Raw genomic sequence first — 56,218 nt, 5'->3', positions numbered from 1 at the left:
CACCGCTGCGCAGGCTCATCATTTGGGGGTTGATCGACACGCCACCAAACAACGTGCCCACTTTGATGGACTGTGCGAGGGGCCGCGCCAAGTCGCGCAGCACATCGCTCACCTGTGTGGCGAGCTCGCGTGTGGGGACGAGCACCAGCACTTGGGTGGTGCGCTTCTTAGGTGCTTCGTCACGCGAGGCGGCTGTGGCCATGAGCAGCTGCAACACAGGCAGCACGTAGGCCGCCGTTTTGCCAGAGCCGGTTTGGGCTTGGGCCAATACATCGCGACCATTGAGCACGGGACCAATGGCTTGCGCCTGCACGGGCGTGGGAACCGTAAAGCCCGCTTGGGCGGCTGAGCTTTGCAGTTCGGCATTGAGGCCAAGTTGCGCGAAGCTAATGCCACCTTGTTCGTGGACTGACTCAAGCGTTGAGACTTGAGCCGAATTTGTAGTTAACGCTGCAGCCGTGGTGTTGGCCGCTTCGGATTGCGCCGCATCAAGCGGCGCGTTGGTGTGGTCAATGTTCAATGTGAGCGATCAATGACGGAAGTGACGCACACCGGTGAACACCATCGCTACGCCACGCTCGTTGGCCGCGTCGATAACTTCTTGGTCGCGCATCGAGCCACCGGGCTGGGCGACGCAAGTAGCGCCCGCATCCACCACCACGTCGAGGCCGTCGCGGAAAGGGAAGAAGGCGTCGCTGGCGACCACGGTGTGTTGCAGGCTCAGCTTCGCAGCTTCGGCCTTGATGCTGGCGATGCGTGCTGAATCGAGGCGGCTCATTTGGCCTGCACCCACGCCCATGGTCATGCCGTTTTTGCAGAACACGATGGCGTTGGACTTGACGAACTTGGCCACTTTCCAGGCGAACAGCAGGTCATGAAGTTCTTCAGGTGTGGGTTGTTTGACGGTGACGATTTTCAAATCAGCCAAAGCCAACTCGTGGTTGTCGGCGCTTTGCAGCAACAGGCCTGAGCCCACACGCTTGGTTTCGAGCGCGTTGCGCACGGCGCCGTAGTTGGCAGGCAAGACGATTTTCATCAAGCGCACATTCACTTTGCTCTTGAACACTTCCAGCGCTTCAGCGCTGAAGTCAGGGGCCATCAGCACTTCGACGAACTGCTTGCTCACCGCTTCGGCAGCGGCTTTGTCCACGGGACGGTTGAAAGCGATGATGCCGCCAAACGCGCTGGTAGGGTCGGTTTGGAAAGCCTTGCTGTAGGCCTCGAGCGGGTTCGCACCCACGGCCACGCCGCAGGGGTTGGCGTGTTTGACAATCACACAAGCTGAGCTATCGAAGCTCTTCACACATTCCCAAGCAGCATCGGCGTCGGCGATGTTGTTGTAGCTGAGTTCTTTGCCTTGCAGCTGCACGCCGGTGGCGAGCGAACCTGCTGCGGGGGCCAAGTCACGATACCAAGCAGCTTGCTGGTGGCTGTTTTCGCCGTAGCGCAGGTCTTGCACTTTGACGTATTGCTCGTTGAACTGGCCGCTGAATTGGGCGCGCTCGGGCACGTATTCTTCGCTCAGTTTTTCTGCTTCAAAGTTCACGCTCGAGAGGTAGTTGCTGATCGCGCCGTCGTATTGACTGATGCGGTTGAACGCAGCTACAGACAAAGCAAAGCGCAGTTTGTCGCTCAGTTTGCCATTGGCTTTGAGTTCAGCAATTACGTCGGCGTATTGGCTGGCGTCGGTGACGATGCCCACGTCTTTCCAGTTCTTGGCGGCAGAGCGCACCATGGCGGGGCCGCCGATGTCGATGTTCTCGATCGCGTCAGCCAGTGTGCAACCGGGCTTGGCCACGGTGGCTTCAAACGGATACAGGTTGACGATGAGCAAATCAATCGTGTCGATGTTGTGTGCCTTCAAAGCAGCCATGTGCTCGGGCGTGTCGCGACGCGCCAGCAAGCCGCCGTGCACTTTGGGGTGCAAGGTTTTCACACGGCCATCGAGCATTTCGGGGAAACCGGTGACTTCGGCCACTTCGGTCACGGGCAAGCCTTGTTCGGCCAAGAGCTTGGCAGTGCCGCCAGTGGAGATGAGGCCCACGCCCAAGGCGTGCAAGTCACGCGCGAGTTCGACGATACCGGTTTTGTCAGAGACGGAGATGAGTGCTTTCATTTGGGGCGCAGTCTTATTTGATGAGTTTGTGATCGAGAAGTTTTTTACGCAGCGTGTTGCGGTTGAGGCCCAGCCATTCGGCGGCGCGTGACTGGTTGTGGTCGGCGTGCTGCATCACCACTTCGAGCAGCGGTTTTTCAACGACGCGCACCATCATGTCGTGCATGTTGTCGGGCTCTGTGCCTTTGAGGTCGCGGAAATAGGTTTCGAGGCTGGCACGTACCACCTCTTCAATGTGTTTTTTACTCATGCAAAGCTAAGGGTTCTACTAATAAAACAGGTTCGGGCAAGCGCTCGTGCGCCTGCGCGAGGTCATCGAAGAAGGCAGCCACGGCGCGGTGTTGCGACGCGCTGTCTTCTAGGGTGTTCATGTGTTGGCGAAACGCCTCGCCACCAGGCAAGCTGCGGATGTACCAAGCAATGTGTTTGCGGGCGCTGCGCACGCCGGTGCTCTCGCCATACAGGGCGTAGTGCTCATCTAAGTGCGCCAGCAACAAGCGGCTCACCTCCTCCACCAAAGGCTGAGCCAAGTGCTCGCCCGTGGCCAAGTAGTGCGCGATCTCGCGGAATATCCAAGGGCGGCCTTGCGCGGCGCGGCCAATCATCAGCGCGTCTGCGCCGGTGAGCTTTAAAACTTCTTTGGCCTTTTCGGGCGAATCAATGTCGCCATTGGCCACCACGGGCACGCGCACGGCTTGCTTGACTGCTGTGATGGTGTCGTACTCGGCCAAGCCTTTGTAGCCCTGCTCGCGGGTGCGGCCATGCACGGTGATCATTTGCACGCCTGCGGCTTCGGCGGCGCGGGCCAAGGCCACGGCGTTTTTGTGCTCGTCGCACCAGCCGGTGCGCATCTTCAGCGTCACGGGCACGTTGTGAGGCTGCGCCGCATCGACCACGGCTTGCACGATGGACATGGCCAGTGGTTCGTCTTGCATCAAGGCCGAGCCCGCCCATTTGTTGCACACCTTCTTGGCGGGGCAACCCATGTTGATGTCGATGATTTGCGCACCGCGCTCAATGTTGTACACCGCCGCCTCAGCCATCATGGCCGCATCAGTACCGGCAATTTGCACGGCGATGGGGCCGCTCTCGCCCGTGTGGTCGGCTCGACGCGAGGTTTTGAGGCTGGTCCACAAGTCTTTGCGGGAGGTGACCATCTCACTCACCGCATAGCCCGCGCCCAACTGTTTGCACAACATGCGAAACGGGCGGTCGGTCACGCCAGCCATCGGCGCGACAAACAGGTTGTTTGCCAGTGTGTATGGACCGATGTGCATGGGGTGGGAAGAAGTGAGGGGTGCTTAAAAAGGAGGCGTCATTGTACCTGCCCAAAATTTCAGCATGTGGTCTAAAAATGACCATTTTGTAAGGCTTGGCGAAGAATGCGCACTTGTCGTCACTACACTGGCGGGCATGGAAATTTGGATGCAATCTGTGTTGGCCGCCTTGGCCCTGCCCGAATACGGCCTGAGCACCGTGTTTGTGGTGTCGCTGGTGTCAGCCACCTTGCTGCCCATGGGTTCGGAGCCCGTGGTGTTTGGCTTGGTCAAACTCAACCCCGAATTGTTTTGGCCCGCTGTTCTTGTGGCCACCGCTGGCAACACCATTGGCGGCGCTATCAGTTGGTGGATGGGCCACGGCGCGCACAAGGTGCGCGACAAACTGCGCCACCAAGAAACATCCGCCCAAGACGCCCGCGCTCTGCGCTGGCTGCACGCCTTAGGTCCCAAAGCGTGCTTACTCAGTTGGTTGCCTGGCGTGGGCGACCCGTTGTGCGCCGTGGCCGGCTGGCTGCGCCTGCCCTTTTGGCCCTGTGTGGCGTACATGGCGGTGGGCAAGTTTGCGCGGTACTTGGTGATGACAGGTGGGTTGCTTTGGGTGTTTCCGCAGCATTGGGGAATTGGTTAGTTCAACGCTTATTTCAGAAAAAATTTACATCTCTGGGTTAATCTTAAAATCCATGGTTTGCTGCATCCTTCCTTCGAAGGCAGCCCTTCTCCTACTCACGCCTCTTTAAATGTCTAACAACAACACCCCCGCCACGCCAGAAGCCGCTCCCGTCGACGAAAACCAACTCATTGCCGAGCGTCGTGAGAAGCTCAAGGCCATGCGCGAGCGTCAAGCTGCGGGCCAAGGCGTTGCCTTCCCGAACGATTTCAAACCCGCGCACCACGCCGCCACCTTGCATGAGCTGCATGGCGACAAGACCGCCGAGGTGTTGACCGAAGAAGGCCAGTTCGCCAAAGTGGCGGGCCGCATGATGCTCAAGCGCGTGATGGGCAAAGCCAGCTTTGCCACGCTGCAAGACAGCACAGGCCGCATTCAGATTTACGTCACACGCGATGACGTGAGCGAAGATCTCTACACCGATTTCAAACACTGGGATTTGGGTGACATCGTGGCTTGCGAAGGCAAGTTGTTCAAAACTCGCACCGGCGAGTTGTCGATTCACGCCACCAGCATCCGCATGCTGACCAAGAGCCTGCGCCCCATGCCCGACAAGTTCCACGGCGTGGCTGACCAAGAGATCAAATACCGCCAACGCTACGTCGATTTGATGACGGACGAAACCGCACGCAAGCGCTTTGTGGCGCGTAGCCGCGCGGTCAGCGGCATTCGCGACTTCATGGTGCAACACAACTTCCTCGAAGTTGAAACGCCCATGCTGCACCCCATCCCCGGCGGCGCAAATGCCAAGCCTTTCACCACGCACCACAACGCGCTGGACCAAGAAATGTTCTTGCGCATCGCGCCTGAGTTGTATTTGAAGCGCTTGATCGTGGGCGGCTTTGAGCGCGTGTTTGAGATCAACCGTAACTTCCGAAACGAAGGTATCTCGGTGCGCCACAACCCCGAGTTCACCATGATGGAGTTCTACGCTGCGTACTGGAACTACCAAGACCTGATGCACTTCACAGAAGAGCTGGTGCGTGACGCCGCCATGAAGGCCGCTGGCACATTGCTGCTGACCTACGGCGGCAAAGCGGTGGACCTGAGCCAACCTTTCGAGCGCCTCACGATTCGTGAAGCCATCCTCAAGCACACCGAAGCTGGCGACAACGTGGACAACGCCACATGGTTGATCAACGCTTTGCAAAAACTCGGTTTCAAAGAAGAGAAAGACAAACTCAGCACCCGTAGCTTGGCCAGCTTGCAAGTGATGTACTTTGAAGAGACGGTGGAAGACAAGCTGTGGCAGCCCACCTTCATCTGCGAGCACCCTGTCGAGATTTCACCCTTGGCCCGCGCCAGCGACAGCAAGCCCGATGTAACCGAGCGCTTTGAGCTCTACATCACAGGCCGCGAGTTTGGCAACGGCTTTAGCGAGTTGAACGACGCTGAGACCCAAGCCGCCCGCTTCCACGCCCAAGTGGCCGCCAAAGACAGCGGCGACGACGAAGCCATGTTTTACGACCACGACTTTGTGCGCGCCCTAGAGTACGGCATGCCCCCCACCGGCGGCTGCGGCATTGGCATTGACCGCTTGATGATGTTGTTGACCGACAGCCCAAGCATCCGCGACGTCATTCTGTTCCCTGCCTTGCGCCGCGAAGCATAAACACGCTGCGCAAAACAAAACGTCTCTTAGCGATTCGCTTAGAGGCGTTTTTTATTGGGCGTATTCAATTTAGAAAAACTGTTTGTACGCGATCGCGCCTAGGCCCACAAAAGCCAGCGCCAGCCCAACCACCATGAAGCGCAGTGTTTGACGCAAGCCACTCACGGCTGACACCAAGCCAGCGTTTTGCTCGGCCAGTTCGCTCACGGTTTGGGTGAGTTGTATTTGGCGCTGTTGCAGCGCGTCGATTTGCACAGCAGCCGCAAGCAAGCGGTTTTTCAACTCGCCCAAGCTCGGCACGTCATCGTGCATGTTGGGTGTGGCCATCGACGATGGCGCTACATCTGCAGGTTTTCGCGCCATCAAATCGCGCGCTTTTTCAAGCACACCGGGCGCGTGAGAAATCACATCCCCCCAAGGGATGACTTTGAGTGCAGAGAGCCAAGGGATTGCCATGCTTATTGGGGCTGAAAGCCGCTGTTCTTAATCAGCTTGGTCCACACCTGTGTGTAGGCGCGTTCGCGTTGCTCCAACTGGTGTGAGTTCATGTAGCCCACGGTCAAACCCATTTTGGTGAGCTGGTCGTGCACATCAGGCATGGCCAACACTTTGGACAAAGCAACGCCAAAGTGATTGATGGTGGCTTGCGGTGTGCCTGCGGGCGCGAAGATGCCGTAGTAAGGCATGTCGTCCAAACCGCTCAAGCCCAGTTCGCCAAAGGTGGGCACATCGGGCAACGCGGCTTGGCGCTTGGCACCCAACACGGCCACCACACGCACTTTGCCGGCCTTGTGGTTTTCAATAAAGTCAGGCACCGAGCCCACGCCTGCAGCAATTTGGTTGCCCAGCATGTCGGCCATCATGGGTGCGCTGCCGCGATATGGCGCAGAGACCAAATCGAGCTTGAACTTGTCGCCCACCACTTTCACCAAAAACTCAGGCGTTGAAGCAGGCGCTGGAATGCCCACTGCGCCTTTGCCGCCTTGGGTTTTGACCCAAGCGACGTATTCGTTGAATGACTTGGCAGGTGTGCCGCCCGACACGGCATAGGCGTTCACAAATGTGGCAAAACCAGCCACAGGTGCGAAGTCTTTCGATGGCTCATAGCCTGGGTTCTTGACCACCAAGGGCAAGATAGAAATGGTGTGGTCATGCGAGAGGAACAGCACTGTGCCATCCGCAGGTGCAGCCTTCAAAGCTTGTGCTGCCAACTGGCCACCCGCGCCGGGTTTGTTCTCCACCACCACAGTGGTGCCCAACTCGTCTTTGAGTTTGTCAGCCAAGATGCGGGCCACCGCATCGGTGCCGCCGCCGGGTGGGAAGCCCACCATCAGCTTGATGGGTTTGGCGTTTTGTGCAGCAGCCAAGCCGCAGCTCAAGGCCAAGGCTAGGACGGCAAAGTGACGACGTGAAGGAAACATGGCGGAACTCCTTTGAGAAAACAAATAGATCAAACTTGATCGGGATTATCAGCAGGTGCTACGCCGTCTGGATTTTGGCTGTGGTCTGGCTCTGCATCCATGTCTGGGTTCTGGCCAAACTCACCGTCGGGTGAGGTTTTACGCGCATCACGCTCGCGCAGCTTTTCTTCTTTTTTCTTCTTCTTGGCTAACTCGCGTTGGCGTTTTTCGTAGTTGTAATTAGGCGTTGCCATGTGAGCTTTCGTGAGTAGTGGTGAACGTGCGTGCGAATTAAGGCAACAGGTCCAAAGCCCGCAAGTATGCGGGGTGAGTCATCAGCGCGTCCCAAGCTAGCGGCGAAGTTTTAGGCAGCAGTGTGCGACGGCGTTGTTCGCTGGCGTCACTGGCGTGCCATTGGTTTTTAACGAGGCGTTCGGTTAAGCCTTCCAGCATCTCGTCCACCGCATGACCGTCGCCAATGCTTTGGTTGCACAAGAGCACAAGGTCGCAGCCTGCGTTGAGTGCAGTTACCGCGGCTTCGGCAAAGCTGACCGAGCGGCCTTCGATGCGGCGCGCGCCTTCCATCGACAAATCGTCGCTGAAGATCGCGCCATTGAAATGCAACTGACCGCGCAAGATGTCTTGCAACCAACGGGGCGAAAAGCCTGCGGGCAAGGCATCGACTTTGGGATAGATGACGTGTGCGGGCATCACGCTGGTGAGCGTGGTGGTGAGCCATTGGTAAGGCAAAGCACAGTCGCCCAAGATGGCTTTGAGGCTGCGCTTGTCCACGGGAATGTCCACATGCGAATCAGCCTTCACATAGCCGTGGCCTGGAAAGTGTTTGCCGCAGTTGGCCATGCCGGCCAGCAACAAACCGTGCATGACGTTCTTAGCCAGCGTGGTGGCCACGCGTGGGTCGCGGTGGAAGGAGCGGTCGCCAATCACGCCGCTCTCGCCGTGGTCGAGGTCGAGCACGGGGGTGAAGCTGAAGTCCACACCACAGGCACGCAGCTCGCTGGCCAGCACGTAGCCGCTGGCGGTGGCGGCGTCCATCGCTGCCATTGCGCCGCTGCCGTTCTTAAATTCCCCAGTGACGCCTTTTTGGTCTTTCATCCACAGCTCGCCCAAGGCGCGCATGGGCGGGATGTGCGTGAAGCCATCGTTGCGAAAGCGTTGCACGCGGCCGCCTTCGTGGTCTACACAAATGAGCAAGTCATCGCGCACGGCCTTGATGTCGGCGCACAGCTGGGTGAGCTGCTGGCGGTTGGCCCAATTGCGGCCAAACAAAATGACGCCGCCTGTGAGCGGGTGCAGCAAGCGCTTGCGGTCAGCCGCGGTGAGCTGCGTGCCAGCGATGTCAAGAATGAGGGGTGCGTGGTGAGACATAAATCGAATGTTCTTAGGCGGTGTGTGTTTCAACCACCACGTAGCTGGTGGCGTAGTCGGACTCGTCGCTCACGCTGACGTGGGCACTCAGACCTTTGGCTTCAAACCATTCTTTGAGCACGCCGTGCAGCACGATGGTGGGCTGGCCGCTGGGCAGCTTGGCCACTTCGCACAAGCGCCAGGTCATGGGCATGCGCATGCCCAACCCAATGGCTTTGCTGAAGGCTTCTTTGGCCGAGAAGCGCGTGGCCACATAACGCACACCGCGCTCGGGCCAACGCTCGCTGCGGGCGCGGTAGGTTTGCATTTCGTTGTCGCTCAGCACTTTTTGCGCAAAGCGTTCGCCGTGCTTGTCCAAAGACGCACGGATACGGCGAATGTCGCAAATGTCAGTGCCGATGCCGTAAATCATTTCTCGTCTCAAGCCTGCGGCATGCACGCGTTGTACGCGCGAATAGTTTCTGTGTAACCAATCTCTAACGCATCGGCAATCAGGGCGTGGCCAATCGATACCTCTTGCACACCAGGCACGGTAGTCAGAAAGGTGTGCAGGTTGTCGCGGTTCAGGTCGTGGCCGGCGTTGATGCCAAGGCCCACAGCCAAAGCAGCTTCGGCAGTGGCTTTGAATGCAGCCAAAGCTGAAGCTTGTTTAGGCGTGCCGTAGGTCGAGGCATAGGTCTCGGTGTAAAGCTCCACACGGTCAGCACCCACCGCTTTGGCTGCGGCCATGGCTTCGGGAATCGGGTCCATGAACAAGCTCACGCGCACGCCAAGCGCTTTGGCCTCATCAATCAGGGGCTTCAAGCGTTCAGCGTCTTGCGGAAAGGTCCAGCCGTGGTCGCTGGTGAATTGGCCTTCGCTGTCGGGCACAAAGGTCACTTGATGGGGACGCACCTCGCGCACAAAGTCCATCAGGTTGTGAAACGGGTTGCCTTCGATGTTGAACTCGCGGTCGGGCCAAGCTTTGAGCAAGGCAGCCAAGTCGTGCACATCGCCAGCGCGGATGTGGCGCTCGTCAGGCCTTGGATGCACGGTGATGCCCGCAGCGCCCGCCTCTAGGCACAGCGTGGCTGCGCGTGTGACGCTGGGAATACCCAAATGGCGCGTGTTGCGCACCAAAGCCACTTTGTTGAGGTTGACCGATAGCGCTGTTTTTGTGTGTTTGGACATTGAGTAAATCAAAGGGATTGCAGGTCAATCATCATCTGCCGTGTGCGCAGTGTTTTGACCCCGCAATGGTAGTGCAGCAAGGCCCGTAGCTGGCCCTGCAAGGCGTTGCGTTGCTCGGGTGGCATCTCGGCACACAAACGCAGCGTGGCGGTGAATGGCGCGTCTGTCGACAGGCTGTCGTGCAGCTGTAGCCACACGCTGCCCGCCAAGCCTGTGCGGTCTTGCGCGTTGTGCGTGCGTAGGCCGCCTTCGGCCACCAGCACATACAAGGCGTCGGGCTGCAAAGGGCTCAGGGTCAAGGTTTGCGCGTTGAGCTCGGGCAAGAAGCCAATGTCGCGCAACAGCAGCAGCTCAAAGGCGCGCAGCGCGGGGGCAATCGTGCCCTCGTGGCCCGAGGCAAGCACTTGCACCACTTGGCGGTATAGGTCAAACAAACTGGGGTGCGGGTCGTCACGCGCCAGCAGGCGAAGCAACAACTCGTTGATGTAGTAGCCAGACAGCAGCGCCTCGCCCGTGGGCATGATGTGGCCACCCACCCATTCAGCGCCCTTCAAGGTACGAATTTCGGCATCGCCCGAATAGCTGACGTATAGCGGCTGCAAAGGCAGCAACACGGGGCGAAAGTTGGAGGTCGGTTTTTTAGCGCCTTTGGCCACCAAAGCCACCCGACCAAAGTGGCGGGTGAAGGTTTCCAAAATCAAACTGGACTCACTCCAGTCGTAGCGGTGCACCACGAACGCGGGCTCGTCCTGAATGCGGGGAATGCCCCGCGACATCGTGAAGGTGCTGGATTTACTCGTAGCCAAAGCTACGCACCCGCGCTGCATCGTCGGCCCAACCCGAGCGCACTTTGACCCAGAGCTCTAAGAACACTTTGGCATCGTAGAGTTTTTCTAGCTCGGTACGGGCTTCCATGCCCATGCGCTTCAAGCGCTCGCCTTTGTCGCCAATGACCATGGCTTTGTGGCCATCGCGCTCGACCACGATGGTAGCGGCAATGCGCACCAAGCGCTTGACACCTTTGGTTTTGCCCTTTTCTTCTTCGAATTTGTCAATGATGACGGTCGAGGTATAGGGCAATTCGTCGCCGGTCAAGCGGAACAATTTTTCGCGCACCATTTCGGCGGCCATGAATTTTTCACTGCGGTCGGTCAGCTCGTCGGCGGCGTACATCCACGCTTGCTCGGGCAGGTACTTTTCGCAAATGCCAAGGAGGCGCTGCACATCTTTTTCGTTTTTGGCCGACATGGGCACGATTTCGGCAAAGGGGTGACGCTCTTGCATGGCTTGCAGCCACAGCATGATGTCGGCACGGTTTTTCATCGTGTCGAGTTTGTTGGCAATCAACAGTGTGGGAATGCCTTTGGCCAACAACGACAGAACGCGCTCGTCGGCGGGTGTGAAGCTACCTGCCTCGACCACCAAGACCACCAAGTCCACATCGCCCACCGCACCTTGGACGGTTTTGTTGAGCGACTTGTTCAGGGCGTTGCCGTGAATGGTTTGAAAACCAGGCGTGTCCACAAACACAAACTGCGACGCGCCTTCGGTGTGCATGCCCGTGATGCGGTGGCGCGTGGTTTGTGCCTTGCGTGAGGTGATGCTGATTTTTTGACCGACCAAGGCGTTGAGCAAGGTCGACTTGCCCACGTTGGGTTTGCCCACGATGGCGATCAGGCCACAGCGTTGGTCAGCCGGAGCCACCGCCGCTTGGCTGGCCACCACACGGTTGCCTTTGCTGGCGGCCAGCATGGCGTCGATGTCTTGGAGGGATTGTTCGTTGTTTGGAGTGGTCGCCATTATTTGAGCCCGTTGTCTTTAATCACTTGGAGCATGGCTGCTGCGGCGGCTTGCTCTCCTGCGCGGCGCGAGCCGCCAATGCCACGCTCGCAGCGGGCTAGTTCTGGAACTTCACATTCCACATCAAACGTTTGTTTGTGCGCGGCGCCTAAGGTGCCGACCACACGGTAAATGGGCAACTTGAACTTGCGTGCTTGCAGCCATTCTTGTAATTCAGTTTTGGCGTCTTTGCCCACGGCTTGCATGTCGGGGTTGATTTCCACCTTGGCAAAGATGCGTTGCACCAAAGCGTCTGCGGCTACGTAGCCTGCATCGAGGTACACCGCACCTAGCACAGCCTCTAGGGCGTCAGCCAAGATGGAGGGGCGCTTTTGGCCGCCTGAGTTCATCTCGCCCTCGCCCAAACGCAAGATGCCAGACAAACCCAGCTCAACCGCCAAGTGGTGGAGCGTGTCTTGCTTGACCAAGTTGGCACGCACGCGCGACAGGTCGCCCTCGGGCAAGGTGTTGAGCTGCTTGTAAAGCATGTTGGCCACAGCCAAGTTGAGCACCGAGTCGCCCAAGAACTCCAAGCGTTCATAGTGGTCAGAGCTGAAGCTGCGGTGCGTCAACGCCTGCGTGAGTAACGCAGGGTTTTGAAAGGTGTATTCCAAGCGCGCTTGGAGCGTCTCAAGGATTTGATGTTGAGACGGGCTGGGTCGGTCTGAACGTGCGCGTGATGTCATTGAAATGCGCCGATGCGCGAGAGGCTGCCGAAGTTCATCCAAACAAAGAAAGCTTTGCCCACGATGTTTTTCTCTGGCACAAAGCCCCAGTAGCGCGAGTCGAGTGAGTTGTCGCGGTTGTCACCCATCATGAAATAGTGTCCTGCAGGTACTGTGCAGGTCACGCCTTCGACGGTGTAGTGACAGTTGTCTTTGAAAGCAAAGTCGTCAGCGCCCGGCACGAATGAGGGGCGGTCTTTGTCGTTCAGCAAGTTGTGGGTGCGCACGCCAGTCATCTCGGAAGACTTGGTGCCCACAGGCAGCTTTTCTTCAAACTGGGTGATGTAACGCATGCTGTCTTGCTCAAAGAAGTCAGCACGCGGTGCTTTGGTGACGGGCTGGCCATTGATGGTGAGTTGCTTGTTCAGGTAAGCCACTTCGTCACCAGGCACGCCAATGACACGCTTGATGTAGTCCAAGCTTGGCTTGGGTGGGTAGCGAAACACCATCACGTCGCCACGCTGCACAGGGTTGCCATCGGTCAGCTTGGTGTTGAGTACAGGCAAGCGCACGCCGTAATGGAATTTGTTGACCAAAATCAGGTCGCCCACATGCAAGGTAGGAATCATGGAGCCGGATGGAATTTTGAAGGGCTCAAACAAGAACGAACGCAACACAAACACCACAGCGATGACGGGGAACAACCCCGCGGTCCAGTCCAGCCACCAAGGCTGCATGTACAGACGCTCTTTGGCCTCGGTCACGTTCACATCGGTCTGGGTGATGCCTTGGGCATGCAACTCGGCGGTGCGTTTGTCGGCTTGGGCTTGCAGGGCTTCAGCTGCAGCTTTGCGCTGGGGCAAGAAGTAGAACTGCTCGGCCAACCAGTAAATACCGGTGACGACGGTGGCCATGAACATGAGCAAGGCAAAGTTGCCTTCGATCATGCCCAGATACCAAGAACCGGCGTAGCCCACAAAGGCTGCCAGTACGAATGCGGTCAACGTAGCCATTAATCCTCCACCTGCAAGATGGCCAAGAAGGCTTCTTGCGGAACTTCCACCGAACCAATTTGCTTCATGCGCTTCTTACCTGCTTTTTGCTTCTCAAGCAGCTTGCGTTTGCGGCTGATGTCGCCGCCGTAGCATTTTGCCAGCACGTTTTTGCGCAAAGCCTTGATACTTTCACGCGCAATGATGTTGGAGCCAATGGCGGCTTGAATCGCCACGTCAAACATTTGACGGCTGATGATCTCGCGCATCTTGGCCACCACAGCACGGCCACGGTAAGTGGCTTGTGTGCGGTGCACGATGATGGACAAGGCATCGACCTTCTCGCCGTTGAGCAAGATGTCGACCTTCACCACGTCAGAGGCGCGGTACTCTTTGAATTCATAGTCCATCGAGGCATAGCCGCGCGAGACTGATTTGAGCTTGTCAAAGAAGTCGAGAACGATTTCGCCCAAAGGCATCTCGTACGTCAACATCACTTGGCGACCGTGGTACGCCATGTTCATTTGCACGCCGCGCTTTTGGTTGGCCAGTGTCATCACTGCGCCCACATAGTCTTGCGGCATGTACAAATGCACCGTCACGATGGGCTCACGAATTTCGTGCAACTTGCCTTGATCCGGCATCTTGGCGGGGTTCTCCACCATGACCACTTCGCCGTCAGGCATCTTCACTTCATACACCACGCTGGGTGCGGTGGTGATCAGGTCTTGGTCAAACTCACGCTCTAAGCGCTCTTGCACGATTTCCATGTGCAACAGGCCCAAGAAACCGCAGCGGAAACCAAAGCCCAGCGCTTGCGACACTTCTGGCTCGTATTGCAATGAGGCATCGTTGAGCTTGAGCTTTTCCAGCGCGTCGCGCAGGCCGTCGTATTGGTTGGCTTCGGTGGGGTACAGACCCGCGAACACCTGAGGTTGAATTTCTTTAAAACCAGGCAAGGCTTGCTCGGCAGGGCCTAAGTTATTTGGCAACTTCTTTTCCAAGGTGATGGTGTCACCCACCTTGGCGGCTTGTAGCTCTTTGATACCCGCAATGATGTAGCCCACTTGGCCGGCTTCGAGCGACTGACGTGGCTCGTTGGCGGGGGTGAACACACCGAGGTTGTCGGCGTTGTAGACGGCCTCGGTGGCCATCATCTTGAAACGTTCGCCCTTGCCCAAACGGCCATCGACCACACGCACCAACATCACCACGCCCACGTAACTGTCAAACCAGCTGTCGATGATCATGGCGCGCAGTGGCGCGTCTTTGTTACCTTGCGGTGGCGGCATTTTGGCGACCACGGCTTCTAAGATTTCATCAATGCCCAAACCTGTTTTGGCTGAGCATGGAATGGCGTCCGTGGCATCAATGCCAATGACGTCTTCAATTTCTGCTTTGGCGTTCTCAGGATCTGCGTTGGGCAAATCCATTTTGTTGAGCACGGGGACCACCTCCACACCGAGGTCGAGTGCGGTGTAGCAGTTGGCCACCGTTTGTGCTTCCACACCTTGTGAAGCATCGACAACAAGCAGAGCACCTTCGCATGCAGAGAGTGAACGCGACACTTCATAAGAGAAGTCAACGTGACCCGGTGTGTCGATCAAATTCAGGTTGTAAATCTGACCGTCTTTCGCTTTGTATTGCAGAGCAGCGGTTTGTGCTTTGATAGTTATCCCACGCTCTTTTTCGATGTCCATCGAGTCAAGAACTTGCGAGGACATGTCGCGTTCTTCAAGCCCACCGCAACGCTGAATCAAACGATCTGCCAGCGTAGATTTGCCATGATCGATGTGGGCAATGATTGAGAAGTTTCTGATGTTATTCATCAACGGGAACACTTAAGTGATTGAATTCAAAGGGAAGAGCGCCAAGAAAAAAGGGCGCGTCATTCGTTGACGCGCCCAGAACCAACAAGCAATGGCAACTGCATAAGTTGGAAGTTCATTGTAGGCAAAAACCCCAAATTGCACAGCGGTCTCAACACGACCGTGGCCTCGTTGCGGGTTCGCAACATAAATTTATCCACAACTTATTAACATTTTGACAAAGGGGTTTTGGGACAACTTGTGGGTGATCTGTGGAGCACCTGTGGAGTTGGTCTACCAATCCCGTATCGTGGAGTTTTTGGCTTGCGATATATCGCAAAAACGCATTCAACCCCTCGATTCTATACAAAAAGGGCTTGAACACATTATTTAAGTTAGCAAGCACCAACTTAAAAACTATTTTTCACGACCTCAAAAATAGTTTGTGACTCTCACCATTCCCGACTTCAGTCTAGGGGTTTAACGCCCAAGTCGAATGACTGTGTATTGCGCCCATTCGCCTCGACGAATCAACAGACTCACGGGCTTGTTGCGGTCCAGCTTAGCTGTCAGGGCTTCAAGGGTTTGCACATTGAGTGTTTCGATGTTAGCCAGCGCCAAAATCACATCGCCCTCTTGAATGCCTGCACGTGAAGCAGGCTCAGCCACAGCATCCACACGCACACCGCCACGCAGTTTGAGTTCTTTCTTCTGCGCGTCCGTCAGCTCGCCCACTGTCAGACCCAACACCTTGGTGACGTTACCTGTTTGAGGCTTCTCTGTGGCTGCCGCCTTCTTCAAAGGCTTGTCGGCTTCGAACTCACCCACGGTGATGTACATGTCTTTCACACTGCCACGGCGCCACACCTGTATGGCGCTGCGCGTACCTGGCTTGGTGTTGCCCACCATGCGCGGCAAGTCGGTGGACTTTTCGATGGCTTTGCCCTCGAACTTCAAGATGATGTCGCCGGGCTCTAAGCTCGCTTTCTCCGCAGGCGAGCCCTGCTCTACGCCGCGCACCAAAGCACCTTGGGCTTTGGATAAGCCCAGTGACTCGGCCACTTCTTTGTTCACTTGGTCAATCTGCACACCCAAACGACCGCGCTGCACTTTGCCAGTGGCACGCAGCTGCTCGCTCACGCGCACAGCTTCGTCAATCGGAATGGCAAACGAGATGCCCATGAAGCCACCCGAGCGCGAATAAATTTGGCTGTTGATGCCCACCACCTCGCCACGCATATTGATGAGCGGTCCGCCTGAGTTGCCTGGGTTGATAGCCACATCGGTTTGAATGAAAGGCAAGTAGTCACCGGTGTCGCGTTGCTTGGCACTCACGATGCCTGCGGTGACTGAGTTGTCCAAGCCAAAGGGCGAACCAATGGCCATCACCCACTCGCCCACTCTGAGACGGCTCACATCGCCAATCTTCACCGCTGGCAAGCCTGTGGCTTCAATCTTGACGACCGCCACATCGGTGCGCTTGTCGGAGCCCACGATACGGGCTTTGAACTCGCGTTTGTCGGGCAGCGTGACCATCACTTGGTCTGCACTATCCACCACGTGTGCATTGGTCATCACAAAGCCATCGGCCGACAAGATGAAGCCCGAGCCCACCCCTTTGGGCTGCGCGTCTTCGGGCTGGCCACGGTTGGGGCGTTGCTGACGCGGTGCGTTAGGAGTGTTGGGTGTAGGCATAGGCACACCAAAGAAGCGGCGGAAAAACTCTTGCATCTCAGCATCAGGCTCATTGCCTTGCGCATCTCGCACCGCCGCTTTTTCAAGCGTACGAATGTTCACCACTGAGGGGCCGACTTGTTCGACCAACTCGGTGAAGTCAGGCAAGCCTTTCACAATCTGCGCAGCAGCAGGCTGCACCATGGCTACTTGCAAGCCTGTGGCCCATAAAGAGGCACACAACAAGCCAAGAGACAGCGAACGTTTCAATACCAATGGACGTGCCATGTTTGTTTCCTTCATCACTTATTCGTGCGCTGGTACACAGCGCGACGTAAATCTTGCCAACGGTTGTCAGCGCTTTGCGAACCCAGCCATAACCACTGCGGCTTGGCCTGCAGTGTGTCAGATGCGGGTAGCCAACGTAAAAGCAAGGCTTTTTGCACATCTAGCGCCACATGCACGTCGCCCAAAGCATCTTCAAGACCTAAGCCTTGGTCATGCAAACACCAGACCTGACCATCCCATGTGAGCGTGCCTACTTGACCCAGCGCACGCCATCCCAAAAGTAAGCCGAGCGCTGCGGCGGCGACTGCCACATACCAAGTTGCAGTCAAACCTTGGTTGAACGCCCAAACCAACAACATCGCCGACGTCAGCACAACAAAAAACGCATAAAGCCAACGCTGAAAAGCACAACGCCCCACCGGATATGAAACCGATGGGGCGCTGTGCATGGCGAAAGCCTTAGACGCGTTTGAAAACTAACGCGCCGTTGGTGCCGCCAAATCCGAAGTTATTTTTGAGGGCCACATCGATCTTCATGTCGCGTGCCGTGTTGGCACAGTAGTCCAAGTCACACTCGGGGTCTTGGTTAAAGATGTTGATGGTGGGTGGGCTCTTTTGGTGATAAATCGCCAAAGCCGTGAACACACTCTCAATGCCGCCAGCGCCGCCCAACAAGTGGCCGGTCATCGACTTGGTCGAGTTAACCACCGTCTTCTTGGCGTGATCGCCCAAAGCTGCCTTGATGGCGTTGGTTTCGTTGATGTCACCCAGCGGTGTGGATGTGCCGTGTGCGTTCAAGTAGTCCACTTGGTCAGCATTCACGCCTGCGTTACGCAAAGCGCTGAGCATGGCTCGGCGTGGACCGTCCATATTAGGTGCAGTCATGTGACCCGCATCTGCACTCAGGCCATAGCCACCGAGTTCAGCGTAAATTTTGGCGCCACGCTTTTTGGCGTGTTCGTACTCTTCGAGCACCATAACGCCAGCACCTTCGCCCAACACGAAGCCATCACGGTCGCGGTCCCAAGGGCGCGAAGCAGTGGCGGGGTCGTCGTTGCGGGTTGACAGTGCGCGCATGGAGGCAAAGCCACCCACGCCCAAGGGAGACATGCAGCCCTCAGAGCCGCCTGCGATCATCACGTCGGCATCGCCGTACTCAATGTGACGACCGGCTTCGCCGATGCTGTGCAAGCCTGTGGTACAGGCTGTGACCACGGCCAAGTTAGGGCCCTTGAAGCCGTAACGCATGGACACGTGACCAGAAATCATGTTGATGATGGAAGCTGGCACAAAGAAAGGCGAAATACGACGTGGGCCTTTGGCCAACATTTCGTCATGCATGCTTTCAATCAGCGGCAAGCCGCCAATGCCAGAGCCGATCACGACGCCAATGCGCGTCGCTTCTTCTTCGCTCAGGGCTTCGCCGGTGGCGAGGCCTGAGTCTTGAACCGCTTGCACCGCCGCAGCAATGCCGTAATGAATGAACTTGTCCATAGCACGCGCCTCTTTGGGAGGGATGTATTGGTCAAGGTCTAGATCTTTCACTTCACCAGCAAAGTGGCAATTGATGCCAGACGCGTCGAAACGCGTGATGTTGGCAATGCCAGATTTACCAGCTAAAAGATTGGCCCAAGCGTCTGCCACCGTGTTACCCACGGGGCTGATACAACCTAGGCCGGTCACGACGACGCGACGACGGCTCATGCGGTGCTTCCTAGTAGTTAGGCTTTTTTGTGGGTCAACGCGTAGTCAATCGCGTTTTGCACGGTGTTGATTTTTTCGGCATCTTCGTCTGGGATTTCAATACCAAACTCATCTTCCAATGCCATCACCAATTCCACTGTGTCCAGGGAGTCAGCACCCAAATCGGCCACGAAGGCTTTTTCGTTGGTAACTTGAGACTCTTCAACGCCGAGTTGTTCGGCAATGATTTTTTTGACACGCAGTTCGATATCGCTCATGGATTCCCTCTAAGGGTTGTGAATAAGACCGCTATTTTAACCGGACGGACTGACCGTATTGATTCTGTTTGGCTTCTTTGTCAATTCATGGCTTTAAGCCATGAACATGCCGCCGTTGACGTGCAACTCTTGACCCGTCACATAACTGGCGTGTGCGCCAGCCAAATAGGCCACGGCGTGTGCAATGTCAGCAGGTTTGCCGAGGTGTCCCAGCGGGATTTGGCCCAGCAAGGCTTTTTGTTGTTCTTCAGGCAACGAAGCCGTCATGTCGGTTTCGATGAAGCCTGGGGCCACGCAGTTGACCGTGATGCCACGGCTGCCCAACTCGCGCGCCAAGGCGCGGGTCATGCCTGCCACACCGGCCTTGGCCGCTGCATAGTTGGCTTGACCGGGGTTGCCCGATGCGCCCACCACGCTGGTGATGCTGATGATGCGGCCATAGCGCTGCTTCATCATGGGGCGAATCACAGCGCGTGACACGCGGAACACGGCCTTGAGGTTGGTGTCGAGCACGGCATCCCAATCGTCATCCTTCATGCGCATGGCCAAGGTGTCGCGGGTGATACCGGCGTTGTTCACCAACACGTGCAAAGCGCCGTGGTCTTTGGTGATTTGATCAATCAAAGCTTCGACAGCAACGCCGTCGTTCACATTCAAATTCGCACCGCGGCAGCCTGCGTGGGCAGACAAAGCTTGGGTGATTTTGGCTGCGCCGTCATCTGACGTGGCTGTACCGATGACCAAATAGCCTTGTTGGGCCAACTCTTGGGCAATGGAAGCACCGATGCCGCGCGAAGCGCCCGTCACCAAGGCAATGTGTTGTTTGTTGTCGCTCATGTTCTTCTCTTGTGATTAAGCCAGCGCAGTTTTGACTTCAGCCAAGCTGGCGGGGTCAAACAAAGGCAAGCCTGTTAAATCTGCATCAATGCGTTTGACCATGCCAGCCAAGACCTTGCCTGGGCCGCACTCGACCAAGGTGGTCACGCCACGCGCCTTGATGGCGGCCACGCACTCGACCCAACGCACGGGGCCAAAGGCTTGGCGGTAGAGGGCGTCACGCATGCGGTCGGCGTCGGTCTCTACCGTCACGTCGATGTTGTTCACCACCGGAATTTGCGCTGCGGCAAAGCTGGTGGCAGCTAATTTTTCTTTCAGGCGATCCGCCGCAGGCTTCATCAGGCTGGAGTGAAAAGGTGCAGACACAGGCAAAGACAAGGCGCGCTTCGCGCCATTGGCTTTGAGGACTTCACACGCTTTTTCAACGGCGGCTTTGCTGCCTGCAATCACGGTTTGGCCTGGGTCGTTGAAGTTCACAGCCTCCACCACTTCGGCAGAACCTGCACCAAAAGTAGCTTGCGCTTCGGCGCAACCTGCAATCACTTGCGCAGCCGTCATACCCAAAATGGCAGCCATGGCGCCTGTACCCACGGGCACGGCTTCTTGCATGGCTTGTGCGCGGAAACGCACCAGCGGTGCAGCTTGCGCCAGTGTCAACACACCAGAAGCGACCAAAGCAGAGTACTCACCCAAAGAGTGGCCAGCCACTACAGATGGCACAGCGCCACCTTCAGCCAACCAAGCACGGTAAGCCGCCACGGCGGACACCAACATCACAGGCTGTGTGTTGGTTGTCAAGCCCAAAGCTTCTTTGGGACCTTCGTGGATGAGCTTGGCAATGTCTTCGCCCATGGCATCAGACGCCTCAACCAAAGTTTGAGCAACCACAGGGTTATCGCCCCAAGCGTCGAGCATGCCGACCGATTGAGAGCCCTGACCTGGAAATACAAAAGCAAATGAAGTCATAAGGTATTTGAAAAGTTTGTCACACCAAGTCTTGCGCAGACTTACAGCTTGACGAGCACGGCGCCCCACGTGAAGCCACCACCCACGCCTTCGAGCATGAGGGTTTGACCAGGCTTCACCTGGCCGCTGCGCACCGCTTTGTCCAACGCCAGCGGAATCGATGCCGCCGAGGTGTTGCCATGATCGTGAACGGTCAAAACGACCTTTTCCATAGGTAGTTTCAGCTTCTTAGCTGTACTTTGAATGATGCGGATGTTGGCTTGATGCGGTACCAGCCAATCGATGTCAGCCTCTGTCAAGCCAGCTTTGTCCAGCACGGTGCGGGCCGCACCTTCAAGCAAGCCGACAGCCAGCTTGAACACAGCTTGGCCGTCCATCTTGAGCACAGGGTCGCCCAAGATGTTGCCGTTGCGCACATGGCCTGGCACACACAAAATACCCACATGCTTGCCATCAGCATGAATGTCGGTCGCCAAGATGCCAGGCGTCTCAGAGGCTTCAAGCACAACTGCACCAGCGCCGTCACCAAACAACACACACGTGGTGCGGTCTTGGAAATCGAGCAAGCGCGAGAAAATTTCAGAACCCACCACCAAAGCGCGTTTGGCGTTGCCCGCGCGAATCATGGCGTCGGCCACGGTCAGCGCATAAATAAACCCGCTGCACACCGCTTGCACGTCAAACGCAGGAGCGCCAGCAATACCGGCTGCGTCTTCGTCCAACTGGGCCAGCTTGTGTTGCAAGATAGCGGCGGTGGATGGGAACACCATGTCCGGCGTGGACGTGGCAACAATGATGAGGTCAATGTCTTGGGGACGGCGACCCGCGGCGTCGAGTGCTTGCTTGCAAGCTTCAAAGGCCAAGTCGCTACTGCTCACCTCAGGGGAGGCAAAGTGGCGGGCACGGATGCCTGTGCGCTCAACAATCCATTCGTCAGAGCTCTCCACACCTTGTGTGGCCAGTTCCGCGACCAAGTCTGCGTTGGTCAACCGGCGAGGTGGGAGAAAACTTCCGGTGCCAGTGATTCGGGAGAAAAGGGTCATTAATCAGGTGGCTCAGGCCGAGGCGTCTGATTGTCCTAGGGCTAACAAAGGAGCCGCATGGGCAATGCGTGAACGCACACGTTCGAGCAAGTTATGGTGGGCTGCATCATACGCGCGGTTCAAAGCAGTACCAAAGGCTACATCATCAGCCGAGCCGTGGCTCTTAAAAACGATGCCATTGAGGCCCAACAGCGCTGCACCGTTATAGCGGCGGTGATCGACCTTATCTTTAAAATCTGACAAAACAGGATAGGCAAAAATAGCTGCAATTTTTGTGAAGATGTTGTGTGTAAACGAATTTTTCAGCGTTTCACTGATCTTATGCGCCAAGCCTTCGCTGGCTTTCAGAGCCACATTACCCACAAAACCGTCGCACACGATCAAGTTGACCGTGCCTTGGTAAATGTCTGTGCCTTCGACATTGCCATAAAAGTTCAAATCACCAGAGTTAGCCGCAGTTCGCAACAGTTCGCCTGTTTTTTTGATGACTTCATTGCCTTTGATGTCTTCTTCGCCGATGTTCAACAAGCCCACCGTGGGGCTTTCAATGTTGTCGAGCACCGACACCAAGGCCGAACCCATGACCGCAAACTGCAACAAATGCTGAGGCGTGCAATCGACGTTGGCGCCCAAATCAAGCATCGTCGTGCCGCCACCTTTGAAATCGGGCATGCGACCCGCAATGGCCGGGCGATCGATACCGTCGATGGTTTTAAGCAGATAGCGTGAGATCGCCATCAATGCCCCCGTGTTACCAGCAGATACCACCGCTTGGGCGGCACCACTCTTCACCTGCTCAATCGCCACGCGCATGGACGAATCTTTTTTGCGGCGCAAGGCCACTTCGACGGGGTCATCCATGCCCACCACTTCGGAGGCTGGAATCACTTGAGCGCGAGGATGAGAAAAAGACGATAGCGCCTCAGGCAGACCGACCAACAAGAGTTTCGCGTCTGGGTGCGTATCCAAGAAACGGCGACAGGCTACCAGCGTGACACGCGGGCCATGGTCGCCACCCATGCAATCAACAGCAAGAGTGGTCATGCAGGTTTCTTCTCGTCAAAAAAACAAAAGCCCGAGGCGCCAAAGACAGCCACGGGCCAATGAAGAATGAAGTAATTAAGCTTCAGACTTGGTCTTCAACACTTTGCGACCACGGTAGAAACCGGTGGGGCTGATGTGATGACGCAAGTGGATTTCACCAGTCGTTGGCTCAACGGCTGTGCCGGGAGCTGTCAACGCTGTGTGCGAGTTGTGCATGCCGCGCTTGGAAGGAGATTTTTTGTTTTGTTGAACAGCCATGATCGGCTCCTGGAACTAAATGTGGGTTAACCGTTGGGCCACAAACCAACCATGGGTCAGCGTGACACGAAGCCTACGATTATAGCCCAACTCCTACGATTTCAGTGCTTGCGCGTTTTGAGCGACGCCAGCACGGCAAATGGGTTGGGTTTGACCTCAGCCAAGATGGCCTCTTCTTCTTGCGAAGTTGGTGCCTGCTCACTCAAACACGCTGGATGCATGGGCACCAAAGGCAAGCTCATCAGCAGCTCGTCCTCAATCAAGGCCATCAAATCGAAGCTATCTTCCATGACCAACAGGTCTTCATCTGACTCATCGTCTTCGGCCAATGCGGTGGCTTCGTCAGCCACAAAGCGGAAATCTTGCTCAATCAGCAACTCCACTGGCACAGGGTGCAGGCAGCGCTGGCAAGTCAAGGGCACGGTGGCTTTGGCTTCCAAGTGCAACCAAGCGTCGTCTTTGCCACGTTGCTCGGGGTCAATGGCGCCTTGCGCTGACCATGACACATGGCCCGTCACCTCGCCGCTGCAGTCTGCGGCCAAGCGCTCAAACTCTGCCACGGGTGTGTCACCCTCAAGGTGCATTTGCGCTTTGGCAAAGGCTTTGACATCGAGGGCATGAAGGTTCTTTGGTGTTTGCATGCGCGCCAGTGTAAGAGAATCCACCCATGTCTATTGCACAACGCGCCCTGATTTTGGGCTCTACCTCACGATACCGCCGCGAACTACTTGAGCGTTTGCGTGTACCTTTTGACGTGGTCAACCCCGATGTGGACGAAACGCCACTGGCAGGCGAAGCCCCACACGCCCTTGCAACCCGTTTGGCTTTGGCCAAAGCCAAAGCTGTGGCCACTCTGCACCCCCAAGCGGTGGTGATTGGCTCAGACCAAGTGGCTGACCTGAACGGCGAACCCTTGGGCAAGCCCGGCACACATGAACGTGCGGTGGTCCAACTGCAACGCATGCGCGGCCAAACCGTGGTGTTTCAAACCGCGGTGTCCGTGGTCTGCATGGACAGCCAGTTTGAACAAACCGAACTCGCCCAAATCAAGGTGCGCTTTCGTGAGCTGAGCGATGCCGAAATTGAAGCCTACTTGCGCGCCGAAGAACCCTACGACTGCGCCGGCAGCGCCAAAAGCGAAGGCCTAGGCATTGCCTTGCTCGACGCCATCGACAACGACGACCCCACTGCCCTCATTGGCCTACCCATGATCCGCACCGCCCGACTGCTGCGCGCCGCTGGCATTGACTTGTTAGGAGCCATGAAACCATGACCGCCGCAACCACCAAAGGCACGCTTTACCTCGTGCCCACACCACTGGACTTTGGCTGTGACACCCAAGCCCCCATCACCGATGTGCTGCCACAAGAAACCTTACGCATCGCTGCGGGTGTAACGCACTGGATTACCGAGAACGCCAAAAGCACCCGCGCCTTTTTAAAGCGCGTCGATGCCCATGTACCGTTAGCTAAAACCATTCAAGAAAACACCATCACCGAACTGCCCCGCGAGGTGCACAAAAAAGGCGACCACACGGGCGAGTTTGATGCCAAGCCCATGCTCAAAGCCGCTTTGGCAGGCCACGATGTGGGATTGGTCAGCGAAGCGGGCATGCCTGCGGTGGCTGACCCCGGCTCGTCGGTGGTGCGCGCCGCGCACGAACTGGGCATTCGTGTGGTGCCGCTGGTGGGCCCTGTGTCATTGCTGCTGGCCTTGGCCGCCAGTGGTTTGAACGGTCAAAACTTTGCGTTTGTGGGCTACTTGCCACAAGACGCTGCGGCCCGCACGCAGCGCTTGCGCGAGCTAGAAAACCTCGCTGCCAAACACGGCCAAACCCAAATGTTTATCGAGACTCCCTATCGCAACCAAGCCCTATGGGATGCACTGGTGAATGGTCTGCAAGGCAACACCCGCTTAGCCCGCGCTAGCGGCTTGACCATGGCCAGCATGCAAGTGCACTGCAAAACTGTGCAAGCTTGGCGCAGTGCGGGCAAGGCCCAAATTTCGGGTGAACCCACTGTGTTTTTGATTGGTAAATAACGCAGCACATGCAGCATCAAAAAAAGGCTCCTCGCGGAGCCTTTTTGCTTTGAGCTGAAGCGACCAAGTCGCTCGCAACTTTTTAAATATCAGCGCGGATCAAAGCAAATCAACGCACCGCAGGCATGGTCTGCAACGCACGCACCGCACCTTCGCCAATGGCAGCGCCAAAGCGCTTGGCCAAACGCTCGGCCACGTTTTCGTGACGGGTGTAGTCGATGATGTCTTCGGCTTTCACAATTTCGCGAGCCACGTAGTCAAGGTTACCCAAGCCATCAGCAAGACCGAGCTCTACCGCTTGCTCACCGCTCCAGAACAAACCACTGAACAGTTCTGGCGTTTCTTTCAAACGCTTGCCGCGACCATCACGCACCACTTGGATGAACTGTTGGTGAATTTGGTCCAGCAAGGTTTGTGCGTGCGTGCGTTGTTGCTTGGTTTGTGGGCTGAACGGGTCTAAGAAACCTTTGTTCACGCCAGCCGTCATCAGGCGGCGCTCCACGCCGAGTTTGTCCATCAAACCAGTGAAGCCAAAACCATCCATCAACACACCAATGCTGCCCACGATGCTGGCTTTGTCCACATAAATTTCGTCAGCGGCCACCGCGATGTAATACGCGGCAGATGCGCATGACTCTTCCACGACGGCGTACACCGGCTTTTTGTGTTTTTCTTTCAAGCGACGAATTTCGTCGTTGATGATGCCTGCTTGCACGGGGCTGCCGCCGGGCGAATTGATTTGCAAGACCACCGCTTGCGAGCCTTCGTCTTCAAACGCAGCGCGTAATGCCGTCACCACCCACTCGGCGCTGGCATCGGCACCATCGGCGATTTCGCCTTTGATAGCAACCACAGCCGTGTGTGGCTGGCTGGGGTTGGCACCCGTCACACCGCCTTTGTGCATACCCGTCCAAAGCAATGCAGCCACCAATGCCAACCAAGCAAAGCGGAAAAAGATGCGCCAGCGACGGCTGGCACGTTGCTCGGCAAGCGTGGCAAATGCCAAGCGCTCCAAGGTGTCGCGCTCCCAGACCGTTTTGTGGCTAGGTTTTTCTTGGTTTTCGTGGTGCTCAGACATGTCAGTAAGTTTTTGCAAATTAATCTAAAAATTCGAAAGGTTTCAAGTTGTACGCAGTATGCCAGTGGACGACGCCATCGGCTTCTAAAAGCTCAATTTTCACCAAGCCACCGCGGCAAGGCCCACCGGCGCATTCACCCGTGTCAGGTGCGTACTCGGCCCCGTGGGTGGCGCACATCAGCCAGCGGCCTGACGCGTCAAAAAACTGGTCCGGCTGAAAGTCCATCTCCATCGCGACATGGGTACAGCGGTTGAGGTAGGCATGCGGCTGGCCTTCAAAGCGAATGGCAAAGGCGCGGCAGGTTTGGCCCGCAAACACCACATCAAACGGCACAGCGCGGCCACCATCGGCCAAGTCGGCGCTGTTGCACAAGGGCATCACTTGAGAAGCAAAGTCAGTCATGGCTTTTACGCATTCGCCAACAACCAATCGTGCAACTCCTTCACAGAGTGCGCGATGAATCGTGGGTTCAAGGGTTCAAACTGGCCATGGTCGTGCGCGCCGTAGCTCACGCCCACACTGGCACAGCCTGCGTTCACGGCCATTTGCAGGTCGTGTGTGGTGTCGCCAATCATCAAGGTGCGCTCGGGCTCCACGCCAAACTCGCGCATCAGCTCGTGCAGCATGCGCGGGTGGGGCTTGCCAGCGGTTTCGTCTGCCGTGCGCGAGCCATCAAACACGCCTTTGAGTTCGGCCGTGTGCAAGGCATCGTCCAAACCACGGCGGCTTTTGCCTGTGGCAACCGTCAGCCAATGGTGGCGTTCGCGCAAAGCGGCAAGCAGCGGCAAAACACCTTCAAACAAAGCAATGTCGTTGGCGTGCTTCATGTAATGGAAACGGTAGCGCTCACCCAACAGCGGGTATTTGTCTTGCGGCACATCAGGCGCGGCATGTGCCAGTGCCTGCATGAGCGCCATGCCAATCACATAAGAAGCAGCCTCGTCCGTGGGCTTGGCCCCACCCACATCCACCACGGCAGCTTGAATGCAACGGGTGATGATTTGCGTGGAGTCAAACAGCGTGCCGTCCCAATCGAAGGCAATCAAATCAAACTGGCGCGGGCGTGTGGTCATACGTCGAGGTGCGGTTGAATGATGGGCGGCTGAATGCCGTCCACAAAGTTTTTCAGCTCCGGCGGCAGCGGCGCTTGCAAGCTGACGGGGCGGTGGCTTTGCGGATGCTGAAACTTGAGCTGCCAGGCATGCAAGAACATGCGCTTGAGGCCCATTTTGTGCAGCAGTTTGTTGTGTTCAAAGTCGCCGTATTTGTCGTCACCCGCAATCGGGTGGCCTTGGCTGGCCAAGTGAACGCGAATTTGGTGGGTACGTCCGGTCTTGATGGTCACTTCCAGCAAGGTGTAAGGGCCGACCGTACGCGCTACACGCACCAAGGTGATGGAACGCATGCCATTCGGATCGTCCTTGTCCACCACTTTGACACGGCGTTCACCCTCGCCCACACCAGTTTCGACGGTGTACTTGAACAAGGGCGAGTCAATCACCTTTTTGTTGGACGGCCACAGGCCCAGCACCAAGGCCAAATAGGTTTTACCCGTTTCACGGTCGCGGAACTGGTCTTGCAGGTTTTTGAGGGCGCTGCGCTTTTTGGCCACCAGCAGCACGCCCGAAGTTTCGCGGTCTAGTCGGTGCACCAGCTCTAGGTTGGTCGAGGCTGGGCGGGCGCGGCGCAGTTGTTCGATCACGCCAAAGCTCACGCCGCTGCCACCGTGCACAGCCACGCCTGCCGGTTTGTCGATGGCCATCATGGCCTCGTCTTCCATCAGGACAGGAAATTCACGCGCTGGAGCGGGTGCATCGGCCTTGGCCTGCACTTGAGCCGAGATGCGCACAGGCGGCAAGCGCACCAAATCGCCCGCCTCCACCCGTTGCTCGGCCGAGGCGCGGCCCTTGTTCACCCGCACTTCGCCGGAGCGAATGATGCGGTAGACGTGGGTTTTCGGCACACCTTTGAGGTGGCGCATGAGGAAGTTGTCTAAACGCTGACCAGCCGAGTCTTCGTCGACAGTCAGTGTTTTTACCGAGGGGGCGGGGGTTGGGGCCGAAGCCCCTATAATGTGATTCACCAGCGTTTTGCTCTAAGTGCTTGATTTAACAGAGATTAGACCATGTACTGACGAACGCGGTAAGGTCGATGCCCCTTTTGTGCCCGAGACGCAGACCCAGTACCCAAGAGACTGAGTGGCCCTCGCCCCAAAAGTTGAGCCGACGATCAGAAAACACCGAAATGGAATACCCCAAGTTGTGGAGGCTCTTTTTGAAAAGCCTCCATGACGGATGACTGCGAGAAGCAAAAACGATGGTTGTGGCAATGTTGATGTTGATGGAACTCTGCACAGAGTGGCTTTTGCCACCGACTGTGTGCAGCGTTGCGCGTCGCACCAATGCCCGCTGGACCAGCCCTGTCTCCCCTGCAACGGCTCATCAAGCCACGCACTCGACAACAGGACAACCGCGACTTCTTGCCCTTATCCACGCGCCCACCCACCGTCCCCTGCGCTGATCTCACATTGATTAGCGTGGAGGTGACGGTCTCAGCGGCAATTCCCTTCGTTCTCTGACGTCCCTCAGGCATCGTTGGCCCGTCATGGGCCTGTGATGATTTGACACGTGAAGGAACCGCATCATGAAACGGATGCTCATTAATGCAACCCAGTCGGAAGAACGCCGCCTGGCCATCGTCGACGGCCAAAAACTGCTCGACTATGAAATTGAAATCGAAGGCCGCGAACAGCGCAAAGGCAACATCTACAAAGCTGTAGTCACCCGCGTTGAACCATCGCTCGAAGCTTGCTTTGTGGACTACGGCGAAGACCGCCACGGCTTCTTGCCATTCAAAGAAATCTCCAAGCAGTACTTCGCCGAAGGCGTGACTGCGAGCCAAGCACGCATCCAAGACGCCATCAAAGAAGGCCAAGAACTCTTGGTCCAAGTGGAAAAAGAAGAACGTGGCAACAAGGGCGCAGCCCTGACCACCTTCATCAGCTTGGCCGGTCGCTATGTGGTGCTCATGCCCAACAACCCACGTGGTGGTGGCGTCAGCCGCCGCATCGAGGGCGACGACCGCGCCGAACTCAAAGAAGCGATGGACCAATTGGAATACCCGAAGGGGATGTCCATCATCGCGCGCACCGCTGGCATTGGCCGCAGCGCCCCTGAGTTGCAATGGGACTTGAACTACTTGCTCAAGTTGTGGACCGCCATCGACGGCGCCAAGGGTGCCAAAGGCGCGTTCTTGATTTATCAAGAATCCAGCTTGGTCATCCGCGCCATCCGCGACTACTTCAACCATGACATCGGCGACATCTTGATCGACACCGATGACATCTATGAGCAAGCGCACCAGTTCATGGCCCACGTCATGCCTGAGCACGCCGCTCGCGTGAAGCGCTACAGCGACGAAACCCCGCTGTTCAGCCGCTTCCAAATCGAACACCAAATCGAATCGGCCTATGCCCGCACCGTCAACCTGCCATCAGGCGGCGCGATTGTGATTGACCACACCGAAGCCTTGGTTTCTGTGGACGTTAACTCGGCACGCGCCATCAAAGGCGGCGACATCGAAGAAACTGCGACACGCACCAACCTTGAAGCTGCCGACGAAGTGGCCCGCCAAATGCGCTTGCGCGACTTGGGCGGCCTGATCGTCATCGACTTCATTGACATGGACGAAAGCCGCAACCGCCGTGATGTGGAAAACCGCTTGCGCGAAGCATTGCGCCACGACCGTGCCCGCGTGCAATTTGGCACCATCAGCAAATTCGGCTTGATGGAAATGAGCCGCCAACGCCTGCGCCCTGCGCTGAGCGAAGGTGCTTCGATTCCTTGCCCACGCTGCGGCGGCTCTGGCCACGTGCGTGACACCGAGAGCTCGGCGCTGCAAATCTTGCGCATCATCCAAGAAGAGTCCATGAAGGACAACACGGCTGCCGTGTACGCCCAAGTGCCGGTGGAAGTGGCCTCGTTCTTGTTGAACGAGAAGCGCACTGAAATTGCCAAGATTGAAATTCAACAACGCTTGAACGTGTTGCTCGTGCCTAACAAGACACTGGAAACACCGAACTACAAGTTGGAGCGTCTCAAGCACGACGACCCACGCCTCGACCGCGTGGAAGCCAGCTACAAAATGGCCGAGGAGTTTGAAGACCCGACCGCCGTGACACGCCGCTCACAAGAGCCTACAAATAAGCAAACGCCCGTCATCAAAGGCGTGTTGCCTGATGCACCTGCGCCAGCACATGAGCCAAAGCCTGCTGCACCCGCCAAAACGGCAGCGGCACCTGCACACCCACGCGGCGCTAAGCCTGCGGCCAAAGCACCCGAAACCAAATCGGGCGGCTTGTGGGGTTGGTTCACTGGTTTGTTCAGCAGCGACTCAGAAGAAAAAGCCAAGCCAGCCGTGGGCGACAAAAAGCCAGGCGAACGCGGCGAGCGCCGTGATGGCCGCAGCGCCAATGGCCGAGGCGGCCGTGGTGGTCGCGGTGGCCGTGGTGGTGACCGCGCCGAGCGCGGTGAGCGCCCTGAAGGTCAAGGTCGCAACGCCGAAGGCCGTAACGATCGCAACGCCGAAGGCGTTGAGGCCCGTGGCGAACGCCCAGCACGCGGCGAGCGTGCAGAGCGTGGCGAACGCAATGTGGAACAACGCGGTGAAGGCGGTCGCAGCGAGGGTGGCCGTGAAGGTCGCGCTCCACGTCAAGACCGCAACCGCGGTGGACGCGGTGAAGGTCGCAATGCAGAAGGCCGTAATGGTGAAGTTCGTAATGCCGAAGGCCAAGCCGCCCTCGACAACAACGCATCACCTGAAGCTCAAGCAGAAGCTCGCGCCAAAGCACGCAACGAACGCATGGCCCGCGAAGAGCGTGGCGAAAGCACCGAAGGCGGCAACGACCAACGCGAACCTCGCGGTGAACGTACAGAGCGCGGCGAACGCAGTGAAGGTGGCCAAGGCCGTCGCGAACGCAGCCCACGCGGCGAGCGCAATGATGGTCGCCGTGAACGCGCCCCACGTTTAGACGAAAACGGCAACCCTGAAGCCTTGCCACTCGACCAAGCTGCTGACACCGAAGGCCAAGCACCGCAAACCGACGAGAACGGTGGCGAGCGTCGTGAGCGCCGCTCACGCGACCGTTACGGCCGTGACCGCCGCGAGCGTGGCGACCGCGCACCGCGTGAAGAAGGTTCTACAGAACACGCCGACAACGGCCCCTCTGCTGAGCACGACCACGCAGCGCATGACCACACCTCAAACGAGCAAGCCCCACAAGAGGCCCGTGAATCACATGAGCCACGCCAACCGCGTGAACCGCGTGAGCAACGCGAGCCTCGTGGTGAACGCGCCGAGCGTCCAGAGCGCCAAGAACGCAACGAGCGCTCTGACCGTTCCGACCGCGCTCCACGTCACGCACCGCGTGAAGAAGCACAGTCAGCAGTGCCAGCAGCAGTCCAGGCCCCTGCACGCCAAGGCATGCCGCATATCCAAGCGTTCACACTGCCTTTGGCAGAGATGCAAGCCGTGGCTCAAGGCAGCGGCTTGGAATGGGTCAACTCCAATCCAGACAGCATCGCCGCCGTGCAAGCAGCCATCGCAGCCGAGCCAAAGCCTGTGCATGTGCCACGCGAGCGCCCACCGCTGGTGATCTTGGATGAAGGCCCGCTGGTGTTGGTTGAGACCCGCAAGGATCTGTAAACCACCCGCACCCCGCAAGGGGTGATGAGCTCCAAAAGAAAAAGGCCTAGAGAAATCTAGGCCTTTTTTGTTTATGGGGTGTACGTGATGTTTGAGCGTCTAGACGACAAATGCGTACAGCAGCTCTAGCTATGAACCAACGATGCTTGCCAAAGCACTGCCGCTTTATGCCGCCACTTCAGCGGCTCGTTTCCAGCACAACTGGGCACGCGCCGTGTCTTCTTTTTGCTCAGCCAATTGGGCCAAGGTACGCCAAGCATGGCGCTGCATGTCGGCATGGGTGAGTTGAGGTGCAGCTTGCTCCAACATCTGTTGGGCCTTGCCCCACAGCGCATGATGCCAACACACCATGCCAGCCAAATATTGCAGCTCCACCCAACGTGGGTAAGTTTGACGCGCTCGGTCGATGCTGGCCAACCACTCGGGGTCGGCGGGCAACAACACCAGCGCACGGGCCAAAGCTTGGGCCACGCGCTCACGGATGGCAGGCGTGCAGCTGTCAGGCTGCTGCACCATGCGGTTCCACAAAGGCGTGAGCCAAGGCATCACGGCTGCGGCTTCGCCGCTGAGTTTGAGCATGCGTTGTGCGGCGTGCAGCACCACGTCGGGTTGACTGCGCTCGGTGACTTCTAGAGCATCCCATGCGCGTTGCAATTGGGCGCTGTCGTGCGCTTCGTTCAGGCTGGCCACAGCCAACTCACGCAACAGGCTTTGGCCAGCTGCATCTGAAAACGCGCCGTGCTTGGTCAGCAAGCGTGCGGTCTCTAAAGCTGAGGCATGTTGTTTGTTCAAGCGAGCCGCTTTGAGGCGCATGCGCAAAGCCAACATGCGGCGGGCTGCGCCGTGGCGCAGACCATCGAGCCAACGTGCAGCCTCTGGCGCATCGCGGTCGCTCAAGGACCAACGGGCGGCTGCCAAATAGGCGGCTTCCATGGTTTCTTCCACCAACTCATCCGACGCTTCGCGGTTCATGGCCATGATGGCTTGCAGGTGAGACACACGTGTATCGCGGTCACGCAAAGCGTGTGCGCTTTCAGCCGCCACCAAATGCGATACCGCACGCAGCTGGTGCGCGTGGCGAGGGGCAGGGTCATCAGCCGTGCGTACCGAAGCCAACAAGCTTTCTAATGCGAGGGCTTTGTCAGCCGACTTCACAGCGCGCACATAGCGACCACTCCACAACTCAGACAGAGCATCGAGCAAAGCCGCGTGCATGGCACGTTCTTTTTGTTGCAGGCGCCAGCGACGCGCTTGGTGCGGCAATTCAAACAAAGCCGACATGGCGCGCCACGACAAGTGCAGCATGACAAACAACACCACGAGCACGAGCAACACCAAATTGAGCGACAGGTCGACACGGTAAGGCGACCAAAACACAGTCACCGTGCTTTGATTGCCACCCGCCAACAAAGCAGACGCCACCGCCACACCAAACAGGGCCACAAACCACAGAGCGGCTCTCATGTCAGCGCCCCGCTGCAGCTGTGGTGAGGGCCGCGATGGTGTCGTCCACGCGCGGAATCTCAATTTGCTTGGACTGCGCCAACACCTCACGCGCCAGCGCCAAGGTGGTTTGGCCTTGGCGGGTTTGCATGTCGAAGTAATGCGCCAAATCGTCGTTGGCTTGCTTCATGTCGGACTGCACCACATCAAAGTGACGGGCCAGCAAACCCAAGCGGGCATTGAGCAAACGCAGTTTGAGGTTTTCTCGCACAAAGTAACTTTGGTCGGGCGCGAGCATGCTGGCTTCGGGCTTGTCGATGCGGCTCACGCGAATGAGGTTTTGTGCATCGTTCCAAATGTCGGACCACACCTTCTCCCACCAGCTCATGCTGATGGCTTTCGCCCAGCTGGTGGCAGGCACGGGCTGAGTAGCTGTGGGTTGAGACGCATTGCCCACGGCGTTCAGCAGTGGCAAAGTGTCGACCACGCGCACCAGTTCGTCGAGTTTGAACAGCAACGCCGGTGTGTCTGCCACTGCCGTGGCTTTGATACGTTCGATGTCACGCGTCACCGCACGCAGCACGGGTGCGAGGCGCGGTTGCGCGACTTTGGTCAAGCGTTGCTCAGCCGAGTTGAGCGCGGCCAATAAGGGCTGCACACTGCCAGTGAGCTGGGCTTGTTGTTGGGCCAGACGAATGGCGGACTCAATATCCACCACCAAGTTTTCGTCACGCGAGCGTGAGAGGCTTTGCATCAGCTCTTCGAGTTGACTGCGTTGCAAGGACACTTCGCTGAGTTTGGCGTCGGTCACCGACAAGCGGGCTGCCGTTTCGCGCGCCAGCTCTTCGGCTTGTTTGGAGGTCACACGCGCTTCCACGGCTTGGCTGCCGGTGTCCGCGCTTTGGCGTGCCAGTTGTTCTTGAATGCCCGAGAGCTTGGCCCACATCAGGCCCGACCCCACAGCGCCCACCACAGCCAACGCACCGATGCTGCGTGTGAGCCACTTGCTGGTGTCCGTTGTGTTGTTGAACTCACTCGCGCTGGCAAGCGGTTCTGTGGTGTGGCCCAAAGGCGGGAGGTTGTGGGTGTCGTCGTGCTCTGGCTTCATGCCAGAGATTCTAATGAGACTAATAAATCTGCCAATGACGGCTTAGACATTTGAATTTCACCAAAACCCAAGGACTGTGCGGTTTGCGCGATGCGGGGATGGGTGGCAAGACAGCGTGCCTTGGCCCAGCTTTGCGTGGGCAAAGCATGGACCAGATGCTCAATCGCTTGCGAGCTGCTGAAGCACCACACACTGCCGTCCGTCGCGGCACTGACGGCCTGCGCTTTGTGCTCTGCCGACCACAGGGGCGCGCGACGCTCGTAAGCCACCACAAACTGAGGCGATGCGCCTGCGGCCTGCAGTTTCTGAGCCAACCAATCACGACCTGTGCCGTTCGGTGGAACCTCTGCTACGGCGCTTGGCACTGCTTGTGAAACACCCGCAGTGCTTTGTGACATGCCTGCGTCTGCCGACACATCATGGCCACGAACAATCAGCACAGGCTGTCCTGCCTTGACTTGCGAGGCCACACGTTGCCACAAGGCTTCTGAGTCAAACTGCGCCGCGTCGGCGGCGGGGCTGTCAATGCACGCCTCGGGCACGCCCGCTTGCAGCAAGGCTTTGTGCGTGCCGGGGCCTGTGGCCCAACAGCGTGGGCCGTTTAGCCAGGTGGGGCTAGCAACTTGGCCAGCATCGACACGCTGCGCCGCGGGTTGGCTGTCAAAGAAATAGCGCACAGCCTGAGCGCTGACAAACATCACGGCCTGAAATTCAGCCCATTGCGCCCACGCTTGCACCACAGCTTGTCGATGTGTGGCGGGGCCCACCTCAATCAACGGCAAGGCCAGTGCTTGGTAACCAGCCATTTGCAACGCATCCACCCACGCTGGCGCATCGCCTGCAGGTCGGGTGATGATGACGCGCATGGCTGGCAACTTGAGGTTTAGTGAGCGCCTTGCGCGCGCAACTGGGCAGCGACCGATTCGCCCAGCAAGTTGGCGGCGTCGCGTGACTTGGGGTCAGTGGCATCCAAGGTTTGCTTCACCTCAGCACGCAACAACACCGGCGCGCCCGATGGATCGCCCCATGCGGCTTGCAAGTGCAGCACGCCATCGGTCAAGGTGGCGTGTGCGGCCAAAGGCATAGAGCAGCTGCCGCCCATCGCGCGGCTCACGGCGCGCTCGGCGGTCACGGTCAGCCAAGTAGCGGCATCGGCCAAGGGGGCCAAAGCTTGGGCCACGTCAGCGCGGTTGCTGCGCACCTCAATGCCCAATGCGCCTTGCCCTGCGGCAGGCAACATCTCGCTTGTTTCAAAAATATGGCGAATGCGCTCGCCCAAGCCCAAACGCTTGAGGCCCGCAGCCGCCAACACAATACCGTCGTACTGGCCTTCGTCGAGCTTGCGCAAACGGGTGTCGAGGTTGCCGCGCAGTGGCTCAATCTTCAAATCGGGGCGCAGTGCGCGCAGCAGCACAGTGCGGCGCAGACTAGAAGTGCCCACCACCGCGCCTTGCGGCAAATCATTCAGGTGCGCGTAGGTGGACGACACCCACGCATCACGCGGGTCTTCGCGCTCCATCACACAGGCCAGATCAAAGCCTTCGGGCAAATCCATGGGCACGTCTTTCAGCGAATGCACGGCCAAGTTAGCGCGGCCGTCTTCAAGGGCCACTTCGAGTTCTTTCACAAACAGGCCTTTGCCGCCTACTTTGCTGAGACTGCGGTCCAAGATTTGGTCGCCCTGCGTGGTCATGCCCAGCAGTACCACGCTGTGGCCTTGGTCCTGCAGCAAGGCTTGAACGTGCTCGGCTTGCCACATGGCCAAGCGGCTTTCGCGGGTGGCGATGGTCAAGGAAACAGGGGATGAGGAAGCAGTGGACAAAACAAAACTCGCTTTTTCAGGGCCACAACGCGCGTGGCGAAATCAATTGCGACAAATGTTAGCAGGCGCACCTGAGCGCCTTGGCAGAAAGCCCCCGCCAGCCCGATAAAATCTGACCCATATGACAAACCAACTCGACAAAAAATCCCAAGCCTGGTCCGCCCTGTTTTCTGAACCCATGAGCGAGTTGGTCAAACGCTACACCGCCAGCGTGTTCTTTGACAAACGCTTGTGGCAAGCCGACATCACGGGCAGCTTGGCCCACGCCGAGATGCTGGGCCACCAAGGCATCATCGGCAAAGACGACCAAGCCGCCATTGAAAAAGGCATGGCACAAATTTGGTCTGAAATTGAATCCGGCCAGTTCGAATGGAAGCTCGACCTGGAAGACGTGCACCTCAACATCGAAGCGCGCCTCACCCAACTGGTGGGCGATGCGGGCAAACGCCTGCACACCGGCCGCAGCCGCAACGACCAAGTGGCCACCGACGTGCGCCTGTGGTTGCGCAGCGAGATGGACCTGATCATCGACTTGTTGGTCGATCTGCAAAAGTCACTCGTGGAAGTGGCCGAGAAAAACGTCGAAGTCATCTTGCCGGGCTTCACCCACTTGCAAGTGGCGCAGCCCGTGAGCTTTGCCCACCACCTGTTGGCCTATGTGGAAATGTTTGCACGCGACGCCGAGCGCATGAGCGACGTGCGCCGCCGCACTAACCGCTTGCCATTAGGCAGCGCCGCTTTGGCTGGCACCACCTACCCGTTGGACCGCGAGCGCGTGGCCCGCACCTTGGGCATGGTCGATGAACACGGCAACGCACAAGTCTGCCAAAACAGCTTGGACGGCGTGAGCGACCGCGACTTTGCGATTGAGTTCACCGCCGCCGCCAGCCTGTGCATGGTGCACATCAGCCGCATGTCAGAAGAGTTGATTTTGTGGATGAGCCAAAACTTTGGCTTCATCAAAATTGCAGACCGTTTCACCACAGGCAGCTCGATCATGCCGCAGAAGAAAAACCCAGACGTGCCCGAACTCGCACGCGGCAAAACCGGTCGCGTGGTGGGCCACTTGATGGGCCTCATCACCTTGATGAAAGGCCAGCCCCTGGCCTACAACAAAGACAACCAAGAAGACAAAGAGCCTTTGTTTGACACGGTGGACACGCTCAAAGACACGCTGCGCATCTTCAGCGAAATGGTGGGCGGCCAAGTCAACCCAGCTACAGGCCAAAAAGAAGGTGGCATCACCGTCAACGCCCAAGCCATGGAAGACGCAGCCAAAAAAGGTTTCGCAACCGCCACCGACTTGGCCGACTACTTGGTGAAAAAAGGCCAACCCTTCCGCGATGCCCACGAAACAGTGGCACACGCCGTGAAAGCCGCCGCCAGCCACAACTGTGACTTGTCGGAGCTGCCACTGGAAGTGCTGCAAAGCTTTCACCCAACAATCGAAAAAGATGTGTACGACTGCCTGAGCCTGCATGGCTCGCTCAATGCACGCAACACTCTGGGTGGAACAGCACCTGTTCAGGTGCGAGCGCAGATTGAGCGTCACCACAAACGCCTAGGCTGATATGTCAGACGCCCCGAGTCAGCGCAGCGCCCTCCACGCCATCGCTGCCTTTGAGGCAACCAAAGGCTTGGCCGCGCTGGCTGGTTTGATTGGCGTGCTCGACCTGCTGCACCGCGATGTGCGTGCTGTGGTCTTGACGCTGATTGGTCGCTTTGGCCTGGACCCCGAGGCGCACTACCCTTCCCTGCTGCTGCATTACGCTGAGTTGCTGCCAGACACCGATGTGCACATGTTGGTGATGCTGGCCTCGGCCTACATCGCGCTGCGTTTCATCGAGGCCACGGGTCTTTGGCTACACAAAGCATGGGGTGAATATTTGGGCGCGCTGTCGGGCGGCATTTACATTCCGTTTGAGGTGGTGCATTTCATCGACGAGCCCTCATGGATGAACGCCTTCATCGTGACATTGAATACGGTCATCGTGGGCTATCTCACCTACGCTCTGTGGCGACGCCATCAACACCAAGCACACGCATGACCGACATCCTCACCCTCACCATAAACCCCGCACTGGATGTGCTCACCTCCATCGACCACGTGAGCCACACCCACAAGATGCGCTGTGGCCCCACGCTCAAACACCCGGGCGGCGGCGGCGTCAATGTGGCGCGTGTGCTGCACCGCTTGGGCGCCAACTGCGTGGCTTTGTATATGGCAGGCGGCGTCACAGGCGAGCGTCACCACAAATTGATGAGCGCAGAGAAAGTGCGCTGCCATGTCATGCCCATCGCCGAAGAAACACGCGAGAGTTTTTCGGTGCACGAAACATCGAGCGGCAACGACTTTCGCTTTGTGTTGCCCGGCCCTGAGGTCTCAGCCGCTGAAGTGGAAGCGTGTTTTGACTACGTGGCCCAACACCTGCCCAAACAATTCTTGGTCATCAGTGGCGGCTTGGCACCTGGCGTGCCCGAGAACTTTTATGCGCGCTTGACCACCTTAGCCAAAGCGCACAGCGTGCGCGTGGTGCTAGACACCAATGGCCCTGCGCTGACCGAAGCACTGAAGGTCGGCGTGTATTTGTTCAAACCCAGCTTGCGTGAGCTGCGCGATTTAACCGGCCAAGCCTTGACCACCGAAGAAGCCCAAGTAGCAGCCGCGCAGCAACTCATTCAAAGCGGCCACGCCGAGATCGTGGCGGTGTCTTTGGGCGCAGACGGCGCCTTGGTGGTCAGTGCCAACGAACAGTGGCGTGCCCGCAGCATTCAAGTTGATGTGCAAACCACGATTGGCGCGGGCGACAGTTTTGTGGGCGGCATGGTGTGGTCACTGGGGCGTGGAGACAGCTTGGTCAAGGCGTTTCAGTACGGCATGGCGTCTGGGGCGGCCGCCTTGCTTGCGCCCGGCACCTCGTTGAGCAAAGCGGCAGATGTGCACTATTTGCTGCCACAAGTGGTGGTTCAAGCAGCCTGACGCCCTCGCTTTAAATTATTTCAATCCCGCTGTCGCACTCTTCACAGGGCTTGAGCATCACCTCGGGCTACCATCCGTCTCAAATTTAGGAGACCTTGCATGCCCGTGATTACCAACATCGAAGACTTGCGCGTTTTAGCCGAAAAACGCGTGCCCCGCATGTTCTATGACTACGCCGATTCCGGCAGCTGGACGGAAGGCACGTACCGCGCCAACGAAGCAGACTTCCAAAAAATCAAGCTGCGCCAACGCGTGGCGGTGAACATGGAAAACCGCACGACCGCCACCAAGATGGTCGGCCTCGATGTGAAGATGCCCGTGGCTATTGCCCCCGTAGGCCTGACCGGCATGCAAAGCGCCGATGGCGAAATCAAAGCCGCACGCGCTGCTGAAAAATTTGGCATCCCCTTCATCTTGTCCACCATGAGCATTTGCTCGATGGAAGACGTGGCCGCTGCCACCACCGCCCCCTTCATGTACCAGCTCTACATGATGCGCGACCGCGAAGCCATGTCCAACATGATTGAGCGCGCCCGCAAAGCCAAGTGCAGCGCCTTGGTCCTGACGCTCGATTTGCAAGTGATTGGCCAACGCCACAAAGACCTGAAGAATGGTTTGACGGCGCCCCCCAGCCCCACCATCGCCAACATCATCAACCTCATGACCAAACCCCGCTGGTGTTTGGGCATGGCTGGTACACGCCGCCACACCTTTGGCAACTTGGTAGGCCACGTCAAAGGCGTGAGCAACATGAAGTCGCTGTCCTCATGGACCAACGAGCAGTTTGACCCACGCTTGTCGTGGGAAGACGTGGCTTGGGTCAAAGCCCAATGGGGTGGCAAGCTCATCCTCAAAGGCATTCAAGACGTGGAAGACGCAAAGCTGGCCGCGCAAAGCGGCGCGGACGCCATCGTGGTGAGCAACCACGGCGGCCGCCAATTGGACGGTGCGCAATCCAGCATCGAAGCCCTGCCCGCTATCGTGGCCGCTGTGGGCGACCAGATTGAAGTGTGGATGGACGGCGGCATTCGCTCGGGCCAGGACGTGCTCAAAGCTTGGGCCTTGGGCGCACGCGGCGTGCTGATTGGCCGCGCCATGGTCTATGGCTTGGGTGCGATGGGTGAAGAAGGCGTGACCAAGGCGCTGCAAATCATCCACAAAGAACTGGATGTGACCATGGCGTTTTGCGGCCACACCAACATCCAAAACGTGAACACCAACATCTTGCTGCCGGGCACGTTTCCCACGGCTTGAGGTGCATGAGTTGAGGCACACTTGACGGATGACTGAACACAAAACTGCACCCACCGGCGTCAGCGGCTGGTGGCGTGCGCTGAGCATTTTCTTGGCCCTCGTGGTCTTCATTGGCTGGGCGTTCAGCGCCAGCATGTACGAGCAGTTCAAGGCGCAAATTCACCACCTCGAAGCCAAGCTGGTGGAAATTCCGCAGGTGCGTGAGGTGTCCGTGTTGCTTGACGATGCGCAGGCCCCCGCCATGCTGCTGACCTACGACCCGAAAAATCAAAAGCTGCAAGTGCAACGCTTGAACGATGTACTCGAAGGGCGTGAGCAAGCCCTGCATGTGTGGGCCATCGCCGAAGACGACACCCCACGCATGTTGGGCGTGCTGACCAACAAATACAAAACCCAACAACTCGATGTGCCCACGCAAGCCCTAGAAGGTGCGCGCACTCTGGCCATCAGCGTTGAAAACAAAGACCGTGGCCCGCGTGATGGCAAGCCTCGCCAGCCTTTGCTGTTCAAAGGTTGGTTGGTTCAAAAAGCCATTTAACTCGGATGCGCTTTGGTGAATGGGTGAGTTGTGACCTCTTCGCCTGAAGCAGCACTGCAACGCCGCATTGCCCACCTCGACATGGACGCGTTTTATGCGTCCGTAGAGCTGCTGCGCTACCCGCAACTCAAAGGCTTGCCTGTGGTGATTGGCGGTGGCCGCCGCCGTATTGACGACATGCTGGCCCGCTTGCGTGAGGCCCACCCCGACTACGAATGGTCGGAAGACAAGCTGCACGAAATTCCGCTCGACTTTTTTCCGCGCATCGCAGGCTACACAGGGCGCGGCGTCATCACCACCGCCACCTATGCAGCGCGGCAGTTTGGCGTGGGCTCAGCCATGGGGGTGATGAAGGCGGCCAAGCTGTGCCCCGACGCCATCTTGCTGCCGGTGGACTTTGACCAATACCGCCATTACTCGCAACGCTTCAAAAGCATCATCACCGACATCGCGCCGCTCATGGAAAACCGGGGCGTGGACGAGGTGTACATCGACTTCACAGACGTGCCAGGCGGCCAACGTGAAGGTGGGCGCGTGTTGGCGCGCCTGATTCAAAAAGCAATTTTTGACGACACAGGCCTCACTTGCTCAGTAGGCGTCGCACCCAACAAGCTACTGGCCAAAATGGCGAGTGAGTTCAATAAGCCCAACGGCATTTCCATCGTAGAGCCCGACGATTTGGAAACCATGATCTGGCCCCTGCCCTGTCGCAAGGTCAATGGCATTGGCCCCAAGGCCGAAGCCAAGCTGGCCAAGCACGAGATTCACACCATTGGGGATTTGGCGCAGCACGACCGTCTGTGGCTGATGCAGCACTTTGGCAAAAGCTACGGCGCGTGGCTGCATGACGCCGCACACGGCAAAGACGACCGTCCCATTGAAACCGAAAGCGAGCCCGTGAGCATCAGCCGCGAAACCACGTTTGAACAAGACCTGCATGCCGTGCGTGACCGCGAGGCGCTGAGCGCGATCTTCACCAAGCTCTGTGAACAAGTCGCCGCCGACTTGCAACGCAAAGGCTATGTGGGAAAAACCATTGGCATCAAGCTGCGCTACGACAACTTTCAAAGCGTCACACGTGACCAAACGCTAGACCACCACATCCACCAAGCCACTGCGATTCGACAAGCGGCAGGCCAATGCCTGAAGCGTGTGGACCTCACGCGCCGATTGCGTTTGTTTGGCGTTCGTGTGGGTTCCTTGATGAAACTAGAAGACTGGCAAGCTCAAGGTCTGCGCAAAGAAGAAACATCGAACCAGCCCTATACCGAGTCCCTGTTTGGGGACGATATTGCTCCAAAGTGATAAGAGAACCGCACAGGCGAAAATAACAAAATTAATGAAATTGGATTTTGAAAAATGCGCTTACTCACACGCAATCTATTTGGCTTACTCGCTTGCGTTTTTCTTTTAAGCGGCAATACCCAAGCAGCTTGTCTGGGTGAACAAAACACCACCAAGGTCTACACCTTTGACGTGGTGCCTCAGCTCACCGCTGCCAAAATTTACACCACATGGTCCCCTTTGTTGCAACGCGTAGGCCAAGATGCCGGCCTGTGTTTTGAGCTGCGGGTGTCCGCCACCATTCCAGAGTTTGAGCAAAAGCTGCTCAAGGGTGAACCTGAGTTTGTGTTCCTCAACCCGTATCACGCGGTGTTGGCAAACCAAAAGAAAAAATACCAACCCTTGCTGGCCGACAGCGAAGATTTGCTCACCGGCATTTTGGTGGTGCGTGCAGACAGCCCCATCAAAAGCTTGGAGGAGCTGAAAGGCAAAAGCATCAGCTTTCCGGCACCCAATGCATTTGCCGCGTCGCTGCTGATTCGCGCTGAGTTGGCGAAAAAGAAAATTGACATCACCCCCGTGTTCGTCAAAACACACAGCAATGTGTACCGCTCGGTCATTGGCAAAGACGCCATCGCTGGCGGTGGCGTGAACAACACCCTCGACAACGAAGCGCCCGAAGTGCGCCAACAGTTGCGCGTGCTCTACGAAACCCCTGCCTACACGCCGCACCCTGTGGCCACGCACCCGTCTGTCCCTGCCGCGGTGCGCGAGCGCTTCTTGAAGGCCATGCTCAAACTCACGCAAGACGAGGAAGGCCGCAAACTGTTGGATGGCATCAACCTCAGCAAGCCTCAAGCCGTCACTTACGCCAAACACTACAAACCTTTGGAGTCTTTGCAGCTCGAGAAGTTCTTGGTCTTGACGGGTCAGTGACATGCCACAACGCCTGAACGCCTCGCAATGGCAAAGCATCAAACCCGCCCTGTTGATTGGTTTGGCGTTGGCGTTGCTGCAAATTGGCTCAGGCGTGGCGGCGTATTACCAATCGAAAAGCTTGCTGTGGGAAGGTAAGTTTCAAACCTCACACAACCTCACGCAAGGCTTGGTCGTGGCGGTGGCTGATCAGATGGTGCTCAAAGACTACGCCTCGGTGGAGTCACGTATTTTGCAAACCATGTCCAACGCCGAAGTGGCCTCGGTCATATTGACCGACACCACAGGCAAGGTGCTGTCGGCCCTCAAGCGTGAACCGGGTCAAGAACCACGTTTGGTGTTTGAACCCAACTGGATTCAAACACCGCCCTCAAACCAATCGTTGTTGCAATCACGCGATGATGCCTTCATCACCACCTGGACCAAAGTGAGCTTGGGCTCAGACCTCGGGTGGGTGCGTTTGCAAACCTACAACGAACTCGACAGCGCAGACTTGCGCAGCCTGCGTCAACAAACGTTGTTGCTGTCGGCGTTGTCGGTGGTGTCGGGCATCATCATCTTGGGTGTGTTTTTGTGGCGCGCGTATTTCACCGTGGTCAAACGCGGCCACATGTTTGAAGTCAAGCTCGACGAAGCCACCAAGCGTTTGGTGCAATCCGAAAAACTCGCCTCATTGGGCGAACTGGCGGCGGGCGTGGCCCACGAAATCAACAACCCCGTGGGCTATGTGTCATCCAACCTCACCACCTTGCAAAAGTATTTGGCTGTCTACGAAAAAGTGTTGGATGCCCCCGAGGCTGACAGCACTGAGATGGCTGCGCTTAAGAAAAAACTCAACTACGCTTTCATTCGCGACGACTTGCAAAACTTGGTGAAAGAAACCCAAGAAGGCGTGGGCCGTGTGAAGGCCATCATCCAAGACTTGAAAGACTACGCGCGCACCAATGCGGCCACGCACTATGTGGCGTCAGACATCCAGGTGGGTTTGAAGTCCACGCTCAACATTGCACGCAATCAACTCAAAAATCGTGCGGATGTGCGACTGGAACTGGGCAATTTGCCTTTGGTCGAATGTGCCCCTTCGCAAATTGACCAAGTGTTTTTGAACCTCATCGTCAACGCCGCCCAAGCCATGCCAGAGGGCAAGATGGGCTTGATTGACATCCGCACGCACTGCGATGACACACAGGTCTGGGTGGAGGTGCAAGACAACGGGCCTGGCATTACGCCTGAGATTTTGAAGAAAATCTTTGACCCGTTTTTCACCACCAAAGACCCAGGCACGGGCACAGGCTTAGGCTTGTCGGTGTCGCAAAACATCATTCAACAGCACGGCGGCACGCTCACCGTGGACAGTACCGTGGGCGTAGGCACCACCTTCAAAATAACCCTTCCCATCAAACGCCCTGCGGCCCAAGGATGACCATGACTTCTAGCAATGAATCGTTCGATGCCAGCCAATACAAAGTGTTGTGCGTAGATGATGAGCCCAACATTTTGTCCGCACTGCGCCGCATGTTGTCACTCGAAGGTTTTGAGGTATTCACAGCAGAAAGCGGCGCACAAGCGTTGGAGCTGCTGGCCAAAGAACCGGTAAACGTCATCATTTCTGACATGCAAATGCCCGGCATGAATGGCACAGAGTTGCTTGAGAAAGTACGCCAACAATGGCCGCACACCATGCGCCTCATGCTCACGGGTGCCTCCGATGTGTCTGGTGCGATTGAGGCCATCAACCAAGGCGCGATTTACCGTTACACCGCCAAGCCGTGGAACGACGAAGAACTGCTGGGCACCATCAAATCAGCCATCGCATTTGGTACCTTGGCCAACGAGCATGACCGCTTAGAAGCGCTCACCATCGCGCAAAAAGAATCGCTCAATGAAATGGTGGACACGCTCGAATCTCGTGTGCAAGAGCGCACCAAAGATTTACGCGCCGCCTATGTGGCATCGATCAAAGCGTTCTCCAACATCTTGGAATTACGCCGCCCAGACCTGTTGCCGCATTCACGCCGCGTGGCCACGCTGTCAATGAAGATGGCCAAGCTGGCGGGCTTGAGCGATGACGAATGTCAATCGGTGTACATCGCAGGTTTGTTGCATGACATCGGCAAGATTGGTTTGAGCGACCGCGTGCTCAACACCAAATTCATCGAATTGCCCTTGGCCGATGCCAAGGTGTATCGCACCCACTGCGCCATGGGTGAGACCACACTCAACAGCTTGGACGACATGAAGGGCGTGGCCGCCATCATTCGCTCGCACCACGAATACTTCAACGGCACGGGTTTTCCCGATGGATTGACAGGGCAAAACATTCCCATCGGCGCGCGCATTGTGGCCATCGTTGAGGCCTACGAAGAATTGCAATCAGGCGACTATGCCAAAAGCGAAAGCAGCCCTGCCGATGCAGTGCGCGTGATTCTGAGCAACAAGGGCACACTGTTTTGCCCCGAGATGACCGACGTGTTTGTGAAAGCCCTGCGCGCTTAAGCGCCGGTCATCATTGACGTGCCGTGCGCACGTTGGACGGCATGGCCTGCGGGTGGCTGGTGCGCCACGGGTTGATGTCTAAGCCACCGCGACGTGTGTAGCGCGCATACACCTCTAAGCGCAGCGGTTTGCAACGGCGTGTGATGTCCATGAAGATGCGCTCCACACATTGCTCGTGAAACTCATTGTGGTTTCTAAAGCTCACGATGTAACGCAACAAACCCGCTTGGTCAATTTGCGGACCGGTGTAGCTGATGCGCACACTGCCCCAATCAGGCTGGCCCGTGACTAGGCAATTGCTTTTGAGCAAATTACTCGTCAAGGTTTCGGTGGTCGGCGCTTCGTTGAAATTGGCGGTGAGCAACTCGGGGTTGGGTTGGTATTGGTCGCACTCCAAATCCAAACGGTCAAGACTGAGACCATCCAGCTCATGCACAGGCTCGCGGTCAAAGCTCTCGGGCAGCACCAGTTGCACACCCACACTCGCTTTGACGGCTTCGCCATGCCAAATACTCGCGCTCAAGTCTTGACGCAAACGCGTTTGCAACTCGGCCACATCGTCGATGCGCGTGTTGTTGAAACTGTTCAAGTACAGCTTGAACGATTTGCTCTCAATGATGTGCGTGGACTCTGCAGGCACGGTGATGCGTGCCAAAGCCACTTGTGGTTTTCCGCGTGTGTTGAGCCAGCTCAGCTCATATGCCGTCCACAAGTCAGCACCAAAAAATGGCGGCTGTGCGGGGACACCAATTTCGTCGCGTTTGGTTTGGCGCGGAATGGGAAACAACAGTGATGCGTCGTACTGGTCCACATACGACGACGATTTACCCAGTTGTGATTGTTCAGGCGTGTTCATAGGTTTCAGTCCAGTTTGCGGCGGAACACTTGGCGGTCTGGCTCGGACACCGAGGCATCAAACGCATAGCCTTCAAGGTTGAAGCCTTCGAGGCCTTTGGGTGTTTTGACTTGATGCGTCACGGCATAGCGCGTCATCAAGCCACGCGCACGCTTGGCGTTGAAGCTGATGATTTTGTATTTGCCGCCTTTGTAGTCTTCAAACACGCACTCAATCACGCGCGCTTTGAGGGCTTTGCGGTCCACCGATTTGAAATACTCTTGCGAAGCCAAGTTGACGATGATGGGCTCACGCTCACCGTTCAAACGTTCGTTCAAATAATCGGCAATCTGTGTGCCCCAAAATTTGTAGAGGTTGTTGCCTTTGCCGTTGGCCAGTGCGGTGCCCATTTCTAGGCGGTAAGGCTGCATCCAGTCGAGGGGGCGCAGCACGCCGTAGAGGCCACTCAGAATTGCCACGTGTTCTTGCGCCCAGTCCAAGTCTTTGGGTTTCAAAGTTTTGGCATCCAAGCCTTCGTACACATCGCCGTTGAAAGCGAGCACCGCTTGCTTAGAATTTTTTGCGGTGAATTTGGGGCTCCACGCTTGGTAGCGCGCCACGTTCAAGCTAGAGAGTGCATCGCTCAAGCTCATCAAGCTGGCAATGTCTTGCGGTGATTTTTCTTTGAGCACATCAATCAACTCGGCCGACTGCTTCACAAACAGCGGCTGTGTGTGCGGCACGTCACCCGCAGGGGTGTCGTAGTCGAGGGCTTTGGCGGGTGAGAGCAAGAACAACATAAGAAAAAAAGGCTTCACAAGGAAGCCTGAATTATGCGGTGCATGCTGTGTCCGTTCACGGCTAAGGCTGCTGCACCAAATCAACACCATAAAACCAATGCCGCCCCAGCGCGGTGATGTGAAAGCCTTTCACCTCGGCACGCAGCACCTTGTATTGGTTGGCATGGGCAATGGTCAGCCAAGGCGCTTGGTCTTTGAAAACCAATTGCGCTTGCTCATACAAATGGGTTCGCTCCTGTGGGTCCAACGAGGTCTTGGCTTTTTTCACCAAAGCGTCGTAGCTGGCATTGCAAAAACGTGCGAGGTTGTTGCCATCCACCGCATCGCAGCTGAGCAAGGTGTTGAGGAAGTTGTCGGGGTCGCCGTTGTCGCCCGTCCATCCGTACAACACCATGTCATGCTCGCCCGTGCGTGCGCGTTGGAAATACTCAGACCAGTTGTGGGTTTTGACCGTGACGCGCACCCCGATTTCGGCCAAGTCTTCTTGAATGAGTTTGGCCACAGCGATGGCGTCGGGCATGTAAGGGCGCTGCACGTCCATGGCCCACAAATCGACACTGAAGCCTTTGGCGTAACCGGCCTCTTTCAAAAGCGCCATCGCTTGCGCGGGGGCGTAGCTGTCTTCGGGCACGTTTCGGTTGTAGCCCCACTGAATGGGGGGAATCGGATTGGTGGCGGGCAAGGCGGTGTGCTTGTACACCTGCCGCAAAATGCGGCGTGTGTCGATGGCCATGTTCAAAGCGCGGCGCACACGCACATCGGTGAAAGGTGGCTTGCTGGTGTTGTAAGCCATGTAGCCGATGTTCACGCCTGTTTTTTCTTGCATGACCACACCATCTGTACGCCTCATCTCAGGCAAATCGGCAGGGTTGGGATAAGGCATGACATGGCATTGCCCAGCCTTGATTTTTCGCCAACGCTCAGACGCATTGGGCGTGATGCTGAAAACCAAATGGTCCAGTTTGCTACGGCCTTCCCAGTAATCGTCAAACGCCTGAAACACCACCTCTTGACCGCGGGTGTAACTTTTGAATTGAAACGGTCCCGAGCCAATCGGTTGCTGGTCGAACAGCTCTGGGGTTTGGTTGTTCAACATCGCTTGCGCGTATTCCTGCGATTGGATACCCGCCCATTGCATGGCCAAGGTCGACACAAAGGTGGCATCGGGGCGGTTCAACACCACCTCCACCGTGTACGCATCCAATTTGCGAACACGCTGGAGCAATTGCGCAAAGCCCAAACTCTCAAAGTACGGATATCGGCTGCGGGTCACATGGCGGTAGGGATGATCGGTCTGCCACTGACGCCACAACGTGAACAACACGTCATCGGCATTGACATCGCGCGTGGGTTTGAAATTGGCATTGCTGTGCCATTTCACACCGCGGCGCAGGCTGAACACATACGTGCGTCCATCTTTCGAGACACGCCATTGCTGGGCCAATGAGGGCCGAAGCTGCGTGCCACCTTGCTCAAACCGAACGAGTCGATCGTAAATTTGACCGGTCACATCAAACGAGGTGCTCGTGCCATTGAAGGCGGGGGTGAAATACTCGGGATCACCTTCTGAGCAAAAAATCAAAGTCTTGTCAGCCGCCATCGCCGTGGCGTGTAAGCAAAGCAGCATCATCAGATGTAGCATTTTTTTCATAAAATTTATTCGCAAGTAATTTAATAGGTCTAATTTAATTCAAATTACGCGTATCACTGAATAGCATTGAACTAAAAGGCACGGATTTGCTCTAGGTAAAATGCGTGGCCGCATCTTGCATCCAACGGCAGCATTCAGTCTGCCGTTTTTCTTTTGTCAAAACACATCCCATGAGCAACACGCCCGCTACACCCATCGAACAACCCGGCCTTGAGCGCCTGTCCAAATCGTTCGAGCCCGCCGCCCTTGAAGCCCATTGGGGCCCCGAGTGGGAACAACGCGGCTATGGCGTCGCTGGCTTCCGTGGCACAGGCGCACCGGCGGCTGACGCACCCGCGTTTGCTATCCAACTGCCACCACCCAACGTGACTGGCACGCTGCACATGGGCCATGCGTTCAACCAGACCATCATGGACAGCTTGACGCGCTACCACCGCATGTCTGGCTTCAACACCGCTTGGATTCCCGGCACGGATCACGCAGGCATTGCCACGCAAATCGTGGTGGAGCGCCAGCTGCAAGCTAAGGGCATCAGCCGCCACGACATGGGCACCAGCCCTGCCGAAGCGCGCAAAAACTTTGTGAGCAAGGTGTGGGAGTGGAAAGAAGAATCGGGCAACACCATCACCAGCCAGATGCGCCGCATGGGCGACAGCGTGGACTGGAGCCGCGAATACTTCACGATGGACCCCAAGCTGTCCAAAACTGTGACCGAAACCTTTGTGCAGCTGTATGAGCAAGGCCTGATCTACCGAGGTAAGCGCCTGGTGAACTGGGACCCGGTGCTGATGAGCGCGGTGTCTGACCTGGAAGTTGAGAGCGAAGAAGAAGACGGCTCGATGTGGCACATCCGCTATGACTTGGCCGATGGAAGCGGTTCATTGACCGTGGCCACCACCCGTCCCGAAACCCTGCTGGGTGACGTGGCCGTGATGGTGCACCCCGAAGACGAGCGCTACAAGCACCTCATCGGCAAGCAAGTCAACCTGCCACTGTGCGGCCGCACCATCCCCGTGATTGCCGACGACTACGTGGACAAAGCCTTCGGCACCGGCGTGGTGAAGGTCACGCCCGCGCACGACACCAACGACTACCAAGTGGGACAGCGCCATAAGCTAGACATGATTTGCGTGCTCAACCTCGACGCCACGATCAACAACAACGCTCCTGAAAAATACCGAGGCCTCGACCGCTTCGTGGCCCGCAAGGCTGTCGTGGCTGACATCGAAGCTGCAGGCGCTTTGGTCGAGGTGAAGAAACACAAACTCATGGTGCCACGCTGCGCCCGCACTGGCCAAGTGATTGAGCCCATGCTGACCGACCAATGGTTCGTCGCCATGAACAAAGTCAGCGACAAAGACTCAACAGGCAAGAGCATTGCGCAAAAAGCCATTGACGCTGTGCAATCTGGCCAAGTGAGTTTTGTGCCCGAGAACTGGGTGAACACCTATAACCAGTGGATGAACAACATCCAAGACTGGTGTATCTCGCGTCAGCTCTGGTGGGGCCACCAAATCCCAGCGTGGTACGACGAAGACGGCAAGGTATATGTGGCGCGTGATGAGGCTGAGGCTCAGGCTAAGGCCCCTGGCAAAACACTCAAGCGCGACGAAGACGTACTGGACACTTGGTATTCCAGCGCACTGGTGCCATTCAGCACACTGGGTTGGAGCAGCGACGCAGCTGGCGAGGGTGCCGGAGCCGGACGCAGCGACATTGCGAGCGAAGCGAGTGGGAGCAAGGCCGGTTGCGGCACCCTCGGCAGCGGAACCGACGACTATGACCTGTACCTGCCAAGCAGCGTGCTCGTGACTGGCTACGACATCATCTTCTTCTGGGTCGCCCGCATGATCATGATGACGACCCACTTCACAGGTCGCGTGCCATTCAAACATGTTTACATCCACGGCTTGGTGCTCGACGCGCAAGGCAAGAAGATGAGCAAGTCAGAAGGCAATGTGTTGGATCCTGTCGATTTGATTGACGGCATCACGCTCGAGCCTTTGCTTGAAAAACGCACACAAGGTTTGCGTAAGCCCGAAACTGCGCCCAAGGTGCGCAAGCAAACAGAAAAAGAATTTCCAGAAGGTATTCCTGCCTACGGTGCAGATGCACTGCGCTTCACCTTTGCGGCCATGGCCACACTGGGTCGCAGCATCAACTTCGACAGCAAGCGCTGCGAGGGCTACCGCAACTTCTGCAACAAAGTGTGGAACGCTTCACGCTTTGTGTTGATGAATTGCGAAGGCCAAGACTGCGGCCTCAAAGAACACACCAAAGCCGAGTGCGTGGTGGGTGGTCCAGCCCATGGCTATTTGAAGTTCAGTCAAGCCGACCGCTGGATCGTTTCTAAGCTGCAACGCGTGGAAGCCGAAGTGGCCAAAGGCTTTGCCGAGTACCGCCTCGACAACGTGGCCAACACGATTTACGACTTCGTGTGGAACGAGTTCTGCGATTGGTATTTGGAAATCGCCAAGGTGCAAATTCAACAAGGTGCCGCCGCACAAAACCGCGAGGAAGGACAAGCCGCCCAAAGGGCGACGCGCCGCACCCTCATTCGCACGCTCGAAACCATCCTGCGCTTGGCCCACCCCATCACGCCCTTCATCACCGAAGAGCTGTGGCAAACGGTGGCGGTGGTGGCCGGTCGCGTCAAGGCGGACGACAAAACAGCATCCATCAGCATCGCCGCGTACCCCGTGAGCCAACCTGAGCGCATCGACGAACAAGCCGAAGCCCATGTGACACGCGTCAAATCATTGGTGGACGCTTGCCGCAACTTGCGCGGTGAGATGGGTGTGTCCCCCGCCACGCGCATGCCTTTGTTTGCATTGGCTGGCAACGCCGAAGAACACGCGTTCATGCAAGGCGTGGCGCCTGTGTTGCAAGCCTTGGCTAAGCTCAGCGAAGTCAAAGTGTTTGACAACGAAGCAGCGTGGTCTGCCGCCGCACAAGCCGCACCTGTGGCTGTGATTGGTGAGTTGCGCGTGTGCTTGTTCATCGAAGTGGATGTGGCCGCCGAGAAGATTCGTTTGGGCAAAGAAGTCGAACGCTTGCAAAACGAAATCGAAAAAGCAGGCTCTAAATTGAAGAACGAAGCATTCGTGGCCAAAGCGCCACCGGCGGTGATTGAAGAAGCCAAGAAGCGCGTGGCCGAGTTCACTGCCACCCTGGCCAAAGTGCAGGAGCAGCTTGTCAAACTGCAGAAATAAAGCCTCGTTAAACTTGGCAAAACTATTAATTTCAAACGTATGACCAAAGCACTCACCAAAGCCGTGTTCCCCGTCGCAGGCATGGGCACACGCTTCTTACCCGCCACCAAAGCCAGCCCTAAAGAAATGCTGACCGTGGTGGACAAGCCTCTCATCCAATACGCGGTGGAAGAGGCCTATGAGGCTGGCATTCGTGAAATGATTTTTGTCACGGGCCGCAGCAAGCGCGCTATTGAAGACCACTTTGACATGGCCTACGAGCTCGAAACCGAACTCGAAGCCGCAGGCAAGCAAGCCCTGCTCGACATCGTGCGCAGCGTGCAACCTGACGACATGCAATGCGTTTACGTGCGCCAAGCTCGCGCACTGGGCTTAGGCCATGCGGTGTTGTGCGCCGAGCACTTGGTAGGCGATGAGCCCTTCGCCGTGCTGCTGGCTGACGACTTGATGCGCGGTAAACCCGGCGGCCCTGGCGTGTTGAAGCAAATGGCTGAAGTGTTTGAGCGCACACAGTCTTCTGTGTTGGCTGTGCAAGAAGTGCCGCTAGAGCATGTACACCGCTATGGCGTGGTGGCCGGTAAAGACATCGGTAATGGTTTGGTGGACATCCAGCAAATGGTGGAAAAACCCAAAGCCGAAGTAGCCCCATCACGCACCACAGTGGCTGGCCGTTACATCTTGACGCCAGCGGTGTTCGAGCGCATTCGCGCAGGCGGCCGTGGTGTGCAAGGTGAGATTCAACTCACCGACGGCATTGCCGGTTTGTTGGCCACAGAAAAAGTGTTGGCTTATTCGTATGAAGGCAAGCGCTACGACTGCGGTAGCAAAGTGGGCTTCTTGCAAGCGAGCGTCGAGCTTGCCTTGCAACACGCAGAAGTCGGTGCTGAATTCCGCGACTACCTCGAGCAACTCAACATCGCTTCATTCAACGTCGCTTGAGGATGTGAACAAAGTCGCGGCCCTCGGTGGTTTGCGACAACAGTTCATTTCCAGTTTGCTTAGCAAACGCTGCAAAGTCACGCACCGAACCCGTGTCGGTTGACAGCACTTTCAGCACCTGACCACTCTCCATCGCAGTGAGGGCCTTCTTGGCTTTCAAAATCGGCAGCGGGCAGTTCAGGCCACGCGTGTCCAGTTCGACATCGATGTTCATGCGGGAAACACTCCGGTAGACAAGTAACGGTCGCCACGGTCGCACACGATAAAAGCAACCGTCGCGTTCTCAACCTGCTGCGCAACTTGCATCGCCACCCAACAGGCGCCCGCAGCAGAAATACCAGCAAAGATGCCCTCTTCACGTGCCAAGCGGCGGCACATGTCTTCGGCATCGTCTTGGCTCACGTAGACCAACTCATCCACGTTGCTGGCGTCGTAAATTTTGGGCAGGTACTCTTGCGGCCATTTGCGAATGCCAGGGATGCGCGAACCTTCCGAAGGCTGCGCACCGATGATGCGAATGGCAGGGTTCTTCTCTTTCAAGAAGCGCGACACACCGGTGATGGTGCCCGTGGTGCCCATGGCGCTCACGAAGTGCGTGATGCGGCCCTGCGTTTGCTCCCACAGCTCGGGGCCTGTGGTTTCATAGTGGATACGTGGGTTGTCTTCGTTGGCAAACTGGTCGAGCATGCGGCCTTTGCCCTCGGCTTGCATGCGCTCAGCCAAGTCGCGGGCGTATTCCATGCCGCCGCTCTTGGGCGTCAAAATCAATTCAGCACCAAAGGCCTTCATGGTTTGCGCACGTTCAATCGACAAGTCCTCGGGCATGATGAGCACCATGCGGTAGCCCTTGATGGCCGCAGCCATGGCCAGTGCAATGCCGGTGTTGCCAGAGGTGGCTTCAATCAAGGTGTCGCCTGGCTTGATGTCGCCGCGCTCTTGCGCGCGTTGAATCATCGACAAAGCGGGACGGTCTTTCACAGAACCCGCAGGGTTGTTGCCTTCAAGCTTGCCCAAAATCACGTTGCCGCGTTTGGCGTTGTCGGCAGCGCCCATGCGCTGCAAAGCGACCAAAGGCGTCTTGCCAATGGCGTCTTCAATCGTGGGATAAATCAGGTTTGAACTCATAAGACGCTACTGTGCCATAAGTCGGGAAGGGCCTAGAGACCTAGCTCTAAAGCGAAGCAACCCCGTTGTTTTTTCAAAAATCGTCGATAACATTCCTTTATCAAATTTAACGACCTAAGGACTCATCATGCAAAACCCAATCAAACCCCAAGTTGAAGCCTCTATGCAAGCTGCTTTCGAATTGGCTAACCTGTCATTCGCGCAAGTTGAGCGCATCACTGAGTTGACACTTGAGCAAGCCAAGGTCAGTGCCGAGTTGGCTCAAGAGCAACTGGCATCTGCCTTGGAAGTGAAAGATCCAACAGCAGCGATTGCCCTGTTGAAGGACCAATTGGAAACATCCGCCAAGAGCTTGGCAGGCTTTGCCGCCACGGCATTCGAACTGGGCCAACAATTCCAAGCCGAAGCCACCGCTTTCGCAGAAGGTCACTTTGACCAAGCCCACACAGCGGCCAACAAAGCGCTCCATGAAAACCTGAAGAAAGCCCCTGAAGGCTCTGAAGCTGCTGTGCAAGCTGTCAAAGCCGCTGTGGATGCAGGCAACAAAGCACTCGCCGAAGCCCGCAAAAACGCCAAGAAAACTGCCGAGTTGGCTCAAGAAGGCATTGCCAAATTGAAAGAACACGCACCTAAAGCAGCCAAGGCACCTGTGCGTCGCAAAGCGCGCGCCTAAAACTTCGTTGCGTTAAAAAATAAATCCCCGTGTCGCAAGGCACGGGGATTTTTTTATGCGGTGGGTTCGGCCGCCTTGACTGGGCGGCAATCGCCACAGAAGAAATGGCTTTTATCCAGCAAGCGGCGAAATGAGCCGAGAGCACGCGGCTTGTGCAAACCACACTTCATGCAACTCATGGTGTTGATCATGTTGCCCGTAGCACCAAACGGACTGCCGCCCGCTTTGGATTTGTAGCGAAGACCGTCGCTGGCGATTTTGGTGGTGACGTCGTCTTTGCTCATGTATCAATTTTATCGAATGATTGACCAAGGGTAATTGCTGACGATGACGCCCTGCACCCCGCTTGTCATTCAACAGGCTCAAGTTATTGGATTTCGTGCCGATACTGCCTAGGCAGTACGTAAAAATCCCATCTCTCATGTCTGACTACCACGTCACCGTTGCATCCTTGAAATCTTTGGAAACAACCAAGGACGGTGCTGTTGCGTTTTCAAAAGACACACACCGCACCATGGACGGTACTCAGCAGGTCAAGTCCGAACAAAAGCCGGACACGCTGACGAAACAACCTGCGCGCGTGAAGTTGACCGACCTCAATTACTCCATCAACCACGAAGACAAAGCCTTGCACTTGAAAGTCAAAAGTGCCGATGGTGAGGTGGTTCGCGAAGTGGTGTTTGACAGGATTGATCCCAGCTTGCTTGATGCGAAGAAGCTCAAAGGCATCTTCATCGATGACAACTCATAAAAACCGTGGCGATGAAAAAGCTACCCAAAATTGAATTGCATCAGCTGGTGCCATGGGGATTGGCGCTGTCTGCATTGGGGTTCGGGTTGTTGCACACAGATGAGTTCATGAACATCGGCGCCATGCTGCTTCCTCTTGGTTTGTTGCCCGCGGTCTTTGTATTGTCAAAATACAAAGACTGACTTCAAGAGCAGCTCAAACCAAGATCGGAGAAAGTTTGAATCGCCCCGCATTTGAACTGACCCCCAAGAGTTGGACAAACTTAAAGGGGGTGACATGAGGAAGTACGAAACCGAGTTCAAGCTCAAGGTGGTCAAGAGCTTTTTGAATGGGGACGGCGGAGCGAAGTTGCTGGCCCGGCAGTGGTCAGTGCCTGAGGAGAAGATCCGTACTTGGGTAAGCCACTACCGTCTGCACGGCATTGACGGGCTACGACCCAAGCGCAGCAAGTACAGTGCGCAGTTCAAGTTGCAGGTACTGTCTCATCAGGACCGTGAGCAGCTTTCTTGCCGGCAGGTTGCGGCGGTCTATGACATCCGC

59 protein-coding genes (1 of these 59 cut by a window edge) are annotated in these 56,218 nt (G+C 57.0%); 20 read left to right on the top strand and 39 right to left on the bottom strand.

Annotated features, from left to right (window positions below; translation table 11 throughout):
- The 4 genes from C5F52_RS26510 to dusB form a co-directional block, all read right to left on the bottom strand.
- Window positions 1-391 carry the 5' portion of a DEAD/DEAH box helicase gene (locus C5F52_RS26510; RefSeq protein WP_104801432.1) on the bottom strand. It extends 887 nt beyond the left edge of the window, so 391 of the gene's 1,278 nt are visible here — the first part of the coding sequence; the start codon lies at window positions 389-391; its stop codon lies beyond the left edge, outside the window.
- Between the two features lie 138 nt (window positions 392-529).
- Window positions 530-2,116 (bottom strand): bifunctional phosphoribosylaminoimidazolecarboxamide formyltransferase/IMP cyclohydrolase, encoded by a 1,587-nt coding sequence (gene purH / locus C5F52_RS26505; protein WP_104801378.1) that lies wholly within the window; start codon window positions 2,114-2,116, stop codon window positions 530-532.
- A 13-nt stretch (window positions 2,117-2,129) separates the two neighbouring features.
- Window positions 2,130-2,366, bottom strand: coding sequence for a helix-turn-helix domain-containing protein (locus tag C5F52_RS26500; protein ID WP_104801377.1), 237 nt, complete (start codon window positions 2,364-2,366; stop codon window positions 2,130-2,132).
- Entirely contained in the window at window positions 2,359-3,393 is a 1,035-nt protein-coding gene (gene dusB, locus C5F52_RS26495; protein WP_104801376.1) for a tRNA dihydrouridine synthase DusB, read from the bottom strand. Before dusB ends, C5F52_RS26500 begins: the two co-directional genes overlap by 8 nt.
- A 136-nt stretch (window positions 3,394-3,529) precedes the next feature.
- On the opposite strand from dusB, the gene C5F52_RS26490 reads away from it, so the two are divergent.
- On the top strand, window positions 3,530-4,024 hold the full coding sequence (locus C5F52_RS26490) for a YqaA family protein (protein WP_104801375.1): 495 nt from the start codon (window positions 3,530-3,532) through the stop codon (window positions 4,022-4,024).
- 109 nt (window positions 4,025-4,133) lie between these two features.
- Window positions 4,134-5,675 carry a lysine--tRNA ligase gene (gene lysS, locus C5F52_RS26485; RefSeq protein ID WP_104801374.1) on the top strand — a complete coding sequence of 514 codons (1,542 nt, stop codon included), beginning with the start codon at window positions 4,134-4,136 and terminating at the stop codon, window positions 5,673-5,675.
- A gap of 69 nt (window positions 5,676-5,744) precedes the next feature.
- Here lysS and C5F52_RS26480 read toward each other — a convergent pair whose 3' ends face one another.
- The 21 genes from C5F52_RS26480 to C5F52_RS26380 form a co-directional block, all read right to left on the bottom strand.
- Window positions 5,745-6,131, bottom strand: coding sequence for a hypothetical protein (locus C5F52_RS26480; protein WP_104801373.1), 387 nt, complete (start codon window positions 6,129-6,131; stop codon window positions 5,745-5,747).
- Between the two features lie 2 nt (window positions 6,132-6,133).
- Window positions 6,134-7,096 (bottom strand): Bug family tripartite tricarboxylate transporter substrate binding protein, encoded by a 963-nt coding sequence (locus tag C5F52_RS26475; RefSeq protein WP_104801372.1) that lies wholly within the window; start codon window positions 7,094-7,096, stop codon window positions 6,134-6,136.
- A gap of 29 nt (window positions 7,097-7,125) precedes the next feature.
- On the bottom strand, window positions 7,126-7,329 hold the full coding sequence (locus C5F52_RS26470; protein WP_104801371.1) for a hypothetical protein: 204 nt from the start codon (window positions 7,327-7,329) through the stop codon (window positions 7,126-7,128).
- A 37-nt stretch (window positions 7,330-7,366) separates the two neighbouring features.
- Entirely contained in the window at window positions 7,367-8,464 is a 1,098-nt protein-coding gene (gene nagZ / locus C5F52_RS26465) for a beta-N-acetylhexosaminidase (protein WP_104801370.1), read from the bottom strand.
- Window positions 8,465-8,477: 13 nt separating this feature from the next.
- The gene (acpS, locus tag C5F52_RS26460) at window positions 8,478-8,876 is read right to left on the bottom strand and encodes a holo-ACP synthase (protein WP_104801369.1); all 399 of its coding nucleotides are present in this window, start codon (window positions 8,874-8,876) and stop codon (window positions 8,478-8,480) included.
- An 8-nt stretch (window positions 8,877-8,884) separates the two neighbouring features.
- Window positions 8,885-9,634 (bottom strand): pyridoxine 5'-phosphate synthase, encoded by a 750-nt coding sequence (locus C5F52_RS26455; protein WP_104801368.1) that lies wholly within the window; start codon window positions 9,632-9,634, stop codon window positions 8,885-8,887.
- Between the two features lie 8 nt (window positions 9,635-9,642).
- On the bottom strand, window positions 9,643-10,410 hold the full coding sequence (gene recO / locus C5F52_RS26450; protein ID WP_104801367.1) for a DNA repair protein RecO: 768 nt from the start codon (window positions 10,408-10,410) through the stop codon (window positions 9,643-9,645).
- Window positions 10,411-10,426: 16 nt separating this feature from the next.
- A complete protein-coding gene (gene era, locus C5F52_RS26445; RefSeq protein WP_104801366.1) occupies window positions 10,427-11,434 on the bottom strand; it encodes a GTPase Era in 1,008 nt (335 codons plus the stop codon).
- The gene (gene rnc / locus C5F52_RS26440; RefSeq protein WP_104801365.1) at window positions 11,434-12,159 is read right to left on the bottom strand and encodes a ribonuclease III; all 726 of its coding nucleotides are present in this window, start codon (window positions 12,157-12,159) and stop codon (window positions 11,434-11,436) included. The genes era and rnc overlap by 1 nt, the downstream gene beginning before the upstream one ends.
- On the bottom strand, window positions 12,156-13,151 hold the full coding sequence (lepB, locus tag C5F52_RS26435) for a signal peptidase I (protein WP_104801364.1): 996 nt from the start codon (window positions 13,149-13,151) through the stop codon (window positions 12,156-12,158). The genes rnc and lepB overlap by 4 nt, the downstream gene beginning before the upstream one ends.
- Window positions 13,151-14,959 (bottom strand): translation elongation factor 4, encoded by a 1,809-nt coding sequence (lepA, locus tag C5F52_RS26430; protein WP_104801363.1) that lies wholly within the window; start codon window positions 14,957-14,959, stop codon window positions 13,151-13,153. The genes lepB and lepA overlap by 1 nt, the downstream gene beginning before the upstream one ends.
- Window positions 14,960-15,418: 459 nt before the next feature.
- Window positions 15,419-16,900 (bottom strand): DegQ family serine endoprotease, encoded by a 1,482-nt coding sequence (locus C5F52_RS26425; RefSeq protein WP_236658017.1) that lies wholly within the window; start codon window positions 16,898-16,900, stop codon window positions 15,419-15,421.
- Window positions 16,901-16,914: 14 nt separating this feature from the next.
- On the bottom strand, window positions 16,915-17,349 hold the full coding sequence (locus C5F52_RS26420) for a hypothetical protein (protein WP_146100171.1): 435 nt from the start codon (window positions 17,347-17,349) through the stop codon (window positions 16,915-16,917).
- A gap of 10 nt (window positions 17,350-17,359) precedes the next feature.
- Window positions 17,360-18,604 (bottom strand): beta-ketoacyl-ACP synthase II, encoded by a 1,245-nt coding sequence (gene fabF / locus C5F52_RS26415; RefSeq protein ID WP_104801360.1) that lies wholly within the window; start codon window positions 18,602-18,604, stop codon window positions 17,360-17,362.
- Window positions 18,605-18,621: 17 nt separating this feature from the next.
- The gene (acpP, locus tag C5F52_RS26410) at window positions 18,622-18,861 is read right to left on the bottom strand and encodes an acyl carrier protein (RefSeq protein ID WP_104801359.1); all 240 of its coding nucleotides are present in this window, start codon (window positions 18,859-18,861) and stop codon (window positions 18,622-18,624) included.
- Between the two features lie 93 nt (window positions 18,862-18,954).
- On the bottom strand, window positions 18,955-19,698 hold the full coding sequence (gene fabG, locus C5F52_RS26405) for a 3-oxoacyl-ACP reductase FabG (protein WP_104801358.1): 744 nt from the start codon (window positions 19,696-19,698) through the stop codon (window positions 18,955-18,957).
- A gap of 15 nt (window positions 19,699-19,713) precedes the next feature.
- Window positions 19,714-20,664 (bottom strand): ACP S-malonyltransferase, encoded by a 951-nt coding sequence (gene fabD, locus C5F52_RS26400; RefSeq protein WP_104801357.1) that lies wholly within the window; start codon window positions 20,662-20,664, stop codon window positions 19,714-19,716.
- Between the two features lie 41 nt (window positions 20,665-20,705).
- Entirely contained in the window at window positions 20,706-21,707 is a 1,002-nt protein-coding gene (locus C5F52_RS26395) for a beta-ketoacyl-ACP synthase III (RefSeq protein ID WP_104801356.1), read from the bottom strand.
- Between the two features lie 12 nt (window positions 21,708-21,719).
- On the bottom strand, window positions 21,720-22,751 hold the full coding sequence (gene plsX / locus C5F52_RS26390; RefSeq protein WP_104801355.1) for a phosphate acyltransferase PlsX: 1,032 nt from the start codon (window positions 22,749-22,751) through the stop codon (window positions 21,720-21,722).
- Window positions 22,752-22,826: 75 nt separating this feature from the next.
- Window positions 22,827-23,009 carry a 50S ribosomal protein L32 gene (rpmF, locus tag C5F52_RS26385; protein ID WP_100131470.1) on the bottom strand — a complete coding sequence of 61 codons (183 nt, stop codon included), beginning with the start codon at window positions 23,007-23,009 and terminating at the stop codon, window positions 22,827-22,829.
- Between the two features lie 101 nt (window positions 23,010-23,110).
- Complete coding sequence (locus C5F52_RS26380) at window positions 23,111-23,650, bottom strand: DUF177 domain-containing protein (RefSeq protein WP_104801354.1); 540 nt, start codon at window positions 23,648-23,650, stop codon at window positions 23,111-23,113.
- 26 nt (window positions 23,651-23,676) lie between these two features.
- On the opposite strand from C5F52_RS26380, the gene C5F52_RS26375 reads away from it, so the two are divergent.
- On the top strand, window positions 23,677-24,282 hold the full coding sequence (locus C5F52_RS26375) for a Maf family nucleotide pyrophosphatase (RefSeq protein ID WP_104801353.1): 606 nt from the start codon (window positions 23,677-23,679) through the stop codon (window positions 24,280-24,282).
- Window positions 24,279-25,049, top strand: a complete 771-nt coding sequence (locus tag C5F52_RS26370) for an SAM-dependent methyltransferase (protein WP_104801352.1) — start codon at window positions 24,279-24,281, stop codon at window positions 25,047-25,049. Before C5F52_RS26375 ends, C5F52_RS26370 begins: the two co-directional genes overlap by 4 nt.
- A 109-nt stretch (window positions 25,050-25,158) precedes the next feature.
- Here C5F52_RS26370 and C5F52_RS26365 read toward each other — a convergent pair whose 3' ends face one another.
- Genes C5F52_RS26365 through C5F52_RS26350 form a run of 4 tightly spaced genes read right to left on the bottom strand, consistent with a single transcriptional unit; the run spans window position 25,159 to window position 28,211 of the window.
- Window positions 25,159-26,127, bottom strand: coding sequence for a S49 family peptidase (locus C5F52_RS26365; RefSeq protein WP_104801351.1), 969 nt, complete (start codon window positions 26,125-26,127; stop codon window positions 25,159-25,161).
- A gap of 19 nt (window positions 26,128-26,146) precedes the next feature.
- Complete coding sequence (locus C5F52_RS26360; RefSeq protein WP_104801350.1) at window positions 26,147-26,530, bottom strand: Rieske 2Fe-2S domain-containing protein; 384 nt, start codon at window positions 26,528-26,530, stop codon at window positions 26,147-26,149.
- A 5-nt stretch (window positions 26,531-26,535) separates the two neighbouring features.
- The gene (locus C5F52_RS26355) at window positions 26,536-27,201 is read right to left on the bottom strand and encodes an HAD family hydrolase (RefSeq protein ID WP_104801349.1); all 666 of its coding nucleotides are present in this window, start codon (window positions 27,199-27,201) and stop codon (window positions 26,536-26,538) included.
- Window positions 27,198-28,211 (bottom strand): RluA family pseudouridine synthase, encoded by a 1,014-nt coding sequence (locus C5F52_RS26350; RefSeq protein WP_236658016.1) that lies wholly within the window; start codon window positions 28,209-28,211, stop codon window positions 27,198-27,200. Before C5F52_RS26350 ends, C5F52_RS26355 begins: the two co-directional genes overlap by 4 nt.
- A gap of 560 nt (window positions 28,212-28,771) precedes the next feature.
- Here C5F52_RS26350 and C5F52_RS26345 point away from each other — a divergent pair.
- Window positions 28,772-31,831, top strand: coding sequence for an Rne/Rng family ribonuclease (locus C5F52_RS26345; RefSeq protein WP_104801348.1), 3,060 nt, complete (start codon window positions 28,772-28,774; stop codon window positions 31,829-31,831).
- Between the two features lie 165 nt (window positions 31,832-31,996).
- Here C5F52_RS26345 and C5F52_RS26340 read toward each other — a convergent pair whose 3' ends face one another.
- The 4 genes from C5F52_RS26340 to hemC are packed head-to-tail and all read right to left on the bottom strand — an operon-like array spanning window position 31,997 to window position 36,141.
- Window positions 31,997-33,295 (bottom strand): heme biosynthesis protein HemY, encoded by a 1,299-nt coding sequence (locus tag C5F52_RS26340; RefSeq protein ID WP_104801347.1) that lies wholly within the window; start codon window positions 33,293-33,295, stop codon window positions 31,997-31,999.
- Between the two features lies 1 nt (window position 33,296).
- Window positions 33,297-34,382, bottom strand: coding sequence for a uroporphyrinogen-III C-methyltransferase (locus C5F52_RS26335; protein WP_104801346.1), 1,086 nt, complete (start codon window positions 34,380-34,382; stop codon window positions 33,297-33,299).
- The gene (locus C5F52_RS26330; RefSeq protein ID WP_104801345.1) at window positions 34,379-35,248 is read right to left on the bottom strand and encodes a uroporphyrinogen-III synthase; all 870 of its coding nucleotides are present in this window, start codon (window positions 35,246-35,248) and stop codon (window positions 34,379-34,381) included. The genes C5F52_RS26335 and C5F52_RS26330 overlap by 4 nt, the downstream gene beginning before the upstream one ends.
- A 17-nt stretch (window positions 35,249-35,265) precedes the next feature.
- Window positions 35,266-36,141: a hydroxymethylbilane synthase gene (gene hemC / locus C5F52_RS26325; RefSeq protein WP_104801430.1), complete on the bottom strand. Its 876-nt coding sequence runs from the start codon at window positions 36,139-36,141 to the stop codon at window positions 35,266-35,268.
- Window positions 36,142-36,325: 184 nt separating this feature from the next.
- On the opposite strand from hemC, the gene argH reads away from it, so the two are divergent.
- The 9 genes from argH to C5F52_RS26280 all read left to right on the top strand — a co-directional run bounded on the left by argH (window position 36,326) and on the right by C5F52_RS26280 (window position 45,692).
- A complete protein-coding gene (gene argH / locus C5F52_RS26320; RefSeq protein ID WP_104801344.1) occupies window positions 36,326-37,774 on the top strand; it encodes an argininosuccinate lyase in 1,449 nt (482 codons plus the stop codon).
- A gap of 1 nt (window position 37,775) precedes the next feature.
- Window positions 37,776-38,252 carry a DUF2127 domain-containing protein gene (locus C5F52_RS26315; protein WP_104801343.1) on the top strand — a complete coding sequence of 159 codons (477 nt, stop codon included), beginning with the start codon at window positions 37,776-37,778 and terminating at the stop codon, window positions 38,250-38,252.
- Complete coding sequence (locus tag C5F52_RS26310) at window positions 38,249-39,184, top strand: 1-phosphofructokinase family hexose kinase (RefSeq protein ID WP_104801342.1); 936 nt, start codon at window positions 38,249-38,251, stop codon at window positions 39,182-39,184. Before C5F52_RS26315 ends, C5F52_RS26310 begins: the two co-directional genes overlap by 4 nt.
- Window positions 39,185-39,283: 99 nt before the next feature.
- Window positions 39,284-40,438, top strand: coding sequence for an alpha-hydroxy acid oxidase (locus C5F52_RS26305; RefSeq protein WP_104801341.1), 1,155 nt, complete (start codon window positions 39,284-39,286; stop codon window positions 40,436-40,438).
- A 28-nt stretch (window positions 40,439-40,466) separates the two neighbouring features.
- Window positions 40,467-40,976, top strand: a complete 510-nt coding sequence (locus C5F52_RS26300; RefSeq protein WP_104801340.1) for an anti-sigma factor domain-containing protein — start codon at window positions 40,467-40,469, stop codon at window positions 40,974-40,976.
- 81 nt (window positions 40,977-41,057) lie between these two features.
- Window positions 41,058-42,281 (top strand): DNA polymerase IV, encoded by a 1,224-nt coding sequence (dinB, locus tag C5F52_RS26295; protein ID WP_104801429.1) that lies wholly within the window; start codon window positions 41,058-41,060, stop codon window positions 42,279-42,281.
- Window positions 42,282-42,335: 54 nt separating this feature from the next.
- A complete protein-coding gene (locus C5F52_RS26290) occupies window positions 42,336-43,196 on the top strand; it encodes a phosphate/phosphite/phosphonate ABC transporter substrate-binding protein (RefSeq protein ID WP_104801339.1) in 861 nt (286 codons plus the stop codon).
- Window position 43,197: 1 nt separating this feature from the next.
- Complete coding sequence (locus C5F52_RS26285; RefSeq protein WP_104801338.1) at window positions 43,198-44,619, top strand: sensor histidine kinase; 1,422 nt, start codon at window positions 43,198-43,200, stop codon at window positions 44,617-44,619.
- Window positions 44,620-44,621: 2 nt separating this feature from the next.
- On the top strand, window positions 44,622-45,692 hold the full coding sequence (locus C5F52_RS26280) for an HD domain-containing phosphohydrolase (RefSeq protein WP_161499772.1): 1,071 nt from the start codon (window positions 44,622-44,624) through the stop codon (window positions 45,690-45,692).
- A gap of 10 nt (window positions 45,693-45,702) precedes the next feature.
- Here C5F52_RS26280 and queF read toward each other — a convergent pair whose 3' ends face one another.
- The 3 genes from queF to C5F52_RS26265 all read right to left on the bottom strand — a co-directional run bounded on the left by queF (window position 45,703) and on the right by C5F52_RS26265 (window position 48,978).
- Window positions 45,703-46,548 (bottom strand): NADPH-dependent 7-cyano-7-deazaguanine reductase QueF, encoded by an 846-nt coding sequence (queF, locus tag C5F52_RS26275; protein ID WP_104801336.1) that lies wholly within the window; start codon window positions 46,546-46,548, stop codon window positions 45,703-45,705.
- Between the two features lie 5 nt (window positions 46,549-46,553).
- Window positions 46,554-47,327, bottom strand: a complete 774-nt coding sequence (gene yaaA, locus C5F52_RS26270) for a peroxide stress protein YaaA (RefSeq protein WP_104801335.1) — start codon at window positions 47,325-47,327, stop codon at window positions 46,554-46,556.
- A 61-nt stretch (window positions 47,328-47,388) separates the two neighbouring features.
- A complete protein-coding gene (locus C5F52_RS26265) occupies window positions 47,389-48,978 on the bottom strand; it encodes an ABC transporter substrate-binding protein (RefSeq protein WP_104801334.1) in 1,590 nt (529 codons plus the stop codon).
- Between the two features lie 170 nt (window positions 48,979-49,148).
- Here C5F52_RS26265 and C5F52_RS26260 point away from each other — a divergent pair, with 170 nt between their 5' ends.
- On the top strand, window positions 49,149-52,190 hold the full coding sequence (locus C5F52_RS26260) for a valine--tRNA ligase (protein ID WP_104801333.1): 3,042 nt from the start codon (window positions 49,149-49,151) through the stop codon (window positions 52,188-52,190).
- A 39-nt stretch (window positions 52,191-52,229) separates the two neighbouring features.
- Window positions 52,230-53,129, top strand: coding sequence for a UTP--glucose-1-phosphate uridylyltransferase GalU (gene galU / locus C5F52_RS26255; RefSeq protein ID WP_104801332.1), 900 nt, complete (start codon window positions 52,230-52,232; stop codon window positions 53,127-53,129).
- Here galU and C5F52_RS26250 read toward each other — a convergent pair.
- Both C5F52_RS26250 and cysM read right to left on the bottom strand, forming a co-directional pair.
- A complete protein-coding gene (locus tag C5F52_RS26250; RefSeq protein WP_104801331.1) occupies window positions 53,116-53,343 on the bottom strand; it encodes a sulfurtransferase TusA family protein in 228 nt (75 codons plus the stop codon). The two genes, galU and C5F52_RS26250, sit on opposite strands and share 14 nt — an antisense overlap.
- Entirely contained in the window at window positions 53,340-54,242 is a 903-nt protein-coding gene (gene cysM, locus C5F52_RS26245; protein WP_104801428.1) for a cysteine synthase CysM, read from the bottom strand. The genes C5F52_RS26250 and cysM overlap by 4 nt, the downstream gene beginning before the upstream one ends.
- A 139-nt stretch (window positions 54,243-54,381) precedes the next feature.
- On the opposite strand from cysM, the gene C5F52_RS26240 reads away from it, so the two are divergent.
- Window positions 54,382-54,927 carry a phasin family protein gene (locus C5F52_RS26240; protein ID WP_104801330.1) on the top strand — a complete coding sequence of 182 codons (546 nt, stop codon included), beginning with the start codon at window positions 54,382-54,384 and terminating at the stop codon, window positions 54,925-54,927.
- A 53-nt stretch (window positions 54,928-54,980) separates the two neighbouring features.
- On the opposite strand, the gene C5F52_RS26235 is transcribed toward C5F52_RS26240, so the two are convergent.
- Window positions 54,981-55,211, bottom strand: a complete 231-nt coding sequence (locus tag C5F52_RS26235) for a hypothetical protein (protein WP_104801329.1) — start codon at window positions 55,209-55,211, stop codon at window positions 54,981-54,983.
- A gap of 137 nt (window positions 55,212-55,348) precedes the next feature.
- Between C5F52_RS26235 and C5F52_RS26230 the strand changes: the two genes are divergently transcribed.
- The 3 genes from C5F52_RS26230 to C5F52_RS26225 all read left to right on the top strand — a co-directional run.
- A complete protein-coding gene (locus tag C5F52_RS26230) occupies window positions 55,349-55,678 on the top strand; it encodes a hypothetical protein (RefSeq protein ID WP_104801328.1) in 330 nt (109 codons plus the stop codon).
- Between the two features lie 11 nt (window positions 55,679-55,689).
- Window positions 55,690-55,860 (top strand): hypothetical protein, encoded by a 171-nt coding sequence (locus C5F52_RS29960; RefSeq protein WP_161499771.1) that lies wholly within the window; start codon window positions 55,690-55,692, stop codon window positions 55,858-55,860.
- Between the two features lie 94 nt (window positions 55,861-55,954).
- Window positions 55,955-56,218: transposase (locus C5F52_RS26225; protein ID WP_146100170.1), on the top strand; the 264-nt coding region annotated here is incomplete at its 3' end.

Source organism: Limnohabitans sp. TS-CS-82 (assembly GCF_002943475.1).
This window is presented reverse-complemented; position numbering and strand designations above follow the sequence as displayed.

Coding starts and splice junctions, on each gene's coding strand:
- purH (WP_104801378.1), bottom strand. CDS start 2,116: ATGAAAGCACTCATCTCCGTCTCTGACAAAACCGGTATCGTCGAACTC.
- C5F52_RS26500 (WP_104801377.1), bottom strand. CDS start 2,366: ATGAGTAAAAAACACATTGAAGAGGTGGTACGTGCCAGCCTCGAAACC.
- dusB (WP_104801376.1), bottom strand. CDS start 3,393: ATGCACATCGGTCCATACACACTGGCAAACAACCTGTTTGTCGCGCCG.
- C5F52_RS26490 (WP_104801375.1), top strand. CDS start 3,530: ATGGAAATTTGGATGCAATCTGTGTTGGCCGCCTTGGCCCTGCCCGAA.
- lysS (WP_104801374.1), top strand. CDS start 4,134: ATGTCTAACAACAACACCCCCGCCACGCCAGAAGCCGCTCCCGTCGAC.
- C5F52_RS26480 (WP_104801373.1), bottom strand. CDS start 6,131: ATGGCAATCCCTTGGCTCTCTGCACTCAAAGTCATCCCTTGGGGGGAT.
- C5F52_RS26475 (WP_104801372.1), bottom strand. CDS start 7,096: ATGTTTCCTTCACGTCGTCACTTTGCCGTCCTAGCCTTGGCCTTGAGC.
- C5F52_RS26470 (WP_104801371.1), bottom strand. CDS start 7,329: ATGGCAACGCCTAATTACAACTACGAAAAACGCCAACGCGAGTTAGCC.
- nagZ (WP_104801370.1), bottom strand. CDS start 8,464: ATGTCTCACCACGCACCCCTCATTCTTGACATCGCTGGCACGCAGCTC.
- acpS (WP_104801369.1), bottom strand. CDS start 8,876: ATGATTTACGGCATCGGCACTGACATTTGCGACATTCGCCGTATCCGT.
- C5F52_RS26455 (WP_104801368.1), bottom strand. CDS start 9,634: ATGTCCAAACACACAAAAACAGCGCTATCGGTCAACCTCAACAAAGTG.
- recO (WP_104801367.1), bottom strand. CDS start 10,410: ATGTCGCGGGGCATTCCCCGCATTCAGGACGAGCCCGCGTTCGTGGTG.
- era (WP_104801366.1), bottom strand. CDS start 11,434: ATGGCGACCACTCCAAACAACGAACAATCCCTCCAAGACATCGACGCC.
- rnc (WP_104801365.1), bottom strand. CDS start 12,159: ATGACATCACGCGCACGTTCAGACCGACCCAGCCCGTCTCAACATCAA.
- lepB (WP_104801364.1), bottom strand. CDS start 13,151: ATGGCTACGTTGACCGCATTCGTACTGGCAGCCTTTGTGGGCTACGCC.
- lepA (WP_104801363.1), bottom strand. CDS start 14,959: ATGAATAACATCAGAAACTTCTCAATCATTGCCCACATCGATCATGGC.
- C5F52_RS26425 (WP_236658017.1), bottom strand. CDS start 16,900: ATGGCACGTCCATTGGTATTGAAACGTTCGCTGTCTCTTGGCTTGTTG.
- C5F52_RS26420 (WP_146100171.1), bottom strand. CDS start 17,349: ATGCACAGCGCCCCATCGGTTTCATATCCGGTGGGGCGTTGTGCTTTT.
- fabF (WP_104801360.1), bottom strand. CDS start 18,604: ATGAGCCGTCGTCGCGTCGTCGTGACCGGCCTAGGTTGTATCAGCCCC.
- acpP (WP_104801359.1), bottom strand. CDS start 18,861: ATGAGCGATATCGAACTGCGTGTCAAAAAAATCATTGCCGAACAACTC.
- fabG (WP_104801358.1), bottom strand. CDS start 19,698: ATGAGCGACAACAAACAACACATTGCCTTGGTGACGGGCGCTTCGCGC.
- fabD (WP_104801357.1), bottom strand. CDS start 20,664: ATGACTTCATTTGCTTTTGTATTTCCAGGTCAGGGCTCTCAATCGGTC.
- C5F52_RS26395 (WP_104801356.1), bottom strand. CDS start 21,707: ATGACCCTTTTCTCCCGAATCACTGGCACCGGAAGTTTTCTCCCACCT.
- plsX (WP_104801355.1), bottom strand. CDS start 22,751: ATGACCACTCTTGCTGTTGATTGCATGGGTGGCGACCATGGCCCGCGT.
- rpmF (WP_100131470.1), bottom strand. CDS start 23,009: ATGGCTGTTCAACAAAACAAAAAATCTCCTTCCAAGCGCGGCATGCAC.
- C5F52_RS26380 (WP_104801354.1), bottom strand. CDS start 23,650: ATGCAAACACCAAAGAACCTTCATGCCCTCGATGTCAAAGCCTTTGCC.
- C5F52_RS26375 (WP_104801353.1), top strand. CDS start 23,677: ATGTCTATTGCACAACGCGCCCTGATTTTGGGCTCTACCTCACGATAC.
- C5F52_RS26370 (WP_104801352.1), top strand. CDS start 24,279: ATGACCGCCGCAACCACCAAAGGCACGCTTTACCTCGTGCCCACACCA.
- C5F52_RS26365 (WP_104801351.1), bottom strand. CDS start 26,127: ATGTCTGAGCACCACGAAAACCAAGAAAAACCTAGCCACAAAACGGTC.
- C5F52_RS26360 (WP_104801350.1), bottom strand. CDS start 26,530: ATGACTGACTTTGCTTCTCAAGTGATGCCCTTGTGCAACAGCGCCGAC.
- C5F52_RS26355 (WP_104801349.1), bottom strand. CDS start 27,201: ATGACCACACGCCCGCGCCAGTTTGATTTGATTGCCTTCGATTGGGAC.
- C5F52_RS26345 (WP_104801348.1), top strand. CDS start 28,772: ATGAAACGGATGCTCATTAATGCAACCCAGTCGGAAGAACGCCGCCTG.
- C5F52_RS26340 (WP_104801347.1), bottom strand. CDS start 33,295: ATGAGAGCCGCTCTGTGGTTTGTGGCCCTGTTTGGTGTGGCGGTGGCG.
- C5F52_RS26335 (WP_104801346.1), bottom strand. CDS start 34,382: ATGAAGCCAGAGCACGACGACACCCACAACCTCCCGCCTTTGGGCCAC.
- C5F52_RS26330 (WP_104801345.1), bottom strand. CDS start 35,248: ATGCGCGTCATCATCACCCGACCTGCAGGCGATGCGCCAGCGTGGGTG.
- hemC (WP_104801430.1), bottom strand. CDS start 36,141: ATGTGGCAAGCCGAGCACGTTCAAGCCTTGCTGCAGGACCAAGGCCAC.
- argH (WP_104801344.1), top strand. CDS start 36,326: ATGACAAACCAACTCGACAAAAAATCCCAAGCCTGGTCCGCCCTGTTT.
- C5F52_RS26315 (WP_104801343.1), top strand. CDS start 37,776: ATGTCAGACGCCCCGAGTCAGCGCAGCGCCCTCCACGCCATCGCTGCC.
- C5F52_RS26310 (WP_104801342.1), top strand. CDS start 38,249: ATGACCGACATCCTCACCCTCACCATAAACCCCGCACTGGATGTGCTC.
- C5F52_RS26305 (WP_104801341.1), top strand. CDS start 39,284: ATGCCCGTGATTACCAACATCGAAGACTTGCGCGTTTTAGCCGAAAAA.
- C5F52_RS26300 (WP_104801340.1), top strand. CDS start 40,467: ATGACTGAACACAAAACTGCACCCACCGGCGTCAGCGGCTGGTGGCGT.
- dinB (WP_104801429.1), top strand. CDS start 41,058: ATGGACGCGTTTTATGCGTCCGTAGAGCTGCTGCGCTACCCGCAACTC.
- C5F52_RS26290 (WP_104801339.1), top strand. CDS start 42,336: ATGCGCTTACTCACACGCAATCTATTTGGCTTACTCGCTTGCGTTTTT.
- C5F52_RS26285 (WP_104801338.1), top strand. CDS start 43,198: ATGCCACAACGCCTGAACGCCTCGCAATGGCAAAGCATCAAACCCGCC.
- C5F52_RS26280 (WP_161499772.1), top strand. CDS start 44,622: ATGACTTCTAGCAATGAATCGTTCGATGCCAGCCAATACAAAGTGTTG.
- queF (WP_104801336.1), bottom strand. CDS start 46,548: ATGAACACGCCTGAACAATCACAACTGGGTAAATCGTCGTCGTATGTG.
- yaaA (WP_104801335.1), bottom strand. CDS start 47,327: ATGTTGTTCTTGCTCTCACCCGCCAAAGCCCTCGACTACGACACCCCT.
- C5F52_RS26265 (WP_104801334.1), bottom strand. CDS start 48,978: ATGAAAAAAATGCTACATCTGATGATGCTGCTTTGCTTACACGCCACG.
- C5F52_RS26260 (WP_104801333.1), top strand. CDS start 49,149: ATGAGCAACACGCCCGCTACACCCATCGAACAACCCGGCCTTGAGCGC.
- galU (WP_104801332.1), top strand. CDS start 52,230: ATGACCAAAGCACTCACCAAAGCCGTGTTCCCCGTCGCAGGCATGGGC.
- C5F52_RS26250 (WP_104801331.1), bottom strand. CDS start 53,343: ATGAACATCGATGTCGAACTGGACACGCGTGGCCTGAACTGCCCGCTG.
- C5F52_RS26240 (WP_104801330.1), top strand. CDS start 54,382: ATGCAAAACCCAATCAAACCCCAAGTTGAAGCCTCTATGCAAGCTGCT.
- C5F52_RS26235 (WP_104801329.1), bottom strand. CDS start 55,211: ATGAGCAAAGACGACGTCACCACCAAAATCGCCAGCGACGGTCTTCGC.
- C5F52_RS26230 (WP_104801328.1), top strand. CDS start 55,349: ATGTCTGACTACCACGTCACCGTTGCATCCTTGAAATCTTTGGAAACA.
- C5F52_RS29960 (WP_161499771.1), top strand. CDS start 55,690: ATGAAAAAGCTACCCAAAATTGAATTGCATCAGCTGGTGCCATGGGGA.